Raw genomic sequence first — 56,757 nt, 5'->3', positions numbered from 1 at the left:
AATCGTCAATATCGTACCGACGAACATTCTCGATGCGATGGTTCGCGGTGATATGCTCGCTATTATTTTCTTCTCAGTCTTATTCGGACTCGGTGTCGGTTTTGCAGGAGAGAAGGGTCAACCGGTCATTCGTTTCTTCGAAGGTGTCGCAGCAGCAATGTTCAATCTCGTCAACATCGTCATGAAGTTCGCACCAATCGGTGTCTTCGCCTTGATTGGTGTGACGGTCTCGACGTTCGGGATTGACTCGCTTGGTTCGTTATTCAAGCTCATCGCGACATTGTATGTCACAGCGCTTCTCTTCATGATCATCGTCTTCGGCGGCATCATGAAGTGGGTTGGTGTTCGGGTCTCAGACTTCGTCCGCGTCTTCAAGGATGAATTGCTCTTGACGTATTCGACAGCCTCTTCAGAAACGGTTCTTCCACGGATCATGGAAAAACTCGAGAAGATGGGCGTGCCGAAATCAATCGTCAGCTTCGTCGTACCGACGGGTTATTCGTTTAACCTCGATGGATCAGCACTCTATCAAGCACTTGCTGCCTTGTTCATCGCACAGATGTACGGGATCGACCTCTCGATCGGGACACAGATTACACTCGTCTTCGTCTTGATGCTGACATCAAAAGGAATGGCTGCCGTTCCAGGCGTTTCCTTCGTTGTATTGCTCGCAACACTTGGTACGGTCGGTATCCCGGCAGAAGGACTTGCCTTCATCGCGGGGATTGACCGAATCATGGATATGATGCGTTCCGTCGTCAACGTTACAGGAAACACGCTCGCTTCACTCGTCATCGCGAAGTGGGAAGGTGTTCTTGATGAAGACCAACTCGATACGTTCATGTCGACAGAAAATAAGAAAGACGACATCCGCAGTGCGTGATTGTCGTAAGTATGGGGAAGGACTGAATCGTCAGTCCTTTCTTTTTTTGTCTCTGAAAATAGATTAAACTCGATTGTTTTTAAAGAAAACCTCTTATTTTTGATTATAGTTAAAATTATATTGAATATTATTTATTTTATAGTTAATATTATTTATATAATCACAGGGGAGAGGCGATAGGATGGAAACGGTAGGAATCGTCATTGGTATTGTCACAGTCTGTATCGTACAATTTTACTTAGCGCGGCGCAGAAGAGTCTTTAGTTTCATCATTCCAGCGATCATTATTGGTCTCGGAATTTACTGGTATTTCGGAACAGGACCACACACGTCGGATCGTGAGTCATTGATCCGAATCGGTACATGTGTTGGATTGTCTATGATGATCTCAATGGCTGAGATGGGTGTCGACTCGCGCCGTAAGCAATTGCAGCGTGAAAAAGAGCGGATGGAGATTCAAGATTTGTAAGAGAAAAGTGAGGGAATACGATGGAACGACAAGACGTGCCCGCTTGGGTACTGGCACTCGAACAGGAGCATCTCGAGTTCATCCGGAAGTTCGTCTTGAGCTCCGGTTCGTTGAAGGATATGGCAGCTGCCTATCAAGTATCCTATCCGACTGTCCGGGCGAAGTTGAACCAGTTGATTGAGCGGATTGATTCGGTGCAACAGGAAGATGTCGAATTCATCAATATGATCAAGAACTTGGTCTTAGATGAACGGTTGAGTCTTGATGTGGCGAAAACTATCATCGATTCTTACCGCAAGGGTCAAGCGAAAGAATAAGCCAAAAAACGAGATTCCCGCCTGACGGAAATCTCGTTTTTTTATTGTTTATCGTTCTTTTTATCCTGTTCCTTCTTGATCATCTTCTTTGCTGCTGAGCGGAAGCGGAAGATCAAGTAAAGACGATAGAAGTCGATTGCGGCGAACAAGGTCAGGAGGATCGTCCAGAAGTTGAAGACCGTTCCTGCCTCGACTGAGTTGTTGTAGGCAAGAAACATGAAAAGAACACCAAAGATGGCATAGAACAATGCCATGAAGTTCGAGCTTTGACGCATGAAAACACGACCTTTCGTAAATTAAGACATCGCGTAGATGGCGAGTACGACGATTCCGTTGTTAAAGACATGAATGGCGATCGGAGCAAGAATCCGGCGCGTCTTGACGAAGACGAGTGAGAAGACGAAACTCATCGCGACATAGATTAAAAATTTGTTGTCTTGGTGGATCAGGGCAAATAAGCCACCCGTCAGGATGAAGCTAAAGAAGAAACCGAGCTTCGATGAGAGATTGCCGAACATGATGTGCCGGAACAAGAACTCTTCCATGATCGGTCCAAGCAAGACGACCATGACTTGCAGGAGCGGGATGACTTGAATCGCTTGAATGATTTGATCCGTATTTTGCGATTTCGCGACATTTTCGATCCCGCCTGCCATCCAGGCATCGATCAAATTGACGCTGATCAAGAGTGCATACAAAAGCGCAATCCCGATCCCGATCCATTTTAGTGTATCCATCGGATCGGTTTGACGTCCTTCTGCCTTCCATTTCTGCCAATCAGGACGCAGACAGTAGTAGGAGACGATGACGGCGACCGTGAAGCCGATCGCGAGCCACCAACCGGCGACGTCAGCAATGACGTTCTTCGGAAGGAAATACTGGAACGAACCCGGAACCAATTGGACGATCAGATAGATGATGATCGGGATGACGTGACGCTTTTGCCACTTCTCCGCCATCAGAAAAGGCAGACTGATTGGATTTTTCATCGTACAGGACACAACTCCTTTGTAATGAAGGTACTGTCCCGATTGTAACAAACAAACGGTCTTGGCGCACGATTGACGATGATTCAAAGGTGTCGATTTCGGGAAAACGGATAAAGGTTCAGGCTTGAATTCAGGAGAGAAAGCGTATAAGATAAAAATATGTTAGCACTCAACGAAAGTGAGTGCTAAAAACAATCATTTTCAAGGAGGATGTTTCGCATGTTAAAACCACTTGGTGATCGCATCGTGATCGAAGTCGTTAAAAAAGAAGAAACAACACTCGGAGGAATCGTTCTTCCTGGGTCAGCGAAAGAAAAACCACAAGAGGGTAAAGTCGTCGCTGTCGGTACTGGCCGTGTAACAGAGCAAGGCGTACGTGTACCACTTGAAGTGAGTGTCGGAGATCACGTCATCTATGCACAATATGCCGGTTCGGAAGTCAAAGTCGACGGCAATGAATACTTAATTTTACGCGAAAGCGATATTTTGGCAGTAGCCGAGTAATTCAGTCAATCATCTATAAGGGGGATTTCAGTCATGGCAAAAGAGATTTTATTCAGTGAAGAAGCACGTCGGGCAATGCTCCGCGGGGTCGACGCATTAGCGGATGCAGTTAAAGTCACGATCGGACCAAAAGGACGCAACGTCGTCCTCGAGCGAAAGTTCGGTTCACCACTCATCACGAATGATGGCGTGACGATCGCGAAAGAAATCGAACTCGAAGATCACTTCGAGAACATGGGTGCAAAACTCGTCGCAGAAGTTGCCTCAAAAACGAATGAAATCGCAGGGGATGGTACGACAACAGCGACAGTCCTCGCACAAGCGATGATTCGTGAAGGTCTTAAAAACGTCACAGCGGGCGCAAACCCGATGGTCATCCGTAAAGGAATCGAAAAAGCAGTCCGTCGTGCTGTCGAAGAGTTGCACACGATTGCAAAACCAATTGAAGGTAAAGAAGCGATCGCCCAAGTCGCAGCGATCTCAGCAGCGGACGAAGAAGTTGGTCAATTGATCGCAGAAGCAATGGAACGTGTCGGTCAAGATGGTGTCATCACGATCGAAGAATCACGTGGCTTCACGACAGAACTCGACGTCGTTGAAGGAATGCAGTTCGACCGTGGTTACGCGTCACCATACATGATCACGGATTCAGACAAGATGGAAGCGGTCCTTGAGAACCCGTACATCCTTGTCACGGACAAAAAAATCTCGAACATCCAAGAGATTCTTCCAGTCCTCGAGCAAGTCGTTCAACAAAACAAACCACTCCTCATCATCGCAGAAGACGTCGAAGGCGAAGCACTTGCGACACTCGTCGTCAATAAACTCCGTGGTACGTTCAACGCGGTAGCAGTCAAAGCACCAGGCTTTGGTGATCGCCGGAAAGCGATGCTTGAGGACATCTCGATCGTCACAGGCGCAGAATTGATTACAGAAGACCTCGGTCTTGATCTGAAAGAAACACAAATCACGCAACTCGGTCGTGCGTCGAAAGTCGTCGTCTCAAAAGACAACACGACGATCGTCGAAGGTCACGGACACGGCGATTCAATCGAAGCACGTGTCGGGACGATCCGTGCACAAATCGAAGAGACGACAAGCGACTTCGATCGTGAGAAATTACAAGAGCGTCTGGCGAAACTCGCAGGTGGCGTAGCAGTCGTCAAAGTCGGAGCAGCAACCGAGACTGAGCTCAAAGAACGTAAGCTCCGGATCGAAGATGCACTCAACGCGACACGCGCAGCAGTCGAAGAAGGCATCGTAGCAGGTGGGGGAACAGCTCTCATTCACGTCACGAAAGCTGTCGAATCGATTCTGTCGGTCTCAACAGGCGACGAAGCAACAGGTGTCAACATCGTTCTTCGTGCACTTGAAGCACCACTTCGTCAAATTGCGGAAAACGCAGGTCAAGAAGGCTCAGTCATCGTCGAGCGTCTCAAGCATGAAGCACCAGGAATGGGCTATAATGCGGCAACGGACGAATATGTCGACATGATCGAGACAGGAATCGTCGACCCAGCGAAAGTAACGCGTTCAGCACTTCAAAACGCGGCATCCGTTTCAGCGATGTTCTTGACGACGGAAGCTGTCATCGCCGATAAACCAGAACCAGCTGGATCTGCTCCTGCAATGCCTGATATGGGCGGCATGGGTGGAATGGGCGGAATGATGTAAGACATTTCATCTAAAAGTACCGAATCCTAGTAAATAGGGTTCGGTACTTTTTGTTTGCGATAGTATACTTAATAGTTGAAAGAATTACATAAGCACCACTCATCAGTTTAGAAATACAGATAATGAAAGAGGAGACGTCAAGTGAATGAAATTTTAAAAGGTATAGTAACATCGGGTACACTCATCGTCGCAATCGGCGCTCAAAATGCGTTCGTCCTTAAACAAGGTTTACTTAAAAACAATATTTTCTGGGTGGCGCTAGTATGTTTTTTATGCGATGTGTTACTGATGTGCACGGGCGTATTAGGGGTCGGTACTGTTATTAAAAACAATACGTTTGCGAATGTTGGTCTTGCGATTGTCGGAGGACTATTTCTGCTATTATACGGATTCAAATCTTTTCGAAGTGCGTTTTCATCGTCAAGTGCAATCGATATTTCAACCGATGTTAAAATCATTCCCATTCATAAAACAATTTTAGTTACATTAGCAATTACACTTTTAAATCCACATGTATACCTAGATACGGTCGTTGTCATCGGTGGTATAGCTGGGACTTTGACATTTGATCAAAAAGTCAATTTCTTAATTGGAGCCTTAGTTGCCTCGTTTGTCTGGTTTTTTGGCTTAGGGTATGGATCGAGATGGCTCATTCCTGTATTTAAACAACCAAAAGCGTGGAAAGTATTAGATTTTGGAATAGGATGCTTAATGTTCTGGCTATCGTATCAATTGATTCAGTTTGCTTTAGAAAAAAGTTAAAAAGATCTTTAAAAGACTAAGGAGCAACTGCAAAATATGAAGGACGATGAGATTTTATATTTAGTTGAGCAGATGTCTGAGGAAAAGTACTTCTATCAGGAAGAATCGAAGTGCTATACGAACGAAGGCTCACCATCAGACACCGCTTATGAAAAAGTTCGTCATTTTAGGGACGCGAATATGCTTCCGAGATTGAACACGTTACTCGACAAAGTGAAACAAGCAGAACAAAAACAACATCTTTATTTTATGATTGGAACGATTGGTGAGAATTCGGGAGATGTTCGTGCAGGGATGTTATTGCTTGAGAAACTGGAGTAAGAAACAAAGCCGAGTCTTCTCGAAAGTATCTTAGAAGAAATAGGAAAACAACGATGCATTCATAATACAGAACGAATCGTAAAATACATAGACGATTCTCGGTCGTCTGTTCGAGAGGCTGCGATTCAAGCATTGCGAGTCTGTCGAGATGAGATAGCAGAGGATGCGCTAATTCGTTTGATTACGACATCAAATAACTCTTTTGATATCATGAGTGCTAATTTTGTTTTAGCCACGATTGGAACAGAGCGAGCCGTTCCTTATTTGACTCCTTTATTGGATCATTCGCGAGGAGATGTGAGACATTCGGCTTTAGTTGCACTAAGTAACCTTGGTGATAAATCACATCTCCCGATTTTTGTGAACGGATTAGAAGATAGATCCGGCAATGTTAAGGAATATGCATTAGTCGCAATCGAGCGACATGGTGATGAAGTAGCGATTGAACCGGTAATCAAACGTTTACAAATATTATTGAAGCGAAAGCGACAGATACAGACAGATGAAGTCATAATCGCTCTTCGATTTTTATATCGATACCAGCATTCCTCTCAGGCGATTCCTAAACTATTTCATTGGATCATTCAAACAAAAAAAGAACTTTTGTTTGACGAAGAATGGCAATGGCTCGAAGACCATTTTACTTTCTACTGATGGGCTCGAGGGTAGGTGGAGATAACGATCAATAAACAAGCCTGACTTCTCACTAGACGTGAAGAAGGTCAGGCTTGTTTATTTTAAGAAAATTAGATGCCCTTTGATTACTCCAGTTCATTCTCCTCAATAATCTTATCCGACAGCTTTAACTGCTTACTCACATCCTTCACTTGATTTCGACAGAACTTCATCTCGACCTTTTTCTCAGTCGATACGTCATAGCAGGTGCCTTCGCCTGATGCTTTCGTCAAATCCGCTTCATAGTAATAGTCTTTATAGCGGAACGAACCATCACGGAAGCCCGTCAGATTCGGTTTGTCGTCGATGAGGGATTGCCCCATCATATAGGACGTTTTGAGGTTTAATAGATCAATGATCGTTGGTGCGATATCGATCTGTCCGCCGTTTTCTTTCATGACCCGACCGGTTTGTTGGTCGGGTTTTTTGATGAAGAGCGGGATGCGGCGCTCGAGTTCGAAAGCTGCAACCGGAGACGAAACATCCGCTTTTTTGCGCATCTCGCTGCCTTCATTGACGAGTCCGCTATCGTGATCGCCATAAAAGATGACGAGGGACTGGTCCCAAAGATTGCGTTGTTTCAACTCATCAATCATCTTTCCGACACCGGTGTCGACGTAATGGACGGTCTGATAATACCGTTTCAACATTGGATCCTCATATCCGGACAGATCAAGCGTCTGATCTTCCTTGTCGATCTCATACGGTGTATGACTCGTCAACGCGACTAAAAACGAGAAGAACGGTTCTTGCAACGTCTCCATGTGATCAATCGATTCGAGGAAGAACTGTTGATCGTTCAGTGCCATGCCGATCTTTTTTTCTTTTGAATAATCCTTTTGGCTGAAGAAGTGCTTAAAACCGATGTTCTTGTAGACATCGTCACGGTTCCAGAAGCCTTTCTCGTAAGCATGCATCGCTGCCGTATCGTATCCATTTTTCTCAAGTAATGCAGGGAGCGGCTCGAATTCATTCGTCGGATATTGCGTATAAACGGAACCTGATTTCAACGGGTAAAGCGATGTGTTCGTGATGAACTCAGCGTCCGAAGTTCGTCCTTCATGTGTCTGGTGGTAAAACGACGAGAAATAGAGCGATTCCTTCTTCAACTGATTCAGGTTCGGCGTCACTTCTTCGCCATTAATGGTCTGGTCGATGACAGAAGCCTGGAACGACTCGAGTTGCACCAAAATGATGTTCGGTGTCTTTTTCGCACCGGTCGGATTCGTCTGCTCCTTTTGGTTGATGCGCTGTTGCTCCTGAGCCGTTAGTCCGTCGCTCGGTCGCCCGGTCACACCTTTGAAAGCGTCCCACCCGTGATAACCCCAAAAGCCGAACAGATAGTAGTCACGCATATCGGAGATCGCTGCGGTCGGTTGACGCTCTTCCGTTAGCGTCCGGTACGTCAGCAGTGAAGCAGACAAAATAATGCCACTGACTGCAAGGAGTCCAGCTGTCCGGCGTCGTGTTTGCGTCGTCGTCACTTCCGGTCGTTTGCGGAAAACGAAGAGCAGTACCATGAAAATCAAACTATCAGCGAACAAGAGGAAGTCTTGCGGTACGATCAAGGCAGTGAAGCCGCTACTGACGTCACTCATCTGCGTCATCTGTGAGAGGAGCGAGACGGAGAGGAAGTCCTCGAAGTAACGGTAGTACCACATGTCGGAAGCCAGCAGAAAACTGTGCGCCAGCAGTAGACCGAGCCAGACCCAGCGGCGTTTATTCCACGGAATCAGTAACGTCCAGCTCGATAGGATCAGCATGCCAGCAAGATTCATCAGTGTTAAATGAAGCGAAAGGTCGGTTTTTGTAAAATAACTAAATAGCATGAACTTCAGCATGCCAAGTAACAGATAAAGGGTGTAGCGAATCGCCATGGTCAGTACTCCTTACGTGTGTCGTCAATCGGTCTTTACCCTAAACGGCAAATCGAGGAACGCATAGATGTGGGAAGTATACAATCTGAAGGTGAAATGGCGATTGTTTCTGAATCAGGCAAAAATAGAACTATTACCAAGACAGGAAGTCATGTTCGCTCGTTTCATGAATTAATCGAGGAATTGGTTTGAATTTCCTCTTGAATTCAAACAATTGACGTTAATTTGCGCGGAAAGCGGGAATAGAAAGCGTGTACGTCCATCGTCCGTCACTGTCTTTTAAAAAAGGAGCGAAGTCATGTCAAACGTGAAACTAGCGGTCATCTATTACAGCGCAACCGGAACGAACCATCAACTTGCCTCATGGGCAAAAGAAGCGGGAGAAGCAGCAGGGGCGGAAGTCCGTCTTGCGAAAATCAAGGAGACAGCCCCAGCAGAAGCGATTGCTTCGAACCCATTGTGGCAAAAGCATGCGGAAGCCACACGTGATATCGAAGAAGCGACACCGGATCTACTCGACTGGGCAGATGCGATTATCTTTAGCGTCCCGACACGTTACGGTCATGTCCCAGGACAATTCCAACAGTTCCTCGACACGACAGGCGGACTGTGGGCACAAGGCAAACTCGTCAATAAAGTCGTCAGTGCGATGTCGTCGGCACAGAATCCGCATGGCGGTCAGGAAGCGACTGTTCTCGCAGTTTATACGACGATGTTCCACTGGGGTGCAATCGTTGCGGCACCAGGTTATTCGGATCCTGTCTTGTTCGCAGCGGGCGGAAATCCATATGGTACATCGGTCACTGTCGACCAAGACGGTAACATGGTTGAATCAGTCGAACCAGCCGTGCGCCATCAAGCGAAACGGACGGTTGAAGTGGCAAGCCGTCTTAACTCATAACATTACCTAATTCAAAAAGCGCCGGAATGCTGATTCGCATTCTGGCGCTTTTTCGTATGCATCATGTGTTTTGTGTTAACGGAAGTTCGACTGTGAACGTCGAGCCTTGTCCTTCGATCGACTCGACATGGATTTCTCCATCATGTCCACGCGCAATTTCGCGACAGATCGAGAGCCCAAGACCAGTACCGCCGATTTGACGGGTGTCCGAATTGTCAACACGATAGAATTTTTGGAACAGGTTACTCATCGCAGAAGCTGGGATCCCGATACCCTCATCTTGAATCGCGACCGTGACCCGTGACGCGTGTCGCGTCAGTTGAACATCGATCGTTCCACCAGCTGGTGAGTATTTGATCGCATTATTGATCAGGTTACTGAATAATTGGCGAATCTTCTTCGCATCCCCTTCGACGATCAATGGTTCGACGTTTCGGAATATTTCAATCGCGTGGGAAGAAGACGACAGACTATGCAACTGCTTCAAATCCCGAATCATCGCGACGATATCGAACGGTGCCATCTCATATTCCTGACGGTTTGCTTCCATCCGTTGCAAGTCGAGGAAGTCATTGATCAACAGCGAGAGACGTTCTGTTTCCGAATGGACCGCTTCGAGATACTTCTTCTGTCGTTTCGGTGGTAGGTCACGCTGAATCATCAGCTCAGTAAAGCCATAGATCGACGAGAGTGGTGTCCGTAGTTCGTGTGAGATCGTCGAGACGAGTTCGTTTTTGATCCGGTCAATCTCGACTTCATTCGTCACGTCACGTAAGACGAGTAGAATCCCGCGGAACTGTCCACCATAATGAATGCTCTCGGAGTACGTCTTGATGAAGCGTCGCTCTTGATCGATCGAGAAGGTGGTTCCTTCACCGATTTCTCGTTTCACGAACGTCTTTTTCAAGTAACGTTCGAATTCCGGTAGTTGGTCGACGCGATGCTTGAGTTGAACGACAGATGGAGTGATGTTCATCAGCCCATTCTCATCGAGACTGTCATCAACCGGATGGTCAAACAGATCGAGCAATGGTCGGTTGATTAACTGAATGTCGCCGTCGGGCTCGATATACACGATCGATTCACGGATCGAGTTCAACAGTCGCGCTGTTTTTTCCCGTTCGCGTTCAATCTCGTCGAACGTCCGCATCCGTAGGAGTGACAACGCTAGCTGACGCGCGAAGGCAGCGAGTTCTTCCTGCTCGTAACGATCAAACCGATCCTGATTACGGGACAAGAAGATATAGGCGATGATCTCATTTTGACTCGGATCAAGAACCGGGGTGACAGCGCGCGCGACTTCATCTTCGAACTGCGTATGCGGTCGTTTGTCTTGTCGCGACTCACGTAATAACGGCTCAATCGTTGGCATCCAATCTTCGACTGTGAGCGGTGTCTGCGGATAAAAGACGATATCGATCACTTTCGTACCATCTTTGAAAATCAAGGCACCTTGCGTCGCATTCGTGATTTCAACCATCTTTTGAATGACGGCAGGATAGGCACTGATGCTATCACGCGACGCAAGTGTCTCCGTCAATTGATTACGTAGCCGTAAATGGGACTCGTTCCGTTGCGTCAATTTCAACGCATCTTCGAGATTAACGTTCGTCGACATCAATTGGTGTTTGTTTTCAATCAAGGCTGTCGCCATCTGATGGAACGATTTACTCAATTCACCGATCTCGTCAGCACGGTTCAGCGGAATCAACGGTAACGTATGCTCACCACTTGCAAGGAGCTTGCTCTCCTTGCTGAGAAGGTGGATTTGTCGCGTCGTCCGTTCGATGAACGGGCGGACGATCAGCAAGATGACGAGGAACAACACGATCAGGTTGACGAGCCAAATCCACTCAGCGTACTTCGTCTGCGTGACAAGCTGTTCTTTTGCACCGAGTTCTTTCGCGCGGAGACTACTCCGGTAGTTCGTGAACGTACTCTCCATCGTGTTGACACTTTTACGCATCGTTTCACTGTTCGAGGCATTCATCTTGAACTTCCGATTCGGGTCCCGAGGTACTTGTGGCATCATCGCTTTTAGACTCGGCATCTGCAGGAAACGCTCGTCAATCGTGCCCGATTGCTTTGCTTGGACGTATTTAATCAAGCTGGGCATGACGAAATTTGTATAAGAATTATAGAGCGACCGGATATCAGACGCATAGATTTGATCCGCTTTATATAAGCGATTCTTTTCAAACCAAGCCGTCTGTTGTTCGAGTGATGCCTTCTTTTCATCAATCACGTCGAGCACGGCGTCATCTCCGAAGACGATATAGCCCCGCATCTCGTATTGAAGGGACTGCCAATCGTCCCAGAGTTTCGTCGCCCGATCTTCGCGCATGCTGATCGCATCGAGCTCTTGTTTGGCATCCATGACTTGGTGGTTCGTATAAAAATAAGCAGCCAAAGAGGAGACGGATAAGGTAATAAGAATGAGATAAAATGACGACATGATCTGTCGACTGATCTTTTGATTGAACCATTTTCGCATATGGATTATGGATGCTCCTTTGTATATGTGAGTCGAGGGTCGATTAGATGTATTACATTGGAATATTTGTTACCGTAATCGTACATTTTTTAGACGGATAAATATAGTCATAATGTATAAAATATCTTCAAAATAAGAGATTCACGTTCACAAGAAAATAAAGAACGACAAAAAAGCAGGACGAGAGCCTAGTCTCATCCTGCTTCGATACCTATTAATGATGTTCAACGACAATCTTTCCAATCGTTTTTCCACTTTCGACGAGACGGTGTGCTTCTTTTAGATTGTCGGCGTTCATGCCGATCAATGTCTGTGTCACCGTCGTCTCGAGCGTATGCTCTTCGATCCATGCTGCGACTTGCGTCAGAATCTCATGTTGGCGAATCATATCATCTGTCGCAAACAGTGGGCGCGTGAACATGAATTCCCAGACGAACGTCGCACTCTTTTGTTGGAGCGCACTTAAATCGAGTTTTTGATTCGTCTCGACGATGCTACAGATTTTCCCTTGCGGTGCGATCACATCGACCATCGTCTCGAAATGTTGGTCCGTCGCATTGAGACAGAAGATATAGTCAACGTATTTGTAACCGAGGGCTTCGAGCTGAGGACGGAATGCGTCGTGGTGATTGATCGTATGATGCGCACCGTGTTCCTTCGCCCAATCAATCGTCTCGTCGCGTGACGCGGTACCGATGACCGTCAATCCAGCGTGATTCGCAAGTTGTGTCGCAATCGAACCGACACCGCCAGCGGCTCCGATGATGAGGATTGTCTTCTTAAGATTCGACTTAGCATCAAACGTCAATCCGAGACGATCGGTCAATGCTTCATAGGCTGTCAGCGTCGTCAACGGGAGAGCAGCCGCTTCACTGAACGTCAACCGTTCCGGTTTTTTAGCGACAATTCGTTCATCGACGAGTTGGAAGTCGCTGTTTGATCCAGGGCGCTGAATTGCACCAGCGTAATACACTTCATCACCGACTTGGAAGAGGGAGGCATCATCGCCGACTTCAACGACGACTCCCGCTGCATCATAACCGATGACCTTCGGGGCGTCTTCGTCTTTCCCGTGGGCACGGACTTTCGTATCGACCGGGTTGACGGAGACAGCTTTGATCTCAACTAAGAGATCGTGTCCTGTTGCTTCTGGTCGTGGTAGTTCCAGATCAATCAGACTATCTTGTTCCGTTAAAGGTAAGTGTCGGTGGAAACCGACAGCGGACATATTCGACATCAACAATCATCCTTTCCAGATAGGAATCGTTTCTCTCCATCTGTTCCACGCCCGCTCGGTCTTAAAACCAGTTGCGAAACTTTGAAAACGGATTCCCCTTCTGTCATCAACGGAAGAATGCTGGATAGATATGGTAGCATATGAGAGTAGCTATCCATTTTCGAGAAGGAGCGATTTTGTATGTATGACGTCATCTCTCTACCGGCAGGAACGACTCAAGTCACGATTGAACGTTACCTCGTTCATGCTCATCCGCACCCCCGTCCGTATCGACCCGCGCGTTTGATTGCCTTACGTCAAAGTGGTGGCGTCATGCATCGACTGTATCGCACGGAGCGGGAAATCGTGCTCTCTCCGCACGAGGCACTCGCCCCACAAGTCCAGCGGCTCTCGTTCTCGCAACAGGAGCGTGTCCTTGCGTATATCGAAGAACGTCGCGCAAGCTTTGGTTTTGATGAAGGGGAGGAATACAAATTTTACTTACTCGAAGTAGCATATGAACTTCGTCACTTACCACGAACGGATCGACCGATTCGGGCACATACGTACTATCAACTGGATGAGCTGTTGTCGGGTCGACCGCTCGTCTTGCGAGCTAGAAGTTAAGAACGCTCCACATGAGATAAAAAAACAGTCCGCCTTTCCTTACGTTCATCGCGAGGAGGGCGGACTGTTTATTAAAGTGCTGGCGTTGGCGTCGGTGTGACACCGGTCTTCGCATAAGTTTGATCGATTGCAGTCCGAATTTCCTTGACGGAGCTACCTTTTTGATAAGCGACGATCGACTGTGCCGCGATATCGAGACACGTACCACACGTAATGCCGTGCGTCGTCCAGGTCGTTGACGTAGCGTTCTGTTCTTCGATGAAGCAGTCATAGTTGCTCGTATGACCCGCAGATTCACCACAACCGCAATAACATGGCATCTTCTTCAATAAATCGGGATGTTTAGCGACGGAGCGATAGATTGTTTGAATCGATTGATCCTGCTCATCGAGAAAAGCAGGTAACGTGTCCGGTCCCGCGGTCTTCTCGAGTTGATCACCAACACCGTGGCTGGCATGATCCGCATGATCTCCGTGATTCGTCTGTTCTGTTTTTGGAGCATCCGTTTGATCAGCTGTTCCGCATGCAGCGAGCAACAGGCTGATACTAAGGGGAAAGGCGTAACGATATAGTCCTGTTTGCATAATGTGCCTCTCTTTCATCGTCTTGCCTTCATTATAAGGAAAGCAAAACGATGAAAGCATGACGATTTGTTGACGCTTACTTGGCGAGTGCTTCCGTGATCGTCTCGATGTTTGCTTGCATCATGCTGTAGTAGGTGTCGCCATCCTTACCCGGTGCACCGAGTGAGTCAGTGAAGAGAGTACCACCGATCGGAACATCAGTCTCCCTTGAGACGGTTTCCATGCTCCGCCGATCGACGCTCGTTTCGACGAACAGAACAGGGATGTCTTGCTCCTTGATCGTATCGACGATCCGGCGGACTTGTGCCGGCGTTCCTTGATTATCTGAGTTGATCTCCCAAATATAATCCGCTTTGACGTCATAGGCAGTTCCGAAGTATTTGAAGGCTCCTTCGCTCGTGACGAGATGACGTTCTGCTTTCGGAATAGCGGCAAACTGCTGTTTCGCTTCCTGATCAAGCGTCTGCAATTTTTTGATATAGGCATCGGCATTTTTTTCGTAGTCGGCTTTGTGCTTCGGATCTTCCTTGATTAATGCCTGCTTGACGTTTTCGACGTAGCGAATCCCATTGCTTATATCGAGCCACGCATGCGGATCAGTCTCCGATTCTTTGCCCTTCGTCGTCAGGTATTTCGGTTCGACGCCTTTGCTTAAACGATAGACTGGCGCGTCAGACGCGTCTTTGCCAGTCGTTGCCCGGAGTTTATCGAACCACGCACCGCCGGCTTCCAGGTTCAACCCGTTGTAGAAGACGACGTCAGCATCTGCCATCGCTTGTACGTCTGCCGGAAGTGGATCATACTCATGCGGATTTGCCCCGATCTTAACCATGCTGTGAACATCAACGTGTTCACGACCAACTTCGCGGGCGAGATCAGCGAGGATTGAATACGTCGCAACGACCTTTAGCTTTCCGTTATCTTCTGCTGGTGTCGAACAAGCAGCAAGCAAGACCGTGCTGAGGAGGACGAACAGAATGAGTTTTAATTTCATACAGTAGACTCCTTTCGTTTCCGGTGACGCATCAGACCGTGACGTGGTGAAAAGATGAAGACGAGTGCGAACAGCGTCGTCGCGACGAGGACGATCGATGCACCGGAAGATAGATTATAGGTGAAGCTGAAATACAGTCCAACGATGGCGGACAGCGTACCGAAGCCTGCTGCTAGGAACAGCATCCGCGAGAGACGGTTCGTCAGTAAATACGCTGTCGCAGCTGGTGTGATCAGCATCGCAACGACGAGGATGATGCCGACCGTCTGAAGGGAAGCGACGGTGACGAGTGTCAGCAATGTCATCAATCCATAGTGAATCCAGCGTGTCGATAGTCCATAGGCTTGCGCCATTGTCGGGTCAAAGGAACTGATCAGCAACTCTTTGTAGAACAAGAAGATTCCCCCGAGGACGATCAATCCGATGATGACGGTCATCCACATATCGCTCGGACGGACCGCGAGGACGTTGCCGAACAAAATGTGATAGAGATCGCTACTGCTGCGCAAGAACGAAATCAAGATGATCCCGAGGGCGAAGGCGGACGTGAAGAGGATGCCGATCGCTGTGTCGTTCTTGATGCGACTGTTTTGGCTGACGAAGCCGATTCCAAGTGCCGTCACGAGACCTGTGACGATGGCACCGATCAAGAAGTTGATCCCGAGTAGATAAGAAATCGCGACACCAGGTAAAACGGCGTGCGAGATTGCATCCCCCATCAACGACATCCCGCGAAGGATGATGAAACAGCCGATCACGCCGCAGATGATGCCGACCATGACGGCGGTGATCATCGCTTTTTGTAAGAACTCATATTGAAGTAATGCCTCGATGAACGTCATCCTTGTCCCTCCTTGCGTCGTTCGAATAGGGGTAAGCCATACGCTGGTTCGAGCCACTCCGGCGTCAAGATATCAGACGGAGGACCGACAGCGATTAGTCGTTTGTTCAACAGCATCAACGTGTCGAAGTAGTCCTCTGCTTTATGCAGATCATGGTGGACGACGACAATCGTCCGCCCTTCGGCTCGGAGTGTCCGTAAGAGTTCGATGATCATCTGCTCACTGGCGACATCGATACCGACGAACGGTTCGTCCAGCAACAGTAGTTCTGCTTCTTGGGCAAGGGCACGCGCCAGAAAGACCCGTTGTTGTTGTCCGCCTGACAGTTCACCGATTTGCCGTTCGGCATGATCGGACATACCGACGCGTTCGAGACATTCCATGGCGAACGCTTTTTGTGCTTTCGATGGTCGTTTGAATAAGCCGAGCTTCGGATAACAGCCCATCAACACGACATCCTGCACACGAACCGGGAAGTCCCAATCAATTGCACTTCGTTGCGGGACGTATGCGACACGTGACCGGACAGCTTCGAGTGGTTGATCGAGTACGCGTAACTGCTCGATCCGAGCGGGAATCAGACCGAGGATGGCTTTTAAGAAAGTGGATTTACCGGCACCATTCGGTCCGATGATACCAATCAGCGAAGCGACCGGAAGACGGACGGATACATCGGCGAGTGCATGTGTATCAAAATAGGAGACCGTGAGTCGGTTAACATCAAGGGCGTACATGAATGCTCACTCCTTTAGTTTTATGGTATAGAGAAGGAAAGTTTCCTTAGGGCAAAAAGTAGATTAAAAATTTTTGATGATTCATTACTAGAGAAAGATTCGGTCTACTAATAATGTTTCCTTAAGGCAAACTTTAAAGCCGTGAGAAACAGTTGTCAACTGTTTTTCGATATCGATCGCGAATCAACTCGTGCTAAGATGAAAAGGCAGAATCGTATGGGGGTGAGGAGATTGCGTCAGACAGCAGAACAACAATGGAAGTGGCTATTGCTCGATGCGCTTGCGAAGGAAAAGCGAGAGCAAGCACAGCAAGTCATCGAAGAAGTCTATCCGTATGACATCGCGCAAGTGTATGAAGAATTAGGAGAAGACGATCAAGCACGACTCCTCGATTATCTCGATCACGAACGATTGGCAGATGTGCTTGAGGAGCTCGAAGGAGAGCAACGTCTTGCCGTCTTGCGTCGTTTAGACGTCGAGCGCGCCGGGCATGTCCTCGATTTAATGGAAAACGATGATGTCGCGGATTTACTGGAGGAACTGGGACCAGAAGAAACTGACCGTTTGCTTGGTAGCATGCGGACAGACGAGGCACTGATCGTCCGCAATCTCTTGACGTATCCACCGGAGACGGCAGGGCGTTTGATGACGAACCGGTTCATCTGGGTGGGAGAGGATTTCACGGTCGGTGAGACGGTCGAGAAGATGCGTGACTACATCGAATACTCGGAGACGATCAATTACGTGTACGTCGTCAATCAACTCAGTGAACTCGTCGGTGTCATCTCATACCGGGACGTCATCTTAGCTGAAAATACGGAACGAATCAGCGATGTCATGGAGACGAAGGTGATTCGGGTCGCAGCAGAGACCGATCAGGAAGAGGTCGCGCAATTGTTCGAACGCTACGATCTCGTTTCGCTACCGGTCGTCGAAGGCGATGTTCTCGTCGGATTGATCACGGTCGATGATGCACTCGATGTCTTACGGGAAGAAGCGAATGAAGACATCGAGAAACTCTCAGCATCCGGTAAATCAATTGATTTCGAGACGAAGCCGTGGATTGCTGCAACCCGGCGCTTGCCATGGCTCGTCTTGTTACTGTTCATCGGGCTCGTCTCCGGATCGATCATCAGTCAGTTCGAAGAGACGCTTTCAAAAGTTGTCGCGCTCGCCTTTTTCATGCCAATGATTGCTGGGATGACCGGAAATACCGGTACCCAATCGCTCGCGGTCGTCGTCCGTGGATTGATCACGCGTGAAGTCGATAAGCGGGTCGCGACGCGATTAATCCTACGAGAACTTTGGGTTGGTTTGATCATTGGTGTCATTTGTGGCGTCTTGATTGCTATCATTGCGTACGTCTGGCAAGGAAGTGCCGTCTTAGGTCTTGTCGTCGGCAGCTCACTCGTCATCACGCTGATTTTTGGAACACTGGCTGGAACGATCATTCCGCTCATCTTACATCGCTTAAAGATCGACCCGGCGATTGCGTCCGGACCGCTAATCACGACGTTGAACGATATCTTGTCGCTCCTCGTCTACTTCGGGATCGCGACCGCGTTCATCAGTCGCTTGATGTAAAAAAAACCGAACCGATTCGCCTTCTCTTCAAGAGAAAGGGAATTGGTTCGGTTTTTTTCATGCATTCTCATGCGTCGTGCGAATCCAGACCGCCAGTGGACCAACGTCGTCAAAGCCTGCTTCGAGCGCCGTGATCAGGTGATCACCGTATTCGTATCCGACGAGCGGTTGACCGGGGAAGTGTGCGGAGCACAAGCGTGCGATATCATCCCATAAGCGTTCATCAAGATAGTCGGAACTAACGTACATCAATCCGGTCGTCGTTTGGTTCGAGTAGGCGATGCAACTTGCCTGTTGTGCTTCGCAATAGAAAAAGCGGACGTCCGGATGTTGCCATAACGATTCCGGTAACTCCGGTGTCGCTTGGATTGCTTGGAAGCGAGTAAACTGCGTGGCATCCGTGACGACAGACCAATTGACGGGAAGAGGGCGACGATCGAGTATGGCGGGACGGGTCATCCATTCCGCTGTGAACAGGTGACTGAGACCAGCGCTTGAGAAATCATAGCTCGCCGTACAGTCCTTGATGCTGTACACGTCTGTCGCATTAATTCGCTGATGAGGAAGGCGAACCATCAGTTCCGGATAATAACTTGGAACGCTTCCTTTAGCGAGCCAGGTCGATTCGGTTTCTGTCACCTGGCATCCGACTTGTTCACAAACAAGGCGACACCAATCGAAATTGTTTTGGATGGCAGATTGACGCATATTTGATTCCCCCTTAATCCTCTTCCGGTTGTTTAATCAAAACGTATGACAAGGTAGCAATTAACGTCAAGAACAACCCGCAGCCGATCGTGATATACGCCATCGTGAAGACCTTACCGAGCGTCGTCGTCGGGATGAATGTCGGATGCCCGACCGTACTCAGTGTCGTGATGCAAAAGTAAAGCGCATCGATGACCGAAAGGTTTTCTTCCGTACTGTAGAAGATCGTCCCAGAGACGAGTGTCAACAAACAAAGAATCAGTAGTCCGCGGAAGTAAGACAAGTGAAAGGCGCGGCGCAATCCCTTGAATAGGCGTGAAAAAATCGTCAGTACAGATATCATCGAATCTCTCCTTTAAGATCGGTGCGTCGAGTCCATCGTATCATGAATGAGATAATCATTCTTTCCGGCATGTTTGACACCATCTATCACCTGATCAACCTGTAAGTTCAAGCGAAGAGGCATTTTTCTTGAATGGAGGAAGAACATCCCATAAGTAAGCGAACGTGAATAAGCTGAGCAGTTAGTGTTGCGGATGTGATGGAGTGCGTAAAAATATATCAATCGACATATAGAACATGATGAAGGTCGGAATCAGATAGACGATCGTAAAAAGAAACAAGGATGGCATGCGTTCCGCTCTTCGAGATGATTTTTAGATAGATAGTCTCAGTATAGTGGGCGCAGATTGCTTAGGCGGATTGAAATTTTAAAAAAGGGGAATCAATCGAGATTCAATGTCAGCCGTCGTATTTTAGCGACACCTTCGAGTCCTGACGGATCATGATGCGTCTTATGGGCGACGAAATGTTCATCGGCTTCCGTCGTCCGGATTCGTAACGGACGTTCGTCACGGTGGACGACCTCGAAGATCACCTCAGCCAGAGCTTCTGCCGATTGGCGGTCGGCATGCCGCGTTCGGTACGTCTGCAAATAAGCCGTGATGATCGGTTTGAAGTCGTCTTCGTGTAAGCCACCCGTCCGTTCAAGTTGATCGAGAACATTTGCGGTAAAGTTCGTCTCGACGGCGGCCGGTTCAATCAGGGTGACGTCGATATTGAAGTACGGTTTATAGTAGGTCGCAAGACTTTCGAACAGCCCTTCGATCGCAAACTTACTGGCACAATACAATTCATTCATCGGTTGACCGACGAGACCACTGACGCTTGAAGTCGCGAGTAAGTGACTACCTTCCGGTGCTTGTTTGAGTAAGGGGAGGCAGGCTTCAATCGTTCGGATGACACCGAAGACATTCGTTTCGAAGAGTTGCTTGATTTCATAACTTGTCGCTTGACCGAGTGCGCGCAGTAAACCATGACCGGCGTTGCAGAATACAACGTCCAGGTGATCGACCTCTTGTTCGATTTTCCGGATGGCTGCCTTCACGCTTGTTTCATCTGTGACATCGAGCGACAAGAAGGTGAGCGTCGGTAACGACACAGTCATCTCACCCGGACTCCGAACACCAGCGTAGACAGACCAGCCGGTTTCCGCAAACCGCTGCGCCGTCGCCAGACCGATACCGGAAGAAGCACCCGTGATCAATATCGTTTGCATATCAATTCCTCCGTTCTGAAAGTAGTTGTCTTCTATTATTTACCCGAATTATCATCGAATTATTTGCAATAAAATTGCATATAGTAATGAAAAAACTTAATATAAAGAAAAAAGGAGGTAGGAATCGATGGGGCAAATCGAACGGCTGCAACAGATGCGGGAATGGATCAAGACGAGTCCTGAAATTTCGCTGGATCAACTGATGCAGGAGTATCAGATTTCACGAGATACCGCACGTCGTGACGTCATCGTCCTCGAACAAGAAGGGGAGATCATTCGTGTTAAGAATGGATTAGTCCGTGCTGGTGGGACGCTTGCATATGAACAGCGGACAGAGAAACCGGAAAAACGGCGGATCGGACAGCGCGCGGCGCGTCACGTCCAAGCGAATGATCGCTTATTGCTCGACGCTGCAACGACGGTATCTGAGATGGCACGGGCACTTCCACCGTATTCACTACAGGTCATCACGAACTCACTCGATATCGCCGATCACGTCGGAGCGCGGAGGGATATTGAGCTGTACGTCACGGGAGGGCGTTTCGACCGGCATGCACGGAGCTTGAGTGGGATCAAGACGGCAGACGACATCCTGAATTATCAAGTCGATTGTGTTTTTCTTGGAGCATGTGGGTTGACGGAAGAAGGACTTTTTGCGGAACAACTCGAAGAAGCGGTCGTAAAGAAAGCGATGATTCGAAGTGCGACCCGTGTCATCGTCCTCGCGGATCATACGAAATTCAATAAGCGCTTTTTGCATAAAGTCTGTGATTGGGGACAAATCGATATGCTCGTCACCGATCAAGTACCAGACGCAACGTGGCAAGAACGATTAGATCATTATCATGTCGATCTCGACGTGACAGAGGAGGAAACAACATGAACCCGATTCAAACGACGCTCGTCGGATTTGGTTTTTCAGCGGTGACGTTTCACGTTCCGTTCTTACAGGCATTACCGGCATTTGAAGTGACGCAAGTCGTCTCGAGTCGACCGGAGCAGGTGGCACAACATTTCAGTGAGGCGACAGTCGTCGCGACACTCGCTGAAGCTTTGCAAGATGAGAATACGGAACTTGTCGTCATCACGACACCAACGGCACTGCATTTCGAAATGGCAAAACAAGCGATCGAAGCAAAAAAGCACGTCTTACTCGAAAAGCCGGCCGTCGTGACGATCGAAGAAGCACTGGCGCTGCAAACGTTAGCAAAACAACACGGGGTTCAAATCGCCGTCTATCAAAACCGTCGCTTTGACGGGGACTTCCTGACACTTGAACAATTGATGGAGATGAACGAAATTGGGGACTGGCAAGTCATTGAGTCACGCTTTGATCGCTATCGCCCGGTTGTTCGGGAGCGCTGGCGGGAACAAGCGGGTGATGGTGCCGGCATCCTGTTTGATCTCGGCTCACACTTACTCGATCAAGCACTTGCCTTGTTTGGAGAACCGGACGCTCTGACGGGCGATGTTTACCTGCAACGTGACGGTGCTGTTGTCGATGACGGTTTCCATGTCACGCTACATTACGGTACGCGGCGTGTCATTCTTCGCTCGGCATCCTTCATCCAAGGACCGACACCGCGTTTTGAGTTCCATGCGACACGCGGCAGTTATATCAAATACGGAATGGATCCACAAGAAGGACGGCTTGCGAAAGATCATGCTGTCGATGGACAGCTCGGCGAAGATGAAGTGGACTCCTATGGCTATCTCCAGATCGCCGATCAGCCAGTCGAGCGCCTCGCGACACTTCCAGGCAGTTATGCGACGTTTTACGAACAGTTGGCGGAAGGACTTCGCGGTGGACGGGTACCTGTCGATTTACGCGACGCTGAAAAAACAATGCGCTTGATTGAAGCAGTGCGCATCAGCAGTGATGAAGGACGACGCCTCTTACGAAAGGAATGGGATGCATGGAAGATTTGAAAGTGCTGCTTGCGGAAGAGGAAGAGCTCGTCCTGACGTCACTGACGAATACGGAAGCGATCGGGATGGGACATGAGTTGATCGGACGGGCGATGAAGAAAAACTTGTCGATTGCCGTTGAAATCAAACGGAATGGGCAGCGTTTATATTACGCGGCGCTCGATGGTACGGCACCGGATCAAGAAGAGTGGATCCGCCGGAAATCGAACGTCGTCTTGCGGCATGGCTATAGCTCGCTGTACATGCGTCGGTATAATGAGAGCAAACATCGTTCGTATCATACGATGTATGCTGTTTCTCCAGCCGATTATGTCGATGCCGGTGGGTCGTTCCCAATCCGGATCGAAGGAGTCGGTGTCGTTGGTACGATCACCGTTTCCGGTTTATCGCAGGAAGCGGATCATCGTCTTGCGACGGAAGCGTTGCGCTTACTTAAGAGACAACAGCTGGAGCAATAAGGTATTTATAAAACACAAGTGTTGATTCTCGTGCAAGACTTCGCTTTCCACGGGCGGAAGGCGAGCCTCCTCGCCGCATTCGCGCCTACGGGGTCTCACCCATTCCGCTTTTCCCGCAGGAGTCTTCGTCTTGCACGTTCATCAACGGATCGTTCGACACGAAAAAACCGAAATGCTGAAGTGAATATACTTCAGCATTTCGGTTTTTTATGTTCTATTTTGATAGATCATGAGAAACAGCAGGACTCACGTTGTTCACGCGACTCCTACAGGAAAAAGCGCAAGATCTTGCGCTGTCAGAGACAAACAAGACCCGTGTCGGCTGTCTGTGACAGTCGAGACTGGCTTGTGTCTCGCCTGAGGAAAGCGCGTGAACGAATCGTGAGGACAATCGTCACGATGCCATCGAATCAGATGAAGCCGATACGTCTTTGCGTGTGTTCCCGCGATAGACGAAGTAAAGCGCAGCTAACATCGCAAGCAAACCGAGCAGACGTTTTCCGTCGAGTGGGACGACGACGCCACCGAACGCACCGATGTGGTCGATGACCATACCTGCTGCGAGTTGACCGATGACGGTCGCGATACTAGCTGCCGTGACACCGATTTGCGGGACAGCAAGAATCGTCAGGAATAGATAACTGACGCCGAACAGGACAGCACTTAGTTGCCAACGAGGTGCTTCGAGCAAAAGCAAGACGTTTCCTTGTCCGAAGAAGAGGATGGCTAAAGCGAGAATCAGCATCCCCGTGAAGAAGGTCAGAAACGTACTTTCAAGGGCACCAGCCTTTTGACTGAAGGCACCATTGATAGACGACTGTGCGCTCAGCATGACGCCACCGAGTAATGTAAAACCGAGTAATAGAATATTCACGAGCGAACCTCCTTAAAAGATAAGAAATAGGGCGACGAGCATCAGAGCAGAAGCCATTAGCTTGTCGCGATTGATCGGACGTTTCGGACTACCAAGCCAACCGTTATGTTCGATGACCATACTAGCGACCATTTGACCGAGAATGACACTGATCATGGCGAGACCGACACCGACGAGCGGGATGCTGATGATCAGGATCGTCAAGTAGATGCTACCGAGTAGACCACCGAGCAAGGTCCATTTCGGTGCGCGGAATGTATAGCCGAGTGAACCCCTTCCGAAGAAGAGGACGATCAATCCGATGATGATCGTACCGGCGAAGAAATTATAAAAGCTACTTTCGAGTTTTCCGACGAAGTTCCCGAGCTCACCATAGATTGCTCCTTCGACACTTAAAGCGATACCCGCAAGTAACGCGAGTGCGTAATACACGATTTTCAACAGAATTCATCCTTTCAAGAATCTAAATATCGAGAAATGTCGATATGTAAGGCGAGGAGAACGGATCAAAGTTCTCCTTTGAGGTACGCTGCAAGCTCCTGGATTTTTTCTTCATTTCGCCGGTAATACGTCCATTTGCCGTGACGTTCGGATTCGAGCAATCCGACTTTTTGCAACATCGTAAGATATTGGGAGACGGTCGATTGAGATAAGTTCGCCTTCTCTTGGATATCTCCGACGCAAATGCCTCCCTTGTCCGACAGATTCGTCGCGAGATGGGCCGTCGGCTTATTGAAATGAGTCTCGGGATCCTTGAGCCAGCGTAAGATATCAAGACGTACCTCGTTCGATAATGCCTTGAATAGATCCACTTGATTTGTCATACGCTTAAACTAATCGATGATTCTCGATATGTCAATCCAAGACACTTAAGGTTGGTCGAATGCATGGTTTAAAAGTCGATGTGTCACTTTGGTTGCCGTATACGGCTCAAAACCGAATCGTTCATAAAACGTACTGGCATCATTCGTATAGAGCCAGAGCTCGGAATACGTCAACAGCGCTTCCGGTATGATTTTCTCAAGCAGTTGCGTACCGACACCGTGATGTCGCATTTCTGGCAAGACATAGACATGACGAATCCGACCGACGTCGTTCGTGCCGGTTTGTTTCATATACCCCCCGCACGCGATGACGTGTCCGGAAAGAGATAAAGCGACAAAAAATGCCTCACCATCCTCTTGGAACGTTTCATTTCGCCGTTCGCGTAGCATCCGTTCAATGAAGGGATAGCCTTCCTGTGTACTCTTTGATAAAATTGGTAGCCAGTTGAAGGCATCAAAATCGTTGACCCGTTCGATTGTCATCTCCATCTGTCATTCCTCCTTCTTCTCTCTTGGATATTCCTTTTTCGGGAGCGGGAAAAACACGAATCGAGAATCAATTCGAGCTTTTTTTAAATAGAGACTGGATTTTTAAAAGCCATTTTGCGTATAATGAGAAGTAATGGATTGAACGCAAATGAAAGGAAGTGGCCGTCACAATGAGCCTCAGCCGTTTAAGTAAAGAAGAGATTACTGATCTTTCGCTGATCGAATTCGTCAATGAAATGTTGCAAGAAGCTGGCGAACAGCCAATCACGTTCGATGACATCACGTCAGAAATCGAAAAGTACCATACGTTTACAGATGAAGAAGACAAGTTCGAGAAACTTGCTCAACTCTATACAGACATGAACATCGATGGAAACTTCGTTAACGTCGGAGCGAACCGTTGGTCACTCCGCGCTTGGTATCCGTTTGATAAGTCGGATGAGGATCTCGTCATCGAAGCGCGTCAACGTGGAGAACTCGATGAGTTTGAAGAAGAGTTCAACTATGATGCAGAAGAAGATGAGTTCGAGACGATCGAAGACGATCTCGATACATTCGCGAAGACAGCAGACTATGATTCAGCTGACGACAGCGAAGACGATGATACGTTCAAAAAAGTCGCAGCCATCGATGATCTCGATGACGATCTCGACGAAGAAGACTTAGAAGACTTCGAAGAAGAAGAGGAAGTCTGAGCACGATCAACCACAACTGTACAGCTGCTATTTCCCTATAGAAATGGCAGTTTTTTCGTTGACGGCTGACGAACGAGCACGAAAATTTTTCTCTGAAAAATTAGGCTTGACGAAGTTTTCCGAATGACGTAAGTTAGTCATGGGCTTCTTTAAGCAACGTGCTTATTTCAGCAAAAGTGTCTCCTATTATGGGGGCACTTTTGCTTTTTTGTTTTTACCACCTCTGTTTTGTTGAGATGTGAATTAGAGAAGGGAGCAATATTTAACATGACAAAGTATATTTTCGTAACAGGTGGCGTCGTATCGTCACTCGGTAAAGGGATCACCGCTGCATCGCTCGCTCGTCTCTTGAAAAACCGTGGCCTTAACGTCACGATCCAAAAATTTGACCCGTACATCAACATCGACCCGGGTACAATGAGCCCGTACCAACACGGGGAAGTTTTCGTCACAGATGATGGCGCAGAGACGGACCTTGACCTTGGTCACTACGAGCGCTTCATCGACATCAACTTGAGCCAGAACGCGAACGTCACGTCTGGTCGTATTTACTCGACGATCCTCAAGAAGGAACGCCGTGGAGACTACAACGGTGGAACAGTCCAAGTCATTCCGCACATCACGAACGAAATCAAAGACCGTGTCTTCCGTGCTGGAAAAGAAACGGGCGCAGACGTCGTCATCACGGAGATTGGTGGAACAGTAGGGGATATTGAGTCGCTTCCGTTCATCGAAGCCATTCGCCAAGTGAAAAACGATATCGGAAAAGAAAACGTCATGTACGTCCACTGTACGCTTGTTCCGTATCTTGCAGCAGCAGGTGAGCTCAAGACGAAACCGACACAACACAGTGTCAAAGAACTCCGTAGCTATGGTATCCAGCCAGACATCATCGTCTTACGTGCAGAGCACCCAGTCCCACAAGAGATGAAAGATAAAATCGCTCTCTTCTGTGACACACGTCCGGAAGCAGTCATCGAAGCACAAGATGCATCGACGCTCTACGAAGTACCGCTCAACTTGCAACGTCAAGGCATGGACCAACTCGTCTGTGACTACTTCAAGTTCGACACACCAGTTGCTGACATGACGGCTTGGAAACAACTCGTCCACACAGTGACGCACCTCGAGAAGACGACGAAGATCGCACTCGTCGGGAAATACGTCGAATTGCGTGATGCGTACATCTCAGTTGCAGAAGCACTGAAACACGCTGGATTCGCCTTCAACAGTGATATCGAAATCGACTGGATCAACGCAGAAGACGTGACGCGCGAAAACGTCAACGAATTGCTCGGTTCAGCAGACGGAATCCTCGTTCCTGGTGGATTTGGAGAACGCGGAATCGAAGGGAAAATCGAAGCGACACGTTTTGCACGTGAAAACAACGTACCATTCTTCGGTATCTGTCTCGGTATGCAACTCGCGACAGTTGAATTCGCACGTAACGTCCTCAATCTTGAAGGCGCACACTCAGCGGAAATCGACCCAGCGACACCATACCCGATCATCGACTTGTTGCCAGAACAAAAAGACATCGAGGATCTCGGTGGTACACTCCGTCTCGGACTTTACCCATGTAAACTCGAAGATGGAACGAAAGCACGTGCCGCGTATTCAAGCGAGCTCGTCTACGAACGTCACCGTCACCGTTATGAGTTCGGTAACGAATTCCGTGAGCAGTTCGAAGCGAACGGCATGGTCTTCTCAGGTACGAGCCCAGACGGTCGTCTCGTTGAGATCATCGAAATTCCAGAACACAAATGGTTCGTCGCGTGTCAGTTCCACCCAGAATTGATCTCGCGTCCAGAACGTCCACAAGCACTCTTCCATGACTTCATCCAAGCTTCACTTGGTGAATGAAAGGAAAGATAATCAAAGACGCGATAACCTTCAGCATCTTGAAGATTACCGCGTCTTTTTTGATTGGTTATATTCAGAACTACATATTATAGAAGAAAAGTGTTAATCCCACTCTTCCGTCATCTCTTGTAGTTGCGTCAAGATATGTGTCAAGAGGAACGCACAAAGGGCAAGACTCGGCAGTCCGTGACGTGAACCGTCCTCTGCCGGAAGCAATCCTTTATTAAACTTCAAGGCGAGCGGTGCAATCGAACGCTCGAGCGTTTCTGTCACGTCACTGAGTGTGACGATCGCATAAGGCGTATGCCATGCGTCATAGCGGGCAAGAGAAGCGAGAAGGTCGGAGCGTTCCGTATCTGGCGTAAAGATTAAGACGCGATCGACAGCGTGCAGTGTCTTTCGATCCTTGATTTTCGTAACCCGTTTCATCTGATCCGGACCTTCTGAGAGCATTGGATAGAGTCCTTCGCATTCACCGTAAGCGTCGACGTAGACCGTGCCTTCCCCGACGAGTGCCTGTGCGAGCAGACGGACGACATCGAATAGTTCGTCTTCCTGTTTTGCGAGCGTTTGCAATTTTCCGTTGAATTGTGTAGCTAAGATTTTCATCATTTTTCTTCATCCTTTCTATGTTTCTCTCAAGGACAGTATAAAGCAAGTTTTGCTTTAGTGTAGAATGGAAATAACTAGAGGGGGAGTGGCAGAGATGAAAGGCAGATTGTTGATCGTCGAGGATGAACCGGGAATCCGGAATTTGCTTGCACAGTTGTTCCGGGCAGAAGGGTATGAAACGGACGTCGCCGTCGATGGAGAGGAAGCGATCGTTTACTTACAAGAAGCGGCATATGATTTGCTGTTGATGGATGTCAACATGCCGGGGCGGACCGGGATCGAGGTTTTACGTCATCAGGACCGGATCGGACGACGTGTCCGGACGATTTTAATGACGGCACTCGGTGAAAAAGAAGCGATGGAAGAAGCGAAACGATTAGGGGTCGTCGCCTTCTTCGGAAAGCCATTTGACATCTTCGAATTAAAAAAAGAAGTGACTGTGCAAATTTCTCACGATGTAAGCGGTTAATCCTTCACGTCGCCGTCACAAACCAAAAAACCGAGCGAAATGCTGTACGTTCCGATGAATCAGTATGTTATAATCAGTCTGAAATTGCACGAGTTCGTGTAAGCAGCGATCAAAACAGAGGAGGATGTCATTATGCCATTAGTATCTATGACAGACATGTTAAACAAAGCTCTCGAAGGTAAGTATGCAGTAGGTCAATTCAACATCAACAACCTCGAGTGGACACAAGCGATTCTCGGTGCGGCTCAAGAAGAGCAGTCACCAGTTATCCTTGGAGTATCTGAAGGTGCAGCACGCCACATGGGCGGATTCTACACTGTCGTGAAAATGGTTGAAGGTCTCGTACACGACATGAAAATCACAGTTCCAGTCGCAATCCACCTCGACCACGGTTCGAGCGTTGAAAAATGTAAAGAAGCGATCGACGCTGGATTTACATCTGTCATGATCGATGATTCGCACAGCCCGATCGACACAAACATCGAAACAACAAAAGCAGTCGTTGAATACGCACACGCTAAAGGCGTTTCAGTTGAAGCGGAAGTTGGTACAGTTGGCGGACAAGAAGACGACGTCATCGGTGATGTCATGTACGCGAAACTTGACGAGTGTGTACGCATCGTCAAAGAAACAGGAATCGACACGCTTGCTCCTGCACTCGGTTCTGTTCACGGACCATACAAAGGTGAACCAAACCTCGGATTCAAAGAGATGGAAGAAATTCGTGACGCTACAAACCTCCCACTCGTTCTTCACGGTGGAACTGGAATTCCGACACACGATATCGAAAAAGCGATCTCACTCGGAACTTCAAAAATCAACGTTAACACAGAGAACCAAATCTCATTCGCGAAAGTCGTTCGTGAAGTGTTGGCTGAGAAACCAGAAGCATATGACCCACGCGTATTCATCGCACCAGGTCGTGAAGCAATCAAACAAACTGTCATCGGTAAGATGCGTGAGTTCGGTTCAAGCAACAAAGCTTAATCGACTCCTCTTTAAAGTGCGGTAGACTTCGGTCTACCGTGCTTTTTTCATATCATATGAACGTGTATTCGATGGAAAACAGTAGGACTTCTCGTGAAAAAAACCTATAATAGAGTCGTAAGCGATTTCAAGGGATGAAAGGGGAACGAGAAAGATGAGATTTTTCATTGACACAGCAAACGTAGAGGACATCAAGAAAGCACATAAAATGGGGATTTTAGATGGTGTCACGACGAATCCATCGCTCGTCGCTAAGGAGGGCGTCGATTTCCATACAAGACTTCGTGAAATCTGTGAAATCGTCGGAGATGTCTCTGTCAGCGCTGAAGTCATCGCGCTTGATGCAGAAGGAATGATTCGCGAAGGGAAGGAACTTGCCCAGATCGCACCGAACATTACGGTTAAGGTTCCAATGACTCCGGCCGGACTCGAAGCGGTCGCAGCACTTTCAAAAGAGAAGATCACGACGAACGTCACATTGATCTTCAATCCGAACCAAGCATTACTCGCAGCCCGTGCTGGTGCGACATACGTATCACCATTCCTCGGTCGTCTAGATGACATCGGTCAAGATGGAATGGGCCTCGTCGAGACGATTGCTCAAATTTTCGTCGTACATGATATTCCGACACAAATCATTGCGGCATCGGTCCGGAACCCGGTTCACGTGACGAACGCTGCTCTTGCGGGCGCAGACATCGCGACGATTCCATTCTCGGTCATCGAGTCACTCACACACCACCCACTCACGACGCAAGGAATTGAAAAGTTCCTCGCGGACTGGGAAAAAACGCAGCAATAATCGTAGCGAAGAGAAAGGTTGATGGAACGTGGACATTTTGCATATCGTAGGGCAACAACGCCTAGAAGGAACCGTATCAATCAGTGGTTCGAAGCAAAGCGCCATTCCGTGTCTTGCTGCAGCTCTACTGACGGATCAGACGGTCGTTCTAGAAGGCGTGCCGGAAATTGGCGACGTCGCGACAATGATCGAGATTTTAGAGACGCTCGGCACGGTCGTGACACGTCAAGGCGATATGGTGACGATTGATCCAAGTCGGGTTGAATCGATGCCGTTAACTGGTGCGGAGACGCGCAAGTTACGCGGATCGATCTACCTTATGAGCGTTCTGGCGGCCAGATTCAAACAAGGAGTCGTCGGTCTGCCTGGAGGTTATGCCATCGGACCACGACCGATTGATTTACACATCAAAGCACTGGAGCGTCTCGGTGTTTCCGTACGTAACGAGCAGGGCGTCCATTACATGCGCGTCGACCGTCTCGTCGGAAACCGAATCTATCTCGATCTTCCGTCATTCGGAGCGACGATCAGTGCTTTACTCGTCGCGGTCTTCGCTGAAGGAACGACTGTCATCGAAAACGCCGCCTATGATCCAGAAGTCATCGACGTCAGTACGATGCTGACGAACATGGGGGCAAGTGTCAAAGGGGCAGGAACGGATGAGATTCGAATCAAAGGCGTCTCACGCCTGAGTGGTTGCCGGCATACCTTGATTCCAGACCGGATGGAAGCAGGAACGTTTTTGACGATGGGCGCGGCACTTGGGCGCGTCACCGTCGATAACGTCATTCCGCTTCATCTCGAGAGCGTTATCCAAAAACTCGAGCGGTATGGTGCGTTGATCGAAGTGACAGATGATTCCGTCACGGCGACATTCCAGGAGGCGAAGCCGGTCGATATTCGTGTCTTCCACTACGGTGGATTCCCAAGCGATCTACAACCTGTCATCTCGGCAGCGTTGTTGCAAGCGAAAGGAGCGAGTATCGTTGTCGATAAGTTGTACCCGCAACGTTTCCGACATGTACAGGAGTTGCGGCGCTTAAACGCCCGAATCACGCATGAAGACGCTTCGATCATCATTCGTGGTGGCGAATCCTTACTTGGTACGGAAATCGAGGCACCAGATCCACGCGGTGGCGCAGCACTTGTCTTGGCGGGACTTCTCGCTTCAGGGGAGACGACATTGCACCACGCAGAAGTGCTTGACCAGAGTTACGAACGATTTGATCAGAAGTTGAAGGAACTAGGCGCCCTCGTATGGCGTGAAACGATTTGACCGATTTGTAACAAGGGAGAGGGGACATACACATGGAGAGAAGTCTATCAATGGAACTTGTACGCGTCACGGAGGCGGCAGCACTTGCCTCTGCACGCTGGATGGGAAAAGGATTGAAGAATGAAGCAGATGATGCGGCAACAAGCGCGATGCGTGATGTCTTCGATACGATTCCGATGAAAGGAACCGTCGTCATCGGGGAAGGCGAGATGGATGAAGCACCGATGCTTTACATTGGAGAAAAGCTAGGAAATGGGTATGGACCACGACTTGACGTCGCTGTCGATCCGCTCGAAGGAACGAATATCGTCGCAAAAGGAACATGGGGCGCACTTGCTGTCCTCGCTGTTGCCGATGCGGGAGATTTACTCCATGCACCGGACATGTACATGGATAAGATTGCAGTTGGTCCGGAAGCAGCAGGACACATCAGTCTGGATGCGACGATTGAAGAAAACATCGCAGCAGTCGCAAAGGCGAAGAACAAGGAAATCGAAGACGTCGTCGTCTCGATCCTTGATCGCGAACGTCATGAAGAAATCATTCAACGGATTCGGGCAACAGGGGCACGGATTCGCTTGATTGGTGACGGTGACGTTGCTGGTGCGATCAACACGGCGTTCCCGCATACAGGGATTGATATCTTGCTCGGTTCAGGTGGCGCACCGGAAGGCGTTCTTGCTGCCGTTGCCTTGAAATGTCTCGGTGGAGAGCTCCAAGGGCGCTTGTTACCAGCAGACGATGCTGAGATCGAACGTTGTAAGAAGATGGGCATCGAAGATCCATCGAAGATTCTCATGATGGACGATCTCGTCGCAGGAGACGACTGTATCTTTGCTGCGACAGGGGTCACGGACAGTGAGTTGATGAAAGGTGTCCAGTTCACGGCACAAGGCGGTCAGACACACTCTGTCGTCATGCGTGCGAAATCCGGAACGGTTCGCTTCGTTGAAGGCATTCACTCGTTTAAGAAAAAACCGAAGCTTGTCATTAAGTAAAAGAGACGGACTCATACGTGAGGACTTGATCGATAAAAAAGAGTTGGTGTTTCGGATAATTTCCGAAACACCAACTCTTTTTGCTATGTTTCTAGGAATCAAGACGTTCATCCTCAACTCCTAGAGGAAAAGGAAACGTGCTAACGTTTTCCGCTTCGTTAAATCGTATGGGAAGATTGCAGTGCCTCCAAATCGCTCGACATGAAATTTCGTTTTGAAGAGCATTGTCTCACGTTTGACGAGCAGGACGTGATTTCATTATCGTACAGATAGGCGAATTCACGACTAAGACCTCTTGAAGCACCTGTGATGAAGACATGCATCCTATTTCCTTCTTATGAATTGAATGAGATGAAAAAAAGCGATCGAGCCAATGCTCAACCGCTTTGAGATGATGAATTAAAGGTAAGATCCTGCGCCGACAAGGCGTGAACCCCAGTACCCTGATTTGAAGCTTGAGTATTTAACGCCACCTGTTTCTGAGTTAACCATGCTTGACTTGCTTGTTGCGATCCCGACGTGTTGAATGCCGCTACCGTGTGAGAAGAAGACAAGATCTCCTGGTTGTACGCTTGAAACGCTGACTTTCTTAGAAGAAGAATATTGTGAAGAAGACGTACGTGGCAATGTTTTACCAGCCGCTTTCTTGTAAACGTAGCTTGTGAAACCAGAGCAGTCGAATCCACGAGTCGTTGTTCCGCCCCATACGTATGGTGTACCTTTATGTTTTGCTGCTTCGTTCAGGATTTTCGTCCGTTTAGAAGATGTGCTTGTTGATTTTTTAGCGCTTGAAGATGATTTGTATGTCTTTGTGTATTGTGAGAAGACATAACGTGTTTTACCGCCGTATGAGATTTTTGTCCAGCTGCCTGATTTGCCTTTGTATGTAAAGACTTGACCAGCGTTGACTTTCCCGACGATGCTTGCTTTCGTAGAAGGAGCTGTCCGAACACGAAGACCGTTGTCCGTGATCTTGACTTTCGTGACTGTTGCTGCTTCAACTTTACCTGTACCCACTGATGTAAAACCTGAAACCACTAAGGCTGCTGTCGCGATCGATGCTAGAAAACGTTTCATGTTAAGAATTCCTCCGTTTTAATGTAGTGTGTTGCGTCCGTAAGTTATATGATGAAATCATTAAGTGTGTGATTAAGCAGTGAACCTTACAACTGTGTAAGAATTTTGTCTGCAGGAATATCTTAGCATGCGCGCCCTTAAAAACGTTTTTTCAGTTAGAAGACAAAATAGATGCTTTTGTAACATAACTGAAATAATATCCTTGAATATTACAAAGTAAGAAACGCAAAGGATTGTTGACGACGAATTTAAAAAAATATGATACCTTTAGTTCACGAAAGAAATTACATACCTCCTGATGTATGTATGGAAGTATGCTGAATGCAGTTGAATTTATAAAGAATAGGTGAAAAACATGCCAACAACTGATAAAAAAGATAAACCTGAACGTTCCTATACTTTGGCTCAATTGAGCCAGCTGACATTAAAAGAATTATATGAAATCGCAAAGACGAAGAATGTCCCGCAATATCGGGAAGCCCGTAAGCGTGAGTTGATGTTCAAGATTCTAAAAGCACAGGCGGAATCAACAGGTCTTTATTTCCTCGAAGGGGTACTTGAAGTCATCCCTGGTAATCCACAAATGCAAAACGATGGTGGCTTCGGCTTCCTTCGCCCTATCAATTATTCCCAATCCTCTGAAGATATCTATATCGCCGCTTCTCAAATCCGACGCTTCAATCTACGTAATGGTGATGTCGTCACAGGTAAAGTACGCCCACCGAAGGAAAACGAACGTTTCCAAGGATTACTTAGTGTGGAAGCCGTCAACGGCGAAGCACCGGATACAGCGCGTAACCGTTTGTTCTTCCCGGCGCTGACACCGATCTATCCGGATCGTTTAATGCGTCTTGAGACAGAGCCGCGTCATTTATCGGTTCGTGTCATGGATATGATTGCACCGGTTGGGTTTGGACAACGCGGTTTGATCGTCGCACCACCAAAAGCAGGGAAGACGTCACTCCTCAAAGAAATCGCGAACTCGATTCAAGAGAATCATCCGGATGTCGAGCTGATCATTCTATTGATCGATGAGCGACCAGAGGAAGTAACGGACATCGAGCGTTCGGTTCCGGGAGCAGATGTCGTCAGTTCAACGTTCGACGAAACACCGGACAACCATGTCCGGATTTCTGAACTTGTCCTTGAACGGGCGATGCGACTTGTCGAACATAAAAAAGATGTCGTCATCTTGATGGATTCGATCACGCGTTTGACTCGTGCGTATAACTTAACAGTGCCGCAAAGCGGACGGACGCTTTCAGGGGGGATTGACCCAGCAGCGTTCCACAAACCAAAACGGTTCTTTGGTGCGGCGCGAAACATCGAACATGGTGGCAGTTTGACGATTCTTGCGACGGCACTCGTCGAGACGGGATCCCGCATGGATGACGTCATCTATGAGGAATTCAAAGGAACAGGAAACATGGAGCTACATCTCGATCGTAAGCTGTCGGAACGCCGAATCTTCCCGGCAATCGACATTCGCAAATCAGGTACGCGGAAGGAAGAACTCTTGCTTCCAAAAGAGCAACTCGATGCGCTCTGGACGATTCGTCGGACGATGAACGAGTCGAACGAGTTCGTCGATACGTTCCTGCGTAAGATTCGCGACACGAAAAATAATGAAGAATTTTTTGCTGAACTTGAGAAAGAAAAGAAGAAGACGGTCCGACGTGCACCTGCTAAACCGCGTACCGTCAAGAAGGAAACGACGACGGAAAAATAACTATTGCGACGCGTAAAAAAATCGTTTAGTATAGGAAGGTAACTTACTCTGGCTCAGCAAATGGACCAGGGCGGAAGGAGAGAAATCAACCATGAAACAAGGAATTCACCCTAACTACAACAAAGTAGTATTTATGGATTCAACGACTGAGTACAAATTCTTAAGCGGTTCTACTCGTTCTTCGAACGAAACGATCACTTGGGAAGATGGTAACGAGTACCCACTCATCCGTGTGGATGTGTCTTCAGACTCGCACCCATTCTACACAGGTCGTCAAAAGTTCAACGCGGCAGATGGTCGTGTCGATCGCTTCAACAAAAAATACGGCCGCAAGTAATTACTTGCCGGTTCTTAAAAAACAGCCTGCCTCCATTACGGAAGCAGGCTGTTTTTGTATAGGCTGAATTGCGAACGGTACGTAAGGTACGTCTTTAAGACGAACGAGAAAGCAATCCCGCCGACGATCCCGATCAAGTACGGCATAGCATCTGGATGTGCCAAGATGTAGTCGACGACTTTATGGAACGAGATATGACGACCAACAAAGTAGCCGGCGCCCAAGAACACACTGACCCAAATCAAAGCACCTGTATACGCGTAACTCGCAAAAATGCGAAACGGCATTTTTGAAACACCTGCAAAAAAGGCAGAGAGTTGGCGAAGACCAGGTATGTAGTAACCGATGATCAAGACCGATTTGCCGTAACGACGAAATCCGGCTTCAGCGGAGAGAATGTGTTTTTCTGAGATGCGCATCTTTGGTCCGACGCGATGCAACAGGGGCATGCCGAGTTTTAAGCCCAGCACGTAGCTAATCGTCATTCCAATGCAACTGCCAGCGTAAGCGGCAAGAATCGTACCGAACAGCGGTAGATTGCCTTGATGCATCCAAAAACCGGACAGGACGAGCAAGGTCTCATCAGGAACCGGCAATCCCACGATACCACCTGCGAGAAGGACGGAAAGACCAAGGGCGCCATATTGGTGCAGAATGTCATGTAAGAGATGATGAATCGGGGACACCTTCTTTCGCGAGAATCTTCTTCTTTAGTGTACAGGAAATGGATGAAGGTTGGAATGAAAGGACAAAAATTCTAGGTAAAGAAAAAATGAATTTTGATTTCCGGAAGTCAACCCTTTTTCTCAATACCGTTTCGAGCTATACTCGTTAAAGTGACTATTTTTAGAGGACGGTGTCGGACGATGATGCATGTAATAAATCAGTACGGCTGGATCGAAGTAATTTGTGGCAGTATGTTTTCCGGGAAATCGGAAGAGTTGATTCGTCGTGTCAGACGGGCACAGTACGGCAAACTGCCCGTTCAAGTATTCAAGCCGGCAATCGATGACCGGTACCATGAAGAGCATGTCGTCTCTCACATCGGAAATTCCGTCGTGGCGATTCCAATGGCGACGAGTCGTGATCTCTATGCAGCAGTAGCGGAAGAAACACAAATTGTCGGAATTGATGAAGTTCAATTCTTTGATGATGAGATCGTTCAAGTCATCGAAGCACTTGCGCAAGACGGAAAACGCGTCATTTGTGCAGGACTCGATCAGGATTTCCGGGCAGAGCCATTTGGCAAGATGCCAGAATTACTGGCGCGCGCAGAATTTGTGACGAAACTTCAGGCGATCTGTCTCTCATGTGGCGATCCGGCTTCCCGGACACAACGTTTGATTGATGGAAAACCAGCGAACTATGATGATCCGATCATTTTAGTCGGCGCTTCAGAATCGTATGAGCCACGGTGCCGCCACTGCCATGAAGTGCCAGGAAAGCCGAAGCCGCTCCAAACGATGCAGCACCAAAAAGGATAAACAAAAAAGACGAACCGATGATGGTCGTCCTTTGATGTAACAGCTGTTCGCTTCTAAGTGAAGACGAATAGCTGTTTTTTTTATTATCCCGTTTCCTGTGAGAAACGACTCGAGCGTTCGATGAAACGAATCGTCTCACGCACGATCAAATCCTGATCATGATCGAGGGTCGCGACGTGGTACGAGTTAAGGAGACAGTAGATTCGTTTATCATTCGTCCCGATATGCTGATGCAGGTAATCCGAGCTCGACGGCGGAACGACGTGATCGGTCGCCGAGTAAAGAATCAATGTCGGTAGAAGGATCGATCCAAGGCGTCCTTTCGTCTCATCCATCAAGCGGACGAGTTCGAATGCACAACGACTCGGAACGAGGTCATAGATGATTTCGAAAGCAGACCGTTTGATATCCGGTGCCCCTTCAGGTAGGTATTGTGGACCATCTTCAAACGACAGTGCTTCATAAGACGGAACGGAGAGAGCGGCATTGATCGTAATGATGCCTGAAAATGGAATCCCGTCAGCGGCGAGCGATAGTGCGAGCGTCGCGCCCATCGATTGACCGATGACGAAGACTTGATCGCATGTTTCTTGTAAACGTGCATAGCCGTCTTGCAGGCTCTGCTTCCAACATCGAGCAGTCGATTGTTCGAACTCACGGACGTTCGTCCCGTGACCACGCAAACGTGGAGCATAGACAGTGAATCCTTTAGCAGCAAATGCCTCACCGACGTCCCGAACACTTTGCGGGGTCGCATTAAAACCATGACAGATTAAAATGCCGATCGGTCCACCTTGAAGATAAAATGCTTCAGCACCAGTCAATACAGGATAGTTCATCATTACTATTTTTCCTCCATTCGTGAAAAAAACTCGTCAACGTCACTGCTTGGACGCCCACGAGTTTTTCACCGTATCATCCAAAGCCGCGCTTTGCTGGTCGGAGCACCTTACAGATTGCAGGTTGCCGTGAAGTCATAGAGCCAGGTCTCTCGTTCACTCTTGATAAATATCATATTGGAATTGTCGGATTAATCATTGAAACGATGGTAGCACGACCGAAAATGCCTTGTCAAATCGTTCTGGACGAATCGTGATTTGTTCTTTCAGCTAACTCATAACTTATGACTCAATCGATATGCGACAAATGGATTATTTTTGCAAAGTTGGTTGACTTTTAAAGGTTCGACCCGTAATGTAAAAATTAGTTTTACGACATAAGCAACAACGCAACAACACACATACGAATTTCATACCGCAATACTTATCCAGAGAGGTGGAGGGACTGGCCCTACGAAACCTCGGCAACAGACTCATTGTGAGCACTGTGCCAATTCCATCAGACAGATGTCTGAGAGATGAGTGGAGTGGATTCTGCCACTGCGCGGATCCAGGTCTCTTCTTGTTTCTCAAGAAGGGACCTTTTTTGTTGAATGAAGGGGGAAAGCGGAATGATTGCATTTCATCAAGTCAAAAAAACGTACGTCACGAAGGATCAGACGATCGCAGCACTCGACGGTGTCGACCTGACGATCGAGAAAGGCGAAATCTTCGGTGTCATCGGCTTTAGCGGTGCCGGAAAAAGTTCATTGCTCCGCTGCGTCAACCTGTTAGAACGACCGACGTCAGGAACAGTGACGGTCGACGGGGAAGATTTAACACAACTATCACCCAAAAAATTACGTCAAGCGAAACAGCGGATCGGGATGATCTTTCAACACTTCAATCTATTGAATGCGAACACGGTCTTTACGAACGTTGCGAAACCACTCGTTCTCGCAGGTGTCAAGAAAGACGAGATTCGTCGCCGGGTGACGGAATTGCTCGAATTCGTCGATCTCGCAGACAAGGCGGATCATTATCCGGATCAATTATCCGGCGGACAAAAGCAACGTGTCGGCATCGCCCGGGCACTAGCGACGCAACCATCCGTCCTCTTATGTGACGAAGCGACGTCAGCACTCGATCCTCAGACGACACATCATATCCTCCAGTTATTAAAACGCATCAATGCGGAATACGGGATTACGATTCTCTTGATCACCCATGAGATGGGTGTCATCCGGGAGATTTGTGACCGGGTCGCCGTCATCGAAGCTGGGAAGCTGATCGAGTCAGGAACAGTCTTTGATGTCTTTTCAAATCCGCAGACCGAGACAGCGAAAAACTTCGTCCGCTCCGTCATGCATGATGAAATTCCAGCATCAATTCGTCAGTTGATCGAGTCACGGAATGCGCATCCGATCTATAAGATTCATTTTCTCGGACACCACACCGGACAACCACTCTTGTCGCAAGTCGCAAAACGCTTCGACGTCGATGTCAACATCCTGCACGGTAGCATCACGGAGTTGCAGGAAACACCGTTCGGTACATTACTTGTTGAACTGATCGGTGAGACGGCTGAAGTGAAACGAGCCTTACAGTACATCGATCAGGCACAGGTGACCGTCGAGGAGGTGCTTGCTGATGCTAGTTAACTACAGTGATATCTGGACGGCATTCCTGCAGACGATGACGATGGTATCCGTCTCACTCTTATTCTCGACCTTGATCGGCTTACCACTCGGCATTCTACTCGTCGTCACCCGGAAAGGGGCATTGCTCGAGAACGTCCCGCTGTTCACATTTTTCAACAGTATAGTCAATATCTTCCGTTCAATTCCGTTCATCATCTTACTTGTTGCGATCATCCCGTTGACACGGTTGATCGTCCAGACGTCGATCGGAACAGAAGCCGCCATCGTTCCACTCGTCTTTTATGCCGCCCCGTATATGGCACGGCTGATCGAGAGTTCCTTACTTGAAGTCGACAAAGGTGTCCTTGAGGCAGCAGAAGCGATGGGGGCGACGCCATTCCAAACGATTTTCCGCTTCCTTCTGCCGGAAGCACTCGGTTCCCTAATCCTTAATTTAACGATTGCAACAGTCGGCTTGATCGGGGCATCAGCGATGGCAGGTGCTATCGGTGGCGGTGGACTGGGTGACTTAGCAATTACGTACGGTTATCAACGGTTCGACACGAAAGTCATGATCATCACGGTCGGGATTCTCGTTATCTTAGTCCAAGGCTTACAGACGACAGGCAACATCGTCGCACGAAAAATCAGAAGACATTAATCAAGGGAGCGATTCAGCCATGAAAAAAGCAGTAGCGATTGGAGCAACATTAACGACGATTTTATTTGCCGGGTGCTCAGCATCAGGAGAAGAAGAAAAGACGATCAAGCTCGGGGTCAGCGGTTCAGACACTCAAGTGTGGGATTACGTCGCGAAAAAAGCGGAAAAGGAAGGCATCAAAATCGAGCTCGTCAAGTTCTCCGATTATGTCCAGCCGAACATGGCACTGGCTGAGGGTGAGATCGACGCCAATGCTTTCCAGACGATTTCCTACTTCAACGCCTTCAAGAAGGAACATAAGTTGAAGCTGTCGCCGATTGCGACGACCGTCATTGCACCAATGGGGATCTACTCGGATAAATATAAGGACGTCAAAGATATTCCAGTCGGTGGCAAAATTGCTGTTCCGAACGAAGCGACGAACATGGGACGTGCCCTCTTATTACTACAAGAAGCAGGTTTGATCAAATTACCGGACGACTTCGACGGCAATGGATCGGTCGATAAGATCGTTGAAAATCCGAAGAAACTGAAAATCGTTCCGATCGTCGCGGGACAAACGCCACGCGTCTTACCGGACGTCGCTGCATCGATCATCAATAACGGTATTGCTGTTGACGCAGGACTAAATCCGATCAAGGACTCGATCGTCCATGAGAACGAGACAGCAAAACCATACATCAATATCATCGCGACACGGACGGAAGACAAGAACAAAAAAGAACTGAAAAAGATCGCGTCGCTTTACCAACAAAAAGATGTCGCGGCTTTCATCAAAAAAGAATATAAAGGTAGCTCGATCCCGACGTTCGTTCCACTAAGCGACATCGGCGAATAAATTCTAAAGGAGAGTGGATAGCATGACGACACCAGTACGCACGACATGGGTAGAGACGATTGAGCAGGACATCGAACAAAAAAGGGAATCGTATCTTGAGACGAGCCACCGGATTCATGCGACGCCGGAAATCGGTAACGAGGAATTCTTTGCTTCGCGACTACATGCAGAGCGTTTGACGGCAGAAGGCTTTACAGTAGAACTCGGCGTCGCAGGGCACGAGACCGCATTCTTCGCGAAGAAGTCAAGCGACCGACCTGGCGCGACAATTGCCTTTCTCGCTGAGTACGATGCGTTGCCGGGCATCGGACACGCATGCGGTCATAATATCATCGGAACGACGAGTGTCGCAGCGGCGATCGCGCTTAGCAAAGTGCTTGATGAAATCGGTGGGAGTGTCGTCGTGCTTGGAACGCCAGCCGAAGAAGGTGGGCCGAACGGAAGTGCGAAAGGCAGTTTCGTCAAACACCAGTTGCTTGAAGGAATCGATGCGGCCTTGATGGTCCATCCGTCCGGACAAACGCGGATCACGGGATCCTCGCTTGCGGTTGATCCGCTCGATTTTGCCTTTACGGGTCGTCCCGCGCACGCAGCGGCGACACCGGAAGAAGGCATCAACGCTCTCGACGCTGTCATTCAGCTCTTCAATGGGATCAACGCTTTACGTCAGCAGTTACCGGATGATGTCCGGATCCACGGGATCATCACGCATGGTGGCGATGCGCCGAACATCATTCCGGAATACGCAAAAGCACGTTTCTTCATTCGGGCGACGACACGGGAACGGCTGAATGCCGTCACGGAGAAAGTCAAAGCGGTCGCGCAAGGTGCGGCACTTGCGACCGGGGCGACGCTTGACGTCATCGCTTTCCAAAATGAAGTCGACAATCTCGTCTTCAATCGGACGTTTGATCGTCTCTTCCAAGAAGAAGCAGAGGCGCTTGGGCAAATCGTGCACCTCGACGAACGACCGGGTCTTGGATCGACGGACGCGGGTAACATCAGTCAAGTCATCCCGACAATCCATCCGTATATCAAGATCGGACCAGACGATCTCGTCGCCCATACAGAAGCATTCAAAGAAGCAGCCCGTTCGGAAGCGGGGGATGAAGCGTTGATCGCAGGCGCTAAAATCCTCGCACGGACAGGACTTCGCGTCCTCGCTGATGAACGGACACGCGGAGCGATTGCCCAAGAATTCCACGATCGGAAGAACGGGTATTTGTAACCGGAACACAATGACTGGACGCACTGATATCAGGTGCTCCAGTCATTTTTAGTATCCAGTAGATCACGAATTGGGGAGGGGTAACAGAAGTGGAACGAAATCATAAAAGAGCTAAGACCGAAGCATTTGCGCTTTGTTTTCTTGAAAAAGATATGCTAGGCTAAAGTTGTATAACTCAATAATCCAGTTCTTCGGGGTAGGGTGAAAATCCCAACCGGCGGTGATGCGATCAATCGATCGACGAGCCCGCGACCCGTGATGTACGCATCATGGCTGACTTGGTGAGATTCCAGGGCCGACGGTAAAGTCCGGATGGGAGAAGAACGAAACGACGCGATTCAAGCTGTTTTCTGAAAAAATGTTTTCAGGAGATGGTCTCTTTCTGCATGCGAAAAAGCAGAAGGCGAACCGTGTATTTCGTGAACCCTTCTATACAGACGCCCCTTTTTCAAGGGGCGTCTTTTTTATTTGAAAGGAGTGAACGCGATGTCACAGATGATGAGTTATGCCATGCAATTAGCACATATGTTAAACGGACAAACAAGTCCGAATCCAAGTGTCGGCTGTGTCATCGTCAAACAAGGACGCATCATCGGTTTTGGTGCGCACCGGTTTGCCGGTGGTCCGCACGCGGAAGTCGAAGCCTTGCGAATGGCAGGAGAGGCCGCCCGTGGTGCTGATCTCTACGTGACGCTTGAGCCATGCAACCATCATGGTAAGACACCACCATGTACGGAAGCGATTCTACAAGCCGGGATCAAACGGGTTTTCGTCGCAACGAAAGACAAACATGCGATTGTCGCTGGTTCAGGGATCAAACGGCTTCAAGACGAGGGAATCGAAGTCGAAGTCGGCTTGTTACGGCATGAAGCGGAAGTCCTCTACGAGACGTTTTGGAAAACGATCGAACGGAAACGTCCGACCGTGACCGTCAAAATCGCTCAGACGATGAACGGGATTGCGGCAACGGGGGAACAGCGCTGGATCACGTCAGAAGAAGCACGCGCGAATGGTCGCGCCCTGCGGGGGTGCCATGATGCGATCCTCGTCGGAAGTGAGACGGTGCTCGTCGATGATCCAGCACTGACTTTACGCGCAGTGTCAGGCATCGAGCCGATTCGAGTAATCGTCGATCGCCGTGGTCGGGTGCCAGAGACCGCGCAAGTCTTTTGCGATGGAAAAAATCCAACGTACTGGCTGACGAGTGTTCCTCGGATAAGTCACGATCAAGTGACGGTGCTCGTCGGTGGATATGAGACGCCGGAAGCGATTCTTAAACGCTTATACGAACAAGACATCCGCAGCGTTTTGATTGAAGGTGGACCGACGATTCAAGCCGCATTCTTTGAAGCAGATCTCGTCGACCAGATTGAAGTCTACCAAGCTCCGTCGATTTTTGAAGGGACTGCCTGGAACGGACGACATGATATCGAAGAACGTTTTCAAATCGATCAGATGGAAACGGTCGGACCGGATCTCCATCTGACGTACATCCGAAAGGAGGAGACGATATGTTCACCGGATTGATTGAAGAAGTCGGGACCTTAAAACGAAAGATTCCGCGACCGAATGGATTAGCACTTGAAATTGAAGCGCACCGGGTGCTCGAAGGAACGAAGATTGGTGACAGCATCGCCGTCGACGGGATTTGTTTGACGGTCACGTCAATGAGCCCAACCGGTTTTACGGCGGATGCTGTCCATGACACGATTCGTTCGACAGCACTCGACACGTACCGGGTCGGAAACCCGTTGCAACTCGAACGGGCGATGCCGGCAGACGGTCGGTTCGGTGGACATTTCGTCAGTGGGCACATCGACGGGACGGCACGACTAATCAGTCGGCGACCGGACGGAGAAGCGATGGTGTATACGTTTGATGTCGGATCGTGGCAAAAGTATTGCATTCCAAAAGGATCAATCGCGATCAACGGCACGAGCCTGACCTTGCAACGCGTCACCTCGGAAACGATCTCGATTTCATTGATTCCGCATTCCCGTCAAGTGACGACGTTTGATCGATTGGCAAGCGGTGCAGTCGTCAATATCGAGTGTGACATGATGGCGAAACATCTCTATCATTTCACGCAACATGAGAAACAGACGGACTGGGCAGCATTCTTAGGAGGCGACATGTAATGAATGGATTCGACTTGATTGAAGACGCGATAGAAGATTTGAAGAACGGACGACCGATCATCGTCTGTGATGACGAGGATCGTGAGAATGAGGGCGATCTCGTCATGCTCGCAGAACACGCGACACCAGAAAACATCAACTTCATGATTACGTATGGAAAAGGACTCGTCTGTGTTCCGGTTAGTCCACATGTGGCAGAGCGATTACATCTCTCGCCGATGACGGACAATAATACGGACCCGCACGGTACGGCATTCACGCTCAGCATTGATCATGAAGAAGCGAAGACCGGCATCAGTGCCGAAGAGCGTTCGCTGACGATCCAGCGGATGCTGACAGATGGACCGGAGCGCTTCAAACGACCGGGTCACATCTTCCCGTTGATCGCAAAAGAGGGCGGTGTCCGGGAACGACGCGGACATACGGAAGCAGGTGTTGACCTTGCCCGTCTTGCCGGTAGCGATGAGATTGCCGTCATTTGTGAAATCATCAAGGAAGATGGCACGATGGCACGGGTGGATGATTTGCTTCTCTATAAGGAAGAACACGACTTAAAACTGATCACGATCGAGGCACTCGTCGCGTATCTCGAGCGTCCATTGACGCGGGAAGCGGAAGTGTTGCTTCCGACGACATTCGGAGCTTTCCGGATGGTCGGCTATACGACGCAAGATAAGAAAGAACATGTCGCCGTCTTATCCGGTGAAGCGCACGATGGGATGCTCGTCCGTCTGCACTCGGAATGTCTGACAGGGGATGTCTTCGGTTCGAAACGTTGCGATTGTGGTTCACAACTCGATGCGGCACTTGAGCGAATCGAACGAGAAGGTGGAGCCGTCTTGTATCTACGTCAGGAAGGACGCGGCATCGGTCTGATGGCGAAGTTAAAAGCGTACGAGTTGCAGGAACAAGGACTCGATACAGTCGAAGCGAACCATGCACTCGGTTATCCGACAGACATGCGTGATTATACGGTCGCGGCCAACATGTTGCGTGATCTTGGCGTGACGAAGATTCGCTTGATGACGAACAATCCAGACAAACAACGGGTGCTCGAGCAAGAGGGGATTGAAGTCATCGAACGTGTTCCCCATCAAGTACCCGTTGAACCGGAAAATCAGCGTTATCTGAAAACAAAACAAACGAAACTCGGGCACTGGCTCGATATCCAAGGAGGACACACATCATGATTTACGAAGGTTTCTTAACAGGAGAAGGACTACGCGTCGCAATCGTCGCAGCACGTTTTAATGAATTGATCACATCAAAACTCGTCGGAGGAGCGAACGACGCGTTCCGTCGTCACGGTGTTGCGGCGGATGCTGTGGATACAGCATGGGTTCCTGGAGCATTTGAAATTCCACTCGTTGCGGAAAAGTTAGCGAAAAGCGGTAAGTATGATGCGGTCATCACACTGGGTGCCGTCATCCGCGGAGCAACATCACACTATGACTATGTCTGTAACGAAGTCGCGAAAGGTGTCGCGAGTGCGTCGCGTGATACAGGCGTACCCATCATCTTCGGTGTCCTGACGACGGATTCGATCGAGCAAGCGGTCGAACGTGCCGGTACGAAAGCTGGAAATAAAGGCTACGAAGCTGCCGTTTCCGCGATTGAGATGGCGAATCTTTTACGCACGATCTAACGAAATAAGGATAGGGTGACGGAAGTTTCCGTCATCCTATTTTTTTGTGGACATTTTGCAGGTGATAAATCAAATTTCAAAAAAAGAATAGTAGATTTGAAATATGAGGATTTGTTTTGAAGAAGAACGGTAATGAGGTAATAAAGAAACTTTGAAACATTTTCCAATGTTTTTCGTAAATCAGGGTAACGCGTATAAAGGAGGAAATGAATATGAAGAAAACAAGGTGGGTAGCAGCTGGGATCGTCGCAGCATCGATTGGACTAGCTGGATGTCAAGATGGGCAGACAGATTCGGGTAGTGGCAGTGGGTCTGGTTCGACGAAGTCGGGGGAACTCTCGAATACGGAATTACTGAATAAAGCGACAGCCGCTCAAAAAGATATTAAATCGTTCCACATGGAGGGGACAGTCAATTCAAAAGCAGGTGAGATGGCAGTAGATCAGAAGGTATCAGCCGATATCATCCAGAAGCCGCTTACGATGCATCAGACGATGACGATGAAAAATCCACAGGACGGTAAGGACATGTCGATCGAGAGCTATATCGTCGACGATAAGATGTATCTATCGCAAAACGGACAATGGCTCGTTCAAGATGTCTCGGAGCTAGGTGATATGGTTGAGGCGATGGAGTCATCGGCATCGACGGATCAAAATCTCAAGCTACTGAAAAAGTACAAAGACAACTGGACCGCCAAAAAAGAGGGTGACGTTTATCAAATCGACGTCAAACTAAAAGGGGACGACCTCAAAGCATTCATGAAGGATTCGCTCGAGCAGACAGGACAGATGGCACAGATGAAAGATGCGATGGACAGCATCGATTACAAAAAAATGAATTACACGATGACGTATGATGCGAAAACATTCTATCCGAAATCACTCGATATGGACATGGTGTTTGCGATTGAAAAAGATACCGAGTTCAATATGAAGAACGAGTCGACGTTCTCAAAATTCAATGAGATCAGCGAAATCAAATTACCTGCGGAAGCAAAAGATGCACAACCGCTCACAGGTGCAGCACAATAAACATCGAAGTCCCCTCTCTTCCATGAAGATAAGGGGACTTTTTTGAGACTTGGAACTGACGAAGAACTTCTTTTAGTGCTTCCGTCTGTTTTTGACTGACGGAAATCTGTTCGTGCATATCGCGGAATGCTTGAGCGTCATTCTAGTATTGAATCGAGATAGCTTCGAATAAATCATTGTCATTGACGACTTTCGTATCGATGAAGGACAGCACCCCACCGGACGCGGCATTCAAATGTTCGATCGTCTTGAGTGGCAAGTTCGTAGGTTTTGCCTGCAGTTGGCGAAGAGGACCGAAGATCGATTATAAAATCAAGATAATAAAGATTACACTGAACACTCCAATGACAACGATCGTAGTGAACAGGAGGATGTGTGCTGTGTTAACGGTATCCGTGATCGTTGCTCCGTTATTCTTAGCCTATTGATTATTAAATTTCACGATTTCGTCAGTTGTTCCGAGACGGTGAAGTATGAATCACAACTATTTGCATATTATTGAAATGAAGAAGTATCAAAATAGTTTCATAAAAAAATAGTTTGACAATTATCAGTAAATTCTGAAAAAATGGTAAAGAACTACATATTTCATAAAGGGAGGTAACACGAATGGGAAATTCATTTAGTGACTGGATCAGTACGGTGTCCAATCTTGTTTGGGGACCACCGTTACTTATTCTGTTGGTCGGTACGGGGGTTTACTTGACGATTCGCTTAGGATTCATTCAAATTACCAAACTACCGTATGCGCTGAAGCTTGCGTTTTCGAAGCATCAGGACGATAAGTCGGAAGGCGACATCAGTCACTTTCAAGCATTGATGACGGCACTGGCTGCGACCGTTGGTACGGGGAATATCGTTGGTGTCGCAACCGCCGTCGTCCTCGGCGGACCGGGTGCGATCGTTTGGATGTGGTTGTCCGGTCTATTCGGGATGGCGACGAAGTATGCGGAAGCCATCCTTGCCGTCAAGTACCGTGTCGTTGATGAAAATGGACAGATGGCTGGGGGACCAATGTATTATCTCGAGCGTGGGCTGAAGCAGAAATGGCTGGGTGTCTTGTTTGCCGCATTCGCTTCAATCGCTGCGTTCGGGATCGGGAACGGGGTCCAGACGAACTCGGTCGCCCTCGCGATGAAATCAACGTTCGATGTGCCACTTTACGTGACGGGGATCGTATTGATGGTACTGACAGGCGTCGTCATTCTTGGTGGGGTCAAATCAATCGGAAAAGTTGTCAGTTTGTTTGTTCCGTTTATGATTTTCTTCTATGTTGGAAGTGGATTACTGATTCTCGTCATGAACTATGACTTGATTCCAGGTGCGATTTCGACGATCTTCAGCAGCACGTTCTCAAGCGAAGCAATTACGGGTGGCGCGATCGGGGCAGCGATTCGTTATGGTGTCGCGCGTGGTGTCTTCTCAAATGAAGCGGGTCTTGGTTCAGCACCGATTGCAGCCGCTGCAGCGAAAACGGACTTCCCAGGACGTCAAGCGCTCGTTTCGATGACGCAGGTGTTTTTAGATACATTGGTCGTCTGTTCGATCACAGGTTTGACGCTCGTCATGGGAGGACAACTTGATACGAAGTTACAAGGTGTTGAATTGACGACAGCAAGCTTCGAGGTCTTCCTCGGTCCTGCCGGAAAATACATCGTCACGATCGGACTCGTCATGTTTGCTTATTCGACTGTTCTTGGCTGGTCGTACTACGGTGAAAAATCGATCTATTATCTGTTCGGTCAAAAATCAATCCTACCGTACCGCATCCTGTTCGTCTTAGTCGCCGGAGCGGGTGCAATGACGACGAACTTGAACATGGTCTGGGCGATTTCTGATGTCTTCAACGGATTGATGGCGATTCCGAACTTAATCGGTTTGATTGGACTGTCCGGCGTCGTCATTGCCGAGACACGACTGTTCCGCGAACAGTTGAGACGAGAAGAAGCGAATCGGAAAGTTTCGTAGAACATGCGAAAATGAAAGACTCGGAAGGAACTAGTGCTTAAAAATCATTTTTGAAAACAAATGACTCTGCCATCCTCGCTTTCCCTGACAAAAGCATGTACCATGCTTTCTTTTCCTGTAGGAGTCGAGGAATAGGCATTCACATTCTATATCTATTCAACAAAAGAGAAGATTGGTTTCTAGGGTATCCCTTGGAAACCAATCTTCTCTTTTTTGCATGTGCTCCGTCTCATTCAATCACTTTTTACGATAAAGCATCAGTGATTCATAAGGTCGTAACGTTAAAGTGTACCCCTCTGTCTGCATCTGCTGATAATTATGAAGCAACACCGTATAGTCCGATCCGTCACGAGGTAACGTGAACGTCGTCTCTGTTCCGTAGAAGTTCGAAACGACAAGCAACTCTTCCTCGCTTGTGGCACGTTCGTACGCCCAGAGTGACGAATCGTCTGGTGTCAACAGACGGTATGAACCGTCCGTCAGCACGTCATACTGTTTGCGGAGCTGAATCAACCGCTTGTAATGATGATAGACCGAATCAGGGTCTGCGACAGCAGCCTCGACATTGATTTGATCATACGTCGGCGAGACCGGGATCCACGGTTCCTCTGTACTAAAGCCACCGTTACGTGCAGTCGACCACGGCATCGGCGTCCGCGCATTATCACGTGATTTTTGACGAATCGCAGCGAGAATCTCTTCTTCCGGAACTCCTTTTTCTCGAGCTTCTTGATAGGCGTTCAACGTTTCGACATCACGATAGTCAGACAGATCCGTGAAATCCGGATTTGGCATTCCGATCTCTTCTCCTTGGTAAATATACGGTGTACCTTGCAAGCCATGAAGCGTCGTCGCGAGCATCTTCGCACTCTCGACGCGATACGTAACGTCGTCACCAAACCGGCTGACGACGCGTGGCTGGTCATGGTTGCACCAAAAGATTGCGTTCCAGGCTTGTCCGTTCATGCCGGATTGCCAGTCGGAGAAAATCTGTTTCAGTTGCTTGAAGTCAAACGGTGCAGCTGTCCATTTCTCACCGTTCGGATAATCGACCTTCAAATGATGAAAGTTGAACGTCATCTTCAGTTCTTGTTCATCAAGCGATGAATAACGAAGGCAGTGTTCAAGTGACGTCGACGACATCTCACCGACCGTCAAGAGATCGTGTCCGGCAAAAACGGCTGCGTTCATCTCTTGCAAGTAGTCATGAATGTTTGGTCCGTCCGTATAATACGCACGTCCGTCTCCCTCGGAATCATTGGGAAGCCCTGGCGTCTTCGAGATCAAGTTGATGACGTCGAGTCGGAAGCCACTGACCCCTTTATCGCGCCAAAAGCGCATCATCGCGTAAACGTCTTCCCGGAGTCGGGGATTTTCCCAGTTCAGGTCCGCTTGCGTCTTGTCGAACAGGTGCAAGTAATACTTACCAGCTACCTCATCAAATGACCAAGCAGGACCGCCGAACTTCGATATCCAGTCGTTCGGTGTCTCGCGCCAAATGAAGTAGTCATGATAGGGACTGTCCGGATGACGTCCTTCTTCGAACCAAGCGTGTGACGTCGAGCAGTGATTGACGACGATATCCATCATGACCGACAGACCACGTCGTTTTGTTTCTGCGAGTAACGTCTCGAAATCATCCATCGTTCCATACGAGGGATCGATCGCATAATAGTCACTGACATCATATCCATTATCGTTTTGCGGTGAGGCATAGACCGGCGTCAACCACAGGTAATCGACACCAAGATCCGCCAGATAATCGAGTTTGGCCGTGACCCCGCGCAACGTACCGGTCGCTTTGCCCTCCGGACTATAAAAACTCTTCGGATAGATTTGATAAACGGCGGATTTGCGCCAATCGGTTGTCGTGATCATCAGATACACACCTTTCTGAAATTACGCCGCTTTGTTCAGTGCGGCTTTTTTTGCGCGTTTCGTTGAGACATAGTGGAACAGGAACGTACAGGCAATAGGAACGATAATTGCGATTACCATGCCGACAATGAACGACAAAATCGACCCGGGTACGATCGAGATGAAAGCAGGTAAGCCACCGACACCGATTGCAGGAGCAAGGACACCGCTGACTGCGATGAAGGCAGACGCGATGGCTGACCCGACGAGTGCCGCATAAAACGGATATTTGAATCGAAGATTAACCCCGAACATCGCTGGTTCCGTGATCCCAAAGTAAGCGGATAGGGCCGACGTCGACGCCATGTTCTTATCGTTGACGTTTTTCGCGAGGAAAAGCATCGCAAGCGTTGCTGAACCTTGGGCGATATTCGAGATCGCGATCATCGGCCAGATAAACGTCGTTCCGCTTTGTCCGATCAACTGTAAGTCGACGGCGATGAACATGTGATGCATGCCGGTGATGACGAGCGGTGCGTAGAGTGCACCGAATAATAAGGCACCGAGTAATGGAACAGCTTCGAACGTATTGACGACACCAATCGTGATCCAGTCACCAACTTGACGTGTGACCGGTCCGATGACGGCAAGGGCGAGGAAGCCGGTTAACGTGATCGTCGTAATCGGTACGACGAGTAATTGGATTGCGTTCGGTACGCGTTTTTTGAGCCAGCGTTCAATCGTACTAAGGACATAAGCGGCTGCGAGCACCGGGAGAATTTGTCCTTGATAGCCGACTTTTTCGATTTCAAACAGACCGAGGATGTTGAACGTCGGAATTTCACCTTTTAAAGCGCTCTGTCCGTAATTCCAAGCGTTTAAGAGATCAGGGTGAACAAGCATCAGACCCATGACGATCCCGAGGATCTCACTTCCACCGAAGCGTTTCGTTGCCGACCAGCCGACGAGTGCCGGGAGGAAGACGAAAGCGGTATTTGCCATCATATTGATCAGGTCCCATAATCCTTGTAGATTCGGATAACGATCAATCATCGTCTTGCCACCGAATTCGATACCGAACAGGTTATTGATCCCCATTAAGAGACCAGCGACGATGATCGCCGGGATGATGGGCATGAAGACGTCGGAAAAGACTTTGATCAACTTTTGGAACGGGTTCATTTTCGCCGCTCCTGACGATTTAACGTCCGCAATCGTTGTCGCCTGCAAACCAGTCAGTTGAATGAATTCAGCATAGACCCGGTCGACATCACCGGCACCAATGACGATTTGATAGACGCCTGCGTTCAAGAACGCGCCTTTGACGAGCGGAACTTCAAGTAAGGCTTCTTGGTCGACAAGCTCTTGATTTTTAAGCGTTAAGCGAAGACGGGTGACGCAGTGAGCTGCCTGCTCAACGTTCTCCTTGCCTCCGATTTTCTCAATGATTTGCTCTGCAATCTGACGATAGTTTGGTTTCATCTCGATGCTCCTTTTTGGAAGTGACGTACTCGACCACTTTTGAAATGAAAACGTTTTCTTATCTGCGCACATTTATCTTAACTTATCTATATAAGTTGGTCAAGAACTTATATAGATAAGTTAAGATGTTAAAAAAAGAGAGAACCCGTCATGTACGGATTCCCTCATGGATCACCATCTATTCAACGCCGTGCGATATCGGTAAATTGAAATTTATCGAGGCGGTGACGTGATTCCGTTCGCTCGAAATGTTGGCCTTCATAGAAGTACGTATCGTTCGTGACGACGATGACGTGTGTCATGTCGTGAAGATCAAGTCGTTCTTGGTCTTCACGTGTCGCAGGGCGCGCTTCAATCTTTCGTTTCGCATAGCTGATCTGCCGGCCGAGTGTCTCTTCAATGTAATGATAGATGGACCCTTTAGCAATGTCAGCGGTTAGGCCGGGCACAAGTGCGGTCACGAAATGATTAATGTCACGGATGACGCGTTCGCCATCAATCTGACGAATCCGCTCAATACGGGTCACGTCTGTTCCTTGTGCCACATGCAATAACGAAGCGAGCTCAGGAGAGGCGGAGAGCACTTCGCACGATAGCACATCCGTCTCGACAGCATGTCGACCCATCCGGCGATGCGCTTCCGAAAAGCTGACGATTCCGTTGAACTGAAACTCAATCGCTTCTTGCGACAAAACGAAGACACCCTTTCCTTGGTGTTTGCGAACGAAGCCTTTCTCTTGCAGCGCATCGATCGCTTTTCGGACCGTTCCACGACTCGCCTCGAATTCATGCATCAATTCTGTCTCAGAAGGTAATTTCATGTCAGCTGGAAGCGTTCCTTCTTGAATCCGTTGTGCGAGTTGATGATAAATGGTTAAGTATTTCGGCATACAATCCGTCCTTTGCACTCAAATAGTGCTTTTAGTGTAGCATGGAACGAATACAGGCATCAAAATAGCTCCACCTATGGTCCGGGTACAACCGGAAAACAGATGGAGCGCAAAAGTGTGAAGGGTAGTTAACGAAGGGATGTCGAATACGTCGTACCCTTTTGGAGGACCGCTTGTTTTTCATCGAGTACGTCACTCGTCAAGAGTTCGATTGATGTGACCGGGCGTTCCAAGATGAATCCAAAGTTACCACTATGAGTTTCAGACGGAGCATATGTCTTTGCCAGGGATTCGAGATAGACATCGTCTTCAAGTGTCTTTTCCGCTTCGTCATCCAGTTTGAAATGAGCAACGGGATTAAAGGTGACGGGTGCGTCACTCGTGTTTGTGATCGTGACACGTATCTTCATCAGATCAAAGGACTCATCGTGCGTATAACCATGGAAGAAATCGATCATGCCGTAGCTTGGACGGGCGTGAAAGACTTTGATTTCTTCGATCGTCATCTTGATTGGACCAATCTTCCGCGTTTCATTCACTGGTTTGAACTGTTTTAACGTCAGGTCGCCTTTGTCGTCCGTCACGGTTTGATCGATTATCGTCAGCTGACGATCATCTGGAAGTTGTGGGTTCGGGACATAGGCGCTTGTTTTTTCAAGCAGTACCGGCTGCTCTTGTTTCGCAGACGATGGTTCTTTCGGTGTGTCTTGTGATGCGGAAGTGCTACAACCAGCGAGCACTGTCCCAAGCATCAAAGTAGCAAGGATCTGTTTCATGAGACGTCTCCTTATTTCTTCGCCTTCAACAGATCGAAGATGATTTTGGCGTGATCCGTGTTATCGACTTGACCAGCGAATCGGTCTTTCGCAGGACCGAACGCGTAGACGGGTACGTCTTCACCCGTATGACCACCTGTCGTCCAGCCCGTATGCGAGCGTTCGTTGAAGATCTCTTCGATGGCATTATCGATGTCGAGTAATGTTTTCGATTCAGCAGCGCGAGAGATGCTGTCGATTTCTTGATCCGTCAAGGCGAGTTTGTCTTGGTCGATGTACTTCATTAACGTTTTCCGTACGTCCGCGCCTTCGACGATTTGCTGCGCCATGAAGTCAGGTGTCTTCTTCGCTGCTTTGATCGGTTCGGCGAACCAGTTGTAGATGCCATCCGCACCAATCGAGTAACCACCAGTCGAGTGGTCGGCTGTTGCGACGACGAGTGTATGCTTATCCTTCTTCGCGAAAGCGATCGCAGCTTTGAAGGCACGTTCGAAATCTTCCATTTCACTCATTGCACCAACGATATCATTGTCGTGTCCAGCCCAGTCGATTTGACTGCCTTCGACCATTAGGAAGAAGCCCTTTTTATTCGAGTCGAGACGTTTGATCGCAGCGTTCGTCATTTGAGCAAGTGACGGGACTGAGTTTTCGCGATCGATTCGTTTAGGTAATCCACCGTCTGCGAACAATCCGAGCACTTGTTTATTTTTATCCGCTTGCAGCTGATTGAGGTCAGTGACATAGCTATAGCCATCTTTCTTGAACGCTTTCGTCAAATCGACGTCTGGACGGACGAAGTTCGATTTCCCACCCCCGAGCATGACATCAATCTTATGTTTGCCGTTCACACGTTCTTTGAAATAGTCATCTGCAATCGCATTCATGTTTTTACGACTTTCGTCATGCGCACCGAATGAGGCAGGTGTTGCATGCGTGATTTCCGATGTCGCGACGAGTCCCGTTGACTTGCCACGTTCTTTGGCTGCTTCAAGGACGGTCTTGACTTCCGATTTATCATTATCGACCGCAATTGCTGCATTGTACGTCTTCACACCAGAGGACATCGCTGTCGCGGCAGAGGCGGAATCGGTGATATTCTCCTTCGCATCTTCCGGATACGTCATCTGTTGACCGACGAGATAGGGATCAAAGGCTGTTTTTTCAGCCGTCGTCGTCGAAGGATCGTTCTTTAAGTAACGGTGTGCAGACGTGTATGAAACACCCATGCCGTCACCAATCAGGAAGATGACGTTCCGGATTTCGGGTGAGTGAGTATGTTTGGCTTTCGCTTCGGCTTCCGGCATCGAAATCATCGTACTCAGGGAAAGGGTCGATAAGGCAAAAATCGGGATCAGACGTTTTAGTTTCATAGGGATTCCTCCTTGAAAGGTAATGGGTTATGGTGCTACGACCTACAAACACAACCTTACGCAGAAAATATGAAATCCATATGGACCGTCTGTAAAGGTTTGTGAAGAAACGATGACAAACGAATAGCCCTTCTGAAAAACCATCTCAGAAGGGCTACATGTGTATAGATTAGCGACTCCACCCGATCATCCGACGGTAGGAACTGAACGTCGGCCATGCGAGAATGACGATCGCGAGCCAGTACAGGAACTGGTTCTCGGACGAAATCAGACCAATGATTCCTGCGAGCAGGATCGTCGTGTAGATCGAGAACGTGATGATCAGTGTGGGGTGTAGTTTTGGGAAAATGGTGAACCGACCGAGTCGTTCGTTCGCTCCGCGGATATATAGACGGCTACCAAAGAAGAGTAAGGCAATCGTCAAAGCTAAACAGAACAAGACGGGATACGTTAGATTCAGATCGACATTACTTTCGAAAAGGAGTGCGAAGGGTGTCGTGATCGTCATCAGGAAACTTGTTGGCTTGTCTAACTCCTCGTAGGTCACACCAAAACCGAGCAGGGCGACGGCGTAGATGCTGAAATACGTGAAGTAGTTTAAGAACAAGAAGAACGTGCCGAGCAACAGTTGTCCGATGATATCACCAGCGATCGTTCCGGCGAATAAGAAGATCGTCAAAATCGTCACATCAAATAGAAGGAAAAGACCAAAATCTCGGAAGAGTGACGACCACGTGACGTAATCAAACGGATTGATACCGCCGAACGCTTGCAGCAACAACCAGCTGACGAAGAA

60 protein-coding genes and 3 riboswitches (2 of these 63 only partly in view) are annotated in these 56,757 nt (G+C 48.6%); of the genes, 34 read left to right on the top strand and 26 right to left on the bottom strand.

The annotated features are described in order from the left end of the window. From B2U10_RS15375 to B2U10_RS15365, 3 genes are all read left to right on the top strand, one after another. Positions 1-883, top strand: the 3' portion of a protein-coding gene (locus tag B2U10_RS15375) for a cation:dicarboxylate symporter family transporter (RefSeq protein ID WP_035410792.1). Its footprint begins 413 nt before the window's first position; only the last 883 of its 1,296 coding nucleotides appear in the window; its start codon lies beyond the left edge, outside the window; it ends in the stop codon at positions 881-883. Between the two features lie 181 nt (positions 884-1,064). Next, on the top strand, positions 1,065-1,352 hold the full coding sequence (locus B2U10_RS15370; RefSeq protein ID WP_290788754.1) for a hypothetical protein: 288 nt from the start codon (positions 1,065-1,067) through the stop codon (positions 1,350-1,352). 20 nt (positions 1,353-1,372) lie between these two features. After that, the gene (locus B2U10_RS15365) at positions 1,373-1,669 is read left to right on the top strand and encodes a DUF2089 family protein (protein WP_214852030.1); all 297 of its coding nucleotides are present in this window, start codon (positions 1,373-1,375) and stop codon (positions 1,667-1,669) included. Between the two features lie 41 nt (positions 1,670-1,710). On the opposite strand, the gene B2U10_RS15360 is transcribed toward B2U10_RS15365, so the two are convergent. Both B2U10_RS15360 and B2U10_RS15355 read right to left on the bottom strand, forming a co-directional pair. Continuing rightward, on the bottom strand, positions 1,711-1,944 hold the full coding sequence (locus B2U10_RS15360; protein WP_214852032.1) for a DUF4305 domain-containing protein: 234 nt from the start codon (positions 1,942-1,944) through the stop codon (positions 1,711-1,713). Between the two features lie 21 nt (positions 1,945-1,965). Continuing rightward, the gene (locus B2U10_RS15355; RefSeq protein ID WP_058713945.1) at positions 1,966-2,658 is read right to left on the bottom strand and encodes a CPBP family intramembrane glutamic endopeptidase; all 693 of its coding nucleotides are present in this window, start codon (positions 2,656-2,658) and stop codon (positions 1,966-1,968) included. A gap of 219 nt (positions 2,659-2,877) precedes the next feature. Here B2U10_RS15355 and groES point away from each other — a divergent pair, with 219 nt between their 5' ends. The 5 genes from groES (at position 2,878) to B2U10_RS15330 (ending at position 6,573) form a co-directional block, all read left to right on the top strand. After that, positions 2,878-3,162, top strand: coding sequence for a co-chaperone GroES (gene groES / locus B2U10_RS15350; RefSeq protein ID WP_023469587.1), 285 nt, complete (start codon positions 2,878-2,880; stop codon positions 3,160-3,162). A gap of 33 nt (positions 3,163-3,195) precedes the next feature. Further along, positions 3,196-4,836, top strand: coding sequence for a chaperonin GroEL (gene groL / locus B2U10_RS15345; RefSeq protein ID WP_029342811.1), 1,641 nt, complete (start codon positions 3,196-3,198; stop codon positions 4,834-4,836). A 141-nt stretch (positions 4,837-4,977) separates the two neighbouring features. Then, positions 4,978-5,598: a LysE/ArgO family amino acid transporter gene (locus B2U10_RS15340; protein ID WP_290788751.1), complete on the top strand. Its 621-nt coding sequence runs from the start codon at positions 4,978-4,980 to the stop codon at positions 5,596-5,598. A 180-nt stretch (positions 5,599-5,778) separates the two neighbouring features. Further along, the gene (locus B2U10_RS15335) at positions 5,779-5,919 is read left to right on the top strand and encodes a hypothetical protein (RefSeq protein ID WP_290788748.1); all 141 of its coding nucleotides are present in this window, start codon (positions 5,779-5,781) and stop codon (positions 5,917-5,919) included. Between the two features lie 27 nt (positions 5,920-5,946). Beyond that, entirely contained in the window at positions 5,947-6,573 is a 627-nt protein-coding gene (locus tag B2U10_RS15330; protein ID WP_349680044.1) for a HEAT repeat domain-containing protein, read from the top strand. Between the two features lie 107 nt (positions 6,574-6,680). Here the strand turns inward: B2U10_RS15330 and B2U10_RS15325 are convergent, their stop codons facing one another. Continuing rightward, complete coding sequence (locus tag B2U10_RS15325) at positions 6,681-8,471, bottom strand: LTA synthase family protein (RefSeq protein WP_290788742.1); 1,791 nt, start codon at positions 8,469-8,471, stop codon at positions 6,681-6,683. A gap of 298 nt (positions 8,472-8,769) precedes the next feature. Here B2U10_RS15325 and wrbA point away from each other — a divergent pair, with 298 nt between their 5' ends. Further along, positions 8,770-9,372, top strand: a complete 603-nt coding sequence (wrbA, locus tag B2U10_RS15320) for an NAD(P)H:quinone oxidoreductase (protein ID WP_035410786.1) — start codon at positions 8,770-8,772, stop codon at positions 9,370-9,372. Positions 9,373-9,433: 61 nt separating this feature from the next. Here the strand turns inward: wrbA and B2U10_RS15315 are convergent, their stop codons facing one another. After that, positions 9,434-11,866, bottom strand: coding sequence for a HAMP domain-containing sensor histidine kinase (locus B2U10_RS15315; RefSeq protein WP_290788739.1), 2,433 nt, complete (start codon positions 11,864-11,866; stop codon positions 9,434-9,436). 214 nt (positions 11,867-12,080) lie between these two features. Continuing rightward, positions 12,081-13,094 carry a zinc-binding alcohol dehydrogenase family protein gene (locus tag B2U10_RS15310; RefSeq protein WP_290788789.1) on the bottom strand — a complete coding sequence of 338 codons (1,014 nt, stop codon included), beginning with the start codon at positions 13,092-13,094 and terminating at the stop codon, positions 12,081-12,083. Between the two features lie 189 nt (positions 13,095-13,283). Here B2U10_RS15310 and B2U10_RS15305 point away from each other — a divergent pair, with 189 nt between their 5' ends. Next, positions 13,284-13,709 carry a hypothetical protein gene (locus B2U10_RS15305; RefSeq protein WP_035410778.1) on the top strand — a complete coding sequence of 142 codons (426 nt, stop codon included), beginning with the start codon at positions 13,284-13,286 and terminating at the stop codon, positions 13,707-13,709. A 71-nt stretch (positions 13,710-13,780) separates the two neighbouring features. On the opposite strand, the gene B2U10_RS15300 is transcribed toward B2U10_RS15305, so the two are convergent. The 4 genes from B2U10_RS15300 to B2U10_RS15285 all read right to left on the bottom strand — a co-directional run bounded on the left by B2U10_RS15300 (position 13,781) and on the right by B2U10_RS15285 (position 16,863). Beyond that, the gene (locus B2U10_RS15300; protein WP_290788736.1) at positions 13,781-14,293 is read right to left on the bottom strand and encodes a PCYCGC motif-containing (lipo)protein; all 513 of its coding nucleotides are present in this window, start codon (positions 14,291-14,293) and stop codon (positions 13,781-13,783) included. 76 nt (positions 14,294-14,369) lie between these two features. Beyond that, entirely contained in the window at positions 14,370-15,287 is a 918-nt protein-coding gene (locus tag B2U10_RS15295; RefSeq protein WP_290788734.1) for a metal ABC transporter substrate-binding protein, read from the bottom strand. Then, positions 15,284-16,129, bottom strand: coding sequence for a metal ABC transporter permease (locus tag B2U10_RS15290; protein WP_290788732.1), 846 nt, complete (start codon positions 16,127-16,129; stop codon positions 15,284-15,286). The genes B2U10_RS15295 and B2U10_RS15290 overlap by 4 nt, the downstream gene beginning before the upstream one ends. Continuing rightward, the gene (locus B2U10_RS15285) at positions 16,126-16,863 is read right to left on the bottom strand and encodes a metal ABC transporter ATP-binding protein (protein WP_290753078.1); all 738 of its coding nucleotides are present in this window, start codon (positions 16,861-16,863) and stop codon (positions 16,126-16,128) included. Before B2U10_RS15285 ends, B2U10_RS15290 begins: the two co-directional genes overlap by 4 nt. Before the next feature lie 231 nt (positions 16,864-17,094). On the opposite strand from B2U10_RS15285, the gene mgtE reads away from it, so the two are divergent. After that, positions 17,095-18,447 (top strand): magnesium transporter, encoded by a 1,353-nt coding sequence (gene mgtE, locus B2U10_RS15280; protein ID WP_035410763.1) that lies wholly within the window; start codon positions 17,095-17,097, stop codon positions 18,445-18,447. 57 nt (positions 18,448-18,504) lie between these two features. On the opposite strand, the gene B2U10_RS15275 is transcribed toward mgtE, so the two are convergent. From B2U10_RS15275 to B2U10_RS15265, 3 genes are all read right to left on the bottom strand, one after another. Beyond that, a complete protein-coding gene (locus B2U10_RS15275) occupies positions 18,505-19,155 on the bottom strand; it encodes a hypothetical protein (protein WP_290753072.1) in 651 nt (216 codons plus the stop codon). A gap of 13 nt (positions 19,156-19,168) precedes the next feature. Next, positions 19,169-19,498: a potassium channel family protein gene (locus B2U10_RS15270; RefSeq protein ID WP_035410757.1), complete on the bottom strand. Its 330-nt coding sequence runs from the start codon at positions 19,496-19,498 to the stop codon at positions 19,169-19,171. A 381-nt stretch (positions 19,499-19,879) separates the two neighbouring features. Continuing rightward, positions 19,880-20,713, bottom strand: coding sequence for an SDR family oxidoreductase (locus B2U10_RS15265; RefSeq protein WP_290753067.1), 834 nt, complete (start codon positions 20,711-20,713; stop codon positions 19,880-19,882). A gap of 127 nt (positions 20,714-20,840) precedes the next feature. Between B2U10_RS15265 and B2U10_RS15260 the strand changes: the two genes are divergently transcribed. The 3 genes from B2U10_RS15260 to B2U10_RS15250 are packed head-to-tail and all read left to right on the top strand — an operon-like array spanning position 20,841 to position 23,100. Further along, complete coding sequence (locus B2U10_RS15260; protein ID WP_290753064.1) at positions 20,841-21,596, top strand: DeoR/GlpR family DNA-binding transcription regulator; 756 nt, start codon at positions 20,841-20,843, stop codon at positions 21,594-21,596. Beyond that, positions 21,593-22,642 (top strand): Gfo/Idh/MocA family oxidoreductase, encoded by a 1,050-nt coding sequence (locus B2U10_RS15255; RefSeq protein ID WP_290788729.1) that lies wholly within the window; start codon positions 21,593-21,595, stop codon positions 22,640-22,642. The genes B2U10_RS15260 and B2U10_RS15255 overlap by 4 nt, the downstream gene beginning before the upstream one ends. Continuing rightward, complete coding sequence (locus tag B2U10_RS15250) at positions 22,630-23,100, top strand: heme-degrading domain-containing protein (RefSeq protein WP_290788727.1); 471 nt, start codon at positions 22,630-22,632, stop codon at positions 23,098-23,100. Before B2U10_RS15255 ends, B2U10_RS15250 begins: the two co-directional genes overlap by 13 nt. Before the next feature lie 394 nt (positions 23,101-23,494). Here B2U10_RS15250 and B2U10_RS15245 read toward each other — a convergent pair whose 3' ends face one another. The 4 genes from B2U10_RS15245 to B2U10_RS15230 all read right to left on the bottom strand — a co-directional run bounded on the left by B2U10_RS15245 (position 23,495) and on the right by B2U10_RS15230 (position 25,287). After that, entirely contained in the window at positions 23,495-23,974 is a 480-nt protein-coding gene (locus B2U10_RS15245; protein ID WP_035395771.1) for a DMT family transporter, read from the bottom strand. Between the two features lie 12 nt (positions 23,975-23,986). Continuing rightward, a complete protein-coding gene (locus B2U10_RS15240) occupies positions 23,987-24,415 on the bottom strand; it encodes a DMT family transporter (protein ID WP_035410744.1) in 429 nt (142 codons plus the stop codon). A gap of 65 nt (positions 24,416-24,480) precedes the next feature. Beyond that, complete coding sequence (locus B2U10_RS15235; RefSeq protein WP_035410742.1) at positions 24,481-24,798, bottom strand: ArsR/SmtB family transcription factor; 318 nt, start codon at positions 24,796-24,798, stop codon at positions 24,481-24,483. A gap of 45 nt (positions 24,799-24,843) precedes the next feature. Beyond that, entirely contained in the window at positions 24,844-25,287 is a 444-nt protein-coding gene (locus tag B2U10_RS15230) for a GNAT family N-acetyltransferase (protein WP_290788721.1), read from the bottom strand. 170 nt (positions 25,288-25,457) lie between these two features. On the opposite strand from B2U10_RS15230, the gene rpoE reads away from it, so the two are divergent. Continuing rightward, the gene (gene rpoE, locus B2U10_RS15225) at positions 25,458-25,982 is read left to right on the top strand and encodes a DNA-directed RNA polymerase subunit delta (protein ID WP_023469562.1); all 525 of its coding nucleotides are present in this window, start codon (positions 25,458-25,460) and stop codon (positions 25,980-25,982) included. Between the two features lie 267 nt (positions 25,983-26,249). After that, a complete protein-coding gene (locus B2U10_RS15220) occupies positions 26,250-27,845 on the top strand; it encodes a CTP synthase (protein WP_047394418.1) in 1,596 nt (531 codons plus the stop codon). A 102-nt stretch (positions 27,846-27,947) separates the two neighbouring features. Here B2U10_RS15220 and B2U10_RS15215 read toward each other — a convergent pair whose 3' ends face one another. After that, positions 27,948-28,457: a DUF2529 family protein gene (locus B2U10_RS15215; RefSeq protein WP_035395788.1), complete on the bottom strand. Its 510-nt coding sequence runs from the start codon at positions 28,455-28,457 to the stop codon at positions 27,948-27,950. A gap of 94 nt (positions 28,458-28,551) precedes the next feature. On the opposite strand from B2U10_RS15215, the gene B2U10_RS15210 reads away from it, so the two are divergent. From B2U10_RS15210 to glpX, 5 genes are all read left to right on the top strand, one after another. Further along, positions 28,552-28,926 carry a response regulator gene (locus B2U10_RS15210; protein WP_029342784.1) on the top strand — a complete coding sequence of 125 codons (375 nt, stop codon included), beginning with the start codon at positions 28,552-28,554 and terminating at the stop codon, positions 28,924-28,926. Between the two features lie 132 nt (positions 28,927-29,058). Next, a complete protein-coding gene (gene fba, locus B2U10_RS15205; RefSeq protein ID WP_058704156.1) occupies positions 29,059-29,913 on the top strand; it encodes a class II fructose-1,6-bisphosphate aldolase in 855 nt (284 codons plus the stop codon). 154 nt (positions 29,914-30,067) lie between these two features. After that, positions 30,068-30,715, top strand: a complete 648-nt coding sequence (gene fsa, locus B2U10_RS15200) for a fructose-6-phosphate aldolase (protein WP_023469552.1) — start codon at positions 30,068-30,070, stop codon at positions 30,713-30,715. Between the two features lie 28 nt (positions 30,716-30,743). Then, positions 30,744-31,991, top strand: coding sequence for a UDP-N-acetylglucosamine 1-carboxyvinyltransferase (murA, locus tag B2U10_RS15195; protein ID WP_290788717.1), 1,248 nt, complete (start codon positions 30,744-30,746; stop codon positions 31,989-31,991). Between the two features lie 32 nt (positions 31,992-32,023). After that, a complete protein-coding gene (gene glpX / locus B2U10_RS15190) occupies positions 32,024-32,989 on the top strand; it encodes a class II fructose-bisphosphatase (RefSeq protein ID WP_035410722.1) in 966 nt (321 codons plus the stop codon). 399 nt (positions 32,990-33,388) lie between these two features. Here glpX and B2U10_RS15185 read toward each other — a convergent pair whose 3' ends face one another. Further along, complete coding sequence (locus B2U10_RS15185) at positions 33,389-34,066, bottom strand: C40 family peptidase (RefSeq protein WP_035410719.1); 678 nt, start codon at positions 34,064-34,066, stop codon at positions 33,389-33,391. 355 nt (positions 34,067-34,421) lie between these two features. Here B2U10_RS15185 and rho point away from each other — a divergent pair, with 355 nt between their 5' ends. Next, the gene (gene rho, locus B2U10_RS15180; protein WP_035410716.1) at positions 34,422-35,795 is read left to right on the top strand and encodes a transcription termination factor Rho; all 1,374 of its coding nucleotides are present in this window, start codon (positions 34,422-34,424) and stop codon (positions 35,793-35,795) included. 91 nt (positions 35,796-35,886) lie between these two features. Next, entirely contained in the window at positions 35,887-36,132 is a 246-nt protein-coding gene (locus B2U10_RS15175; RefSeq protein WP_023469546.1) for a type B 50S ribosomal protein L31, read from the top strand. Positions 36,133-36,167: 35 nt separating this feature from the next. Here B2U10_RS15175 and B2U10_RS15170 read toward each other — a convergent pair whose 3' ends face one another. Continuing rightward, positions 36,168-36,818 (bottom strand): DedA family protein, encoded by a 651-nt coding sequence (locus B2U10_RS15170; protein WP_052019115.1) that lies wholly within the window; start codon positions 36,816-36,818, stop codon positions 36,168-36,170. Positions 36,819-37,001: 183 nt separating this feature from the next. On the opposite strand from B2U10_RS15170, the gene B2U10_RS15165 reads away from it, so the two are divergent. Continuing rightward, a complete protein-coding gene (locus tag B2U10_RS15165) occupies positions 37,002-37,616 on the top strand; it encodes a thymidine kinase (RefSeq protein WP_035410895.1) in 615 nt (204 codons plus the stop codon). Between the two features lie 83 nt (positions 37,617-37,699). Here the strand turns inward: B2U10_RS15165 and B2U10_RS15160 are convergent, their stop codons facing one another. Beyond that, positions 37,700-38,458, bottom strand: a complete 759-nt coding sequence (locus B2U10_RS15160; RefSeq protein WP_290753029.1) for an alpha/beta hydrolase — start codon at positions 38,456-38,458, stop codon at positions 37,700-37,702. A gap of 67 nt (positions 38,459-38,525) precedes the next feature. After that, a riboswitch (SAM riboswitch) is annotated at positions 38,526-38,627 on the bottom strand. Positions 38,628-38,876: 249 nt separating this feature from the next. Then, positions 38,877-38,980, top strand: a riboswitch (SAM riboswitch). 86 nt (positions 38,981-39,066) lie between these two features. Here B2U10_RS15160 and B2U10_RS15155 point away from each other — a divergent pair. From B2U10_RS15155 to B2U10_RS15110, 10 genes are all read left to right on the top strand, one after another. Further along, positions 39,067-40,095 (top strand): methionine ABC transporter ATP-binding protein, encoded by a 1,029-nt coding sequence (locus tag B2U10_RS15155; protein ID WP_290788714.1) that lies wholly within the window; start codon positions 39,067-39,069, stop codon positions 40,093-40,095. After that, complete coding sequence (locus B2U10_RS15150) at positions 40,085-40,735, top strand: methionine ABC transporter permease (protein WP_023469541.1); 651 nt, start codon at positions 40,085-40,087, stop codon at positions 40,733-40,735. Before B2U10_RS15155 ends, B2U10_RS15150 begins: the two co-directional genes overlap by 11 nt. A 19-nt stretch (positions 40,736-40,754) precedes the next feature. After that, complete coding sequence (locus B2U10_RS15145) at positions 40,755-41,573, top strand: MetQ/NlpA family ABC transporter substrate-binding protein (RefSeq protein ID WP_290788711.1); 819 nt, start codon at positions 40,755-40,757, stop codon at positions 41,571-41,573. Between the two features lie 22 nt (positions 41,574-41,595). Continuing rightward, complete coding sequence (locus B2U10_RS15140) at positions 41,596-42,801, top strand: M20 family metallopeptidase (protein WP_290788708.1); 1,206 nt, start codon at positions 41,596-41,598, stop codon at positions 42,799-42,801. Positions 42,802-42,984: 183 nt separating this feature from the next. Further along, positions 42,985-43,129: riboswitch (FMN riboswitch) on the top strand. Positions 43,130-43,287: 158 nt separating this feature from the next. After that, on the top strand, positions 43,288-44,328 hold the full coding sequence (gene ribD, locus B2U10_RS15135; RefSeq protein ID WP_290788705.1) for a bifunctional diaminohydroxyphosphoribosylaminopyrimidine deaminase/5-amino-6-(5-phosphoribosylamino)uracil reductase RibD: 1,041 nt from the start codon (positions 43,288-43,290) through the stop codon (positions 44,326-44,328). Next, a complete protein-coding gene (gene ribE / locus B2U10_RS15130; protein ID WP_290788703.1) occupies positions 44,313-44,939 on the top strand; it encodes a riboflavin synthase in 627 nt (208 codons plus the stop codon). The genes ribD and ribE (B2U10_RS15130) overlap by 16 nt, the downstream gene beginning before the upstream one ends. Further along, positions 44,939-46,129, top strand: a complete 1,191-nt coding sequence (ribA, locus tag B2U10_RS15125; RefSeq protein WP_290788700.1) for a GTP cyclohydrolase II — start codon at positions 44,939-44,941, stop codon at positions 46,127-46,129. Before ribE (B2U10_RS15130) ends, ribA begins: the two co-directional genes overlap by 1 nt. Beyond that, a complete protein-coding gene (ribE, locus tag B2U10_RS15120; protein WP_035395821.1) occupies positions 46,126-46,584 on the top strand; it encodes a 6,7-dimethyl-8-ribityllumazine synthase in 459 nt (152 codons plus the stop codon). Before ribA ends, ribE (B2U10_RS15120) begins: the two co-directional genes overlap by 4 nt. A 212-nt stretch (positions 46,585-46,796) precedes the next feature. Continuing rightward, entirely contained in the window at positions 46,797-47,618 is an 822-nt protein-coding gene (locus B2U10_RS15115; RefSeq protein ID WP_035410693.1) for a DUF6612 family protein, read from the top strand. A 609-nt stretch (positions 47,619-48,227) separates the two neighbouring features. Next, on the top strand, positions 48,228-49,586 hold the full coding sequence (locus B2U10_RS15110; RefSeq protein WP_290788697.1) for an alanine/glycine:cation symporter family protein: 1,359 nt from the start codon (positions 48,228-48,230) through the stop codon (positions 49,584-49,586). A gap of 237 nt (positions 49,587-49,823) precedes the next feature. Here the strand turns inward: B2U10_RS15110 and treC are convergent, their stop codons facing one another. The 6 genes from treC to B2U10_RS15080 form a co-directional block, all read right to left on the bottom strand. Further along, positions 49,824-51,464: an alpha,alpha-phosphotrehalase gene (gene treC / locus B2U10_RS15105; RefSeq protein WP_290788694.1), complete on the bottom strand. Its 1,641-nt coding sequence runs from the start codon at positions 51,462-51,464 to the stop codon at positions 49,824-49,826. A gap of 21 nt (positions 51,465-51,485) precedes the next feature. Continuing rightward, positions 51,486-52,925 carry a PTS system trehalose-specific EIIBC component gene (gene treP / locus B2U10_RS15100; RefSeq protein WP_056064163.1) on the bottom strand — a complete coding sequence of 480 codons (1,440 nt, stop codon included), beginning with the start codon at positions 52,923-52,925 and terminating at the stop codon, positions 51,486-51,488. Positions 52,926-53,107: 182 nt separating this feature from the next. Then, the gene (treR, locus tag B2U10_RS15095; protein ID WP_290753009.1) at positions 53,108-53,815 is read right to left on the bottom strand and encodes a trehalose operon repressor; all 708 of its coding nucleotides are present in this window, start codon (positions 53,813-53,815) and stop codon (positions 53,108-53,110) included. 128 nt (positions 53,816-53,943) lie between these two features. Next, positions 53,944-54,591 (bottom strand): DUF4352 domain-containing protein, encoded by a 648-nt coding sequence (locus B2U10_RS15090; protein WP_290788690.1) that lies wholly within the window; start codon positions 54,589-54,591, stop codon positions 53,944-53,946. Between the two features lie 11 nt (positions 54,592-54,602). Further along, a complete protein-coding gene (locus B2U10_RS15085; RefSeq protein WP_290788687.1) occupies positions 54,603-55,961 on the bottom strand; it encodes an alkaline phosphatase in 1,359 nt (452 codons plus the stop codon). 169 nt (positions 55,962-56,130) lie between these two features. Beyond that, positions 56,131-56,757 carry the 3' portion of a hypothetical protein gene (locus B2U10_RS15080; protein WP_290788684.1) on the bottom strand. Its footprint extends 351 nt past the window's final position, so 627 of the gene's 978 nt are visible here — the last part of the coding sequence; the start codon falls outside the window, past its right edge — the gene reads right to left on this strand; the stop codon is at positions 56,131-56,133.

Source organism: Exiguobacterium sp. UBA7533, assembly GCF_002479335.1.
Taxonomy (GTDB): domain Bacteria; phylum Bacillota; class Bacilli; order Exiguobacteriales; family Exiguobacteriaceae; genus Exiguobacterium_A.
Note: the sequence above shows the minus strand (reverse complement) of the source record. Positions and strands in the feature narration are given on the sequence as shown.

What these genes read in the sequence shown, in the direction of transcription:
- B2U10_RS15370 (WP_290788754.1), top strand. Translation starts at nt 1,065, where the DNA reads ATGGAAACGGTAGGAATCGTCATTGGTATTGTCACAGTCTGTATCGTA.
- B2U10_RS15365 (WP_214852030.1), top strand. Translation starts at nt 1,373, where the DNA reads ATGGAACGACAAGACGTGCCCGCTTGGGTACTGGCACTCGAACAGGAG.
- B2U10_RS15360 (WP_214852032.1), bottom strand. Translation starts at nt 1,944, where the DNA reads ATGCGTCAAAGCTCGAACTTCATGGCATTGTTCTATGCCATCTTTGGT.
- B2U10_RS15355 (WP_058713945.1), bottom strand. Translation starts at nt 2,658, where the DNA reads ATGAAAAATCCAATCAGTCTGCCTTTTCTGATGGCGGAGAAGTGGCAA.
- groES (WP_023469587.1), top strand. Translation starts at nt 2,878, where the DNA reads ATGTTAAAACCACTTGGTGATCGCATCGTGATCGAAGTCGTTAAAAAA.
- groL (WP_029342811.1), top strand. Translation starts at nt 3,196, where the DNA reads ATGGCAAAAGAGATTTTATTCAGTGAAGAAGCACGTCGGGCAATGCTC.
- B2U10_RS15335 (WP_290788748.1), top strand. Translation starts at nt 5,779, where the DNA reads ATGCTTCCGAGATTGAACACGTTACTCGACAAAGTGAAACAAGCAGAA.
- B2U10_RS15325 (WP_290788742.1), bottom strand. Translation starts at nt 8,471, where the DNA reads ATGGCGATTCGCTACACCCTTTATCTGTTACTTGGCATGCTGAAGTTC.
- wrbA (WP_035410786.1), top strand. Translation starts at nt 8,770, where the DNA reads ATGTCAAACGTGAAACTAGCGGTCATCTATTACAGCGCAACCGGAACG.
- B2U10_RS15315 (WP_290788739.1), bottom strand. Translation starts at nt 11,866, where the DNA reads ATGCGAAAATGGTTCAATCAAAAGATCAGTCGACAGATCATGTCGTCA.
- B2U10_RS15310 (WP_290788789.1), bottom strand. Translation starts at nt 13,094, where the DNA reads ATGTCCGCTGTCGGTTTCCACCGACACTTACCTTTAACGGAACAAGAT.
- B2U10_RS15305 (WP_035410778.1), top strand. Translation starts at nt 13,284, where the DNA reads ATGTATGACGTCATCTCTCTACCGGCAGGAACGACTCAAGTCACGATT.
- B2U10_RS15300 (WP_290788736.1), bottom strand. Translation starts at nt 14,293, where the DNA reads ATGCAAACAGGACTATATCGTTACGCCTTTCCCCTTAGTATCAGCCTG.
- B2U10_RS15295 (WP_290788734.1), bottom strand. Translation starts at nt 15,287, where the DNA reads ATGAAATTAAAACTCATTCTGTTCGTCCTCCTCAGCACGGTCTTGCTT.
- B2U10_RS15290 (WP_290788732.1), bottom strand. Translation starts at nt 16,129, where the DNA reads ATGACGTTCATCGAGGCATTACTTCAATATGAGTTCTTACAAAAAGCG.
- B2U10_RS15285 (WP_290753078.1), bottom strand. Translation starts at nt 16,863, where the DNA reads ATGTACGCCCTTGATGTTAACCGACTCACGGTCTCCTATTTTGATACA.
- B2U10_RS15275 (WP_290753072.1), bottom strand. Translation starts at nt 19,155, where the DNA reads ATGCGTCAATCTGCCATCCAAAACAATTTCGATTGGTGTCGCCTTGTT.
- B2U10_RS15270 (WP_035410757.1), bottom strand. Translation starts at nt 19,498, where the DNA reads ATGATATCTGTACTGACGATTTTTTCACGCCTATTCAAGGGATTGCGC.
- B2U10_RS15265 (WP_290753067.1), bottom strand. Translation starts at nt 20,713, where the DNA reads ATGCAAACGATATTGATCACGGGTGCTTCTTCCGGTATCGGTCTGGCG.
- B2U10_RS15260 (WP_290753064.1), top strand. Translation starts at nt 20,841, where the DNA reads ATGGGGCAAATCGAACGGCTGCAACAGATGCGGGAATGGATCAAGACG.
- B2U10_RS15255 (WP_290788729.1), top strand. Translation starts at nt 21,593, where the DNA reads ATGAACCCGATTCAAACGACGCTCGTCGGATTTGGTTTTTCAGCGGTG.
- B2U10_RS15250 (WP_290788727.1), top strand. Translation starts at nt 22,630, where the DNA reads ATGGAAGATTTGAAAGTGCTGCTTGCGGAAGAGGAAGAGCTCGTCCTG.
- B2U10_RS15235 (WP_035410742.1), bottom strand. Translation starts at nt 24,798, where the DNA reads ATGACAAATCAAGTGGATCTATTCAAGGCATTATCGAACGAGGTACGT.
- B2U10_RS15230 (WP_290788721.1), bottom strand. Translation starts at nt 25,287, where the DNA reads ATGGAGATGACAATCGAACGGGTCAACGATTTTGATGCCTTCAACTGG.
- rpoE (WP_023469562.1), top strand. Translation starts at nt 25,458, where the DNA reads ATGAGCCTCAGCCGTTTAAGTAAAGAAGAGATTACTGATCTTTCGCTG.
- B2U10_RS15220 (WP_047394418.1), top strand. Translation starts at nt 26,250, where the DNA reads ATGACAAAGTATATTTTCGTAACAGGTGGCGTCGTATCGTCACTCGGT.
- B2U10_RS15215 (WP_035395788.1), bottom strand. Translation starts at nt 28,457, where the DNA reads ATGATGAAAATCTTAGCTACACAATTCAACGGAAAATTGCAAACGCTC.
- B2U10_RS15210 (WP_029342784.1), top strand. Translation starts at nt 28,552, where the DNA reads ATGAAAGGCAGATTGTTGATCGTCGAGGATGAACCGGGAATCCGGAAT.
- fba (WP_058704156.1), top strand. Translation starts at nt 29,059, where the DNA reads ATGCCATTAGTATCTATGACAGACATGTTAAACAAAGCTCTCGAAGGT.
- fsa (WP_023469552.1), top strand. Translation starts at nt 30,068, where the DNA reads ATGAGATTTTTCATTGACACAGCAAACGTAGAGGACATCAAGAAAGCA.
- glpX (WP_035410722.1), top strand. Translation starts at nt 32,024, where the DNA reads ATGGAGAGAAGTCTATCAATGGAACTTGTACGCGTCACGGAGGCGGCA.
- B2U10_RS15185 (WP_035410719.1), bottom strand. Translation starts at nt 34,066, where the DNA reads ATGAAACGTTTTCTAGCATCGATCGCGACAGCAGCCTTAGTGGTTTCA.
- rho (WP_035410716.1), top strand. Translation starts at nt 34,422, where the DNA reads ATGCCAACAACTGATAAAAAAGATAAACCTGAACGTTCCTATACTTTG.
- B2U10_RS15175 (WP_023469546.1), top strand. Translation starts at nt 35,887, where the DNA reads ATGAAACAAGGAATTCACCCTAACTACAACAAAGTAGTATTTATGGAT.
- B2U10_RS15165 (WP_035410895.1), top strand. Translation starts at nt 37,002, where the DNA reads ATGCATGTAATAAATCAGTACGGCTGGATCGAAGTAATTTGTGGCAGT.
- B2U10_RS15160 (WP_290753029.1), bottom strand. Translation starts at nt 38,458, where the DNA reads ATGATGAACTATCCTGTATTGACTGGTGCTGAAGCATTTTATCTTCAA.
- B2U10_RS15155 (WP_290788714.1), top strand. Translation starts at nt 39,067, where the DNA reads ATGATTGCATTTCATCAAGTCAAAAAAACGTACGTCACGAAGGATCAG.
- B2U10_RS15150 (WP_023469541.1), top strand. Translation starts at nt 40,085, where the DNA reads ATGCTAGTTAACTACAGTGATATCTGGACGGCATTCCTGCAGACGATG.
- B2U10_RS15145 (WP_290788711.1), top strand. Translation starts at nt 40,755, where the DNA reads ATGAAAAAAGCAGTAGCGATTGGAGCAACATTAACGACGATTTTATTT.
- B2U10_RS15140 (WP_290788708.1), top strand. Translation starts at nt 41,596, where the DNA reads ATGACGACACCAGTACGCACGACATGGGTAGAGACGATTGAGCAGGAC.
- ribD (WP_290788705.1), top strand. Translation starts at nt 43,288, where the DNA reads ATGTCACAGATGATGAGTTATGCCATGCAATTAGCACATATGTTAAAC.
- ribE (WP_290788703.1), top strand. Translation starts at nt 44,313, where the DNA reads ATGTTCACCGGATTGATTGAAGAAGTCGGGACCTTAAAACGAAAGATT.
- ribA (WP_290788700.1), top strand. Translation starts at nt 44,939, where the DNA reads ATGAATGGATTCGACTTGATTGAAGACGCGATAGAAGATTTGAAGAAC.
- ribE (WP_035395821.1), top strand. Translation starts at nt 46,126, where the DNA reads ATGATTTACGAAGGTTTCTTAACAGGAGAAGGACTACGCGTCGCAATC.
- B2U10_RS15115 (WP_035410693.1), top strand. Translation starts at nt 46,797, where the DNA reads ATGAAGAAAACAAGGTGGGTAGCAGCTGGGATCGTCGCAGCATCGATT.
- B2U10_RS15110 (WP_290788697.1), top strand. Translation starts at nt 48,228, where the DNA reads ATGGGAAATTCATTTAGTGACTGGATCAGTACGGTGTCCAATCTTGTT.
- treC (WP_290788694.1), bottom strand. Translation starts at nt 51,464, where the DNA reads ATGATCACGACAACCGATTGGCGCAAATCCGCCGTTTATCAAATCTAT.
- treP (WP_056064163.1), bottom strand. Translation starts at nt 52,925, where the DNA reads ATGAAACCAAACTATCGTCAGATTGCAGAGCAAATCATTGAGAAAATC.
- treR (WP_290753009.1), bottom strand. Translation starts at nt 53,815, where the DNA reads ATGCCGAAATACTTAACCATTTATCATCAACTCGCACAACGGATTCAA.
- B2U10_RS15090 (WP_290788690.1), bottom strand. Translation starts at nt 54,591, where the DNA reads ATGAAACAGATCCTTGCTACTTTGATGCTTGGGACAGTGCTCGCTGGT.
- B2U10_RS15085 (WP_290788687.1), bottom strand. Translation starts at nt 55,961, where the DNA reads ATGAAACTAAAACGTCTGATCCCGATTTTTGCCTTATCGACCCTTTCC.